General features: G+C 68.6%; 55 protein-coding genes and 8 pseudogenes (1 of these 63 cut by a window edge). 36 read left to right on the top strand and 27 right to left on the bottom strand.

Features of this window, described 5'->3' with window-relative positions; all coding sequences use genetic code 11:
* Nucleotides 1-663: 663 nt before the first annotated feature.
* Nucleotides 664-2,103 carry an MFS transporter gene (locus tag FNV62_RS00565; RefSeq protein ID WP_144079293.1) on the bottom strand — a complete coding sequence of 480 codons (1,440 nt, stop codon included), beginning with the start codon at nucleotides 2,101-2,103 and terminating at the stop codon, nucleotides 664-666.
* A gap of 242 nt (nucleotides 2,104-2,345) precedes the next feature.
* On the opposite strand from FNV62_RS00565, the gene FNV62_RS00560 reads away from it, so the two are divergent.
* Both FNV62_RS00560 and FNV62_RS00555 read left to right on the top strand, forming a co-directional pair.
* Nucleotides 2,346-3,380 carry a sigma-70 family RNA polymerase sigma factor gene (locus FNV62_RS00560; protein WP_225900067.1) on the top strand — a complete coding sequence of 345 codons (1,035 nt, stop codon included), beginning with the start codon at nucleotides 2,346-2,348 and terminating at the stop codon, nucleotides 3,378-3,380.
* Nucleotides 3,381-3,841: 461 nt separating this feature from the next.
* Nucleotides 3,842-4,387: pseudogene (locus FNV62_RS00555) on the top strand (hypothetical protein).
* On the opposite strand, the pseudogene FNV62_RS55075 reads toward FNV62_RS00555, so the two are convergent.
* The 3 genes and pseudogenes from FNV62_RS55075 to FNV62_RS00545 all read right to left on the bottom strand — a co-directional run.
* Nucleotides 4,344-4,781, bottom strand: a pseudogene (locus FNV62_RS55075) (transposase); the annotation flags it as partial. The pseudogenes FNV62_RS00555 and FNV62_RS55075 overlap by 44 nt on opposite strands.
* A gap of 42 nt (nucleotides 4,782-4,823) precedes the next feature.
* Nucleotides 4,824-5,135 (bottom strand): transposase, encoded by a 312-nt coding sequence (locus tag FNV62_RS55070; protein ID WP_225900066.1) that lies wholly within the window; start codon nucleotides 5,133-5,135, stop codon nucleotides 4,824-4,826.
* 432 nt (nucleotides 5,136-5,567) lie between these two features.
* Nucleotides 5,568-6,368, bottom strand: coding sequence for a maleylpyruvate isomerase family mycothiol-dependent enzyme (locus FNV62_RS00545; protein WP_144079292.1), 801 nt, complete (start codon nucleotides 6,366-6,368; stop codon nucleotides 5,568-5,570).
* A 150-nt stretch (nucleotides 6,369-6,518) separates the two neighbouring features.
* On the opposite strand from FNV62_RS00545, the gene FNV62_RS00540 reads away from it, so the two are divergent.
* From FNV62_RS00540 to FNV62_RS00505, 8 genes and pseudogenes are all read left to right on the top strand, one after another.
* Nucleotides 6,519-6,668 carry a hypothetical protein gene (locus FNV62_RS00540; protein WP_164331437.1) on the top strand — a complete coding sequence of 50 codons (150 nt, stop codon included), beginning with the start codon at nucleotides 6,519-6,521 and terminating at the stop codon, nucleotides 6,666-6,668.
* A 589-nt stretch (nucleotides 6,669-7,257) separates the two neighbouring features.
* Nucleotides 7,258-7,896, top strand: a pseudogene (locus FNV62_RS00535) (bifunctional DNA primase/polymerase); the annotation flags it as partial.
* Between the two features lie 53 nt (nucleotides 7,897-7,949).
* Nucleotides 7,950-8,237: a hypothetical protein gene (locus FNV62_RS00530; protein ID WP_144079291.1), complete on the top strand. Its 288-nt coding sequence runs from the start codon at nucleotides 7,950-7,952 to the stop codon at nucleotides 8,235-8,237.
* Nucleotides 8,238-8,322: 85 nt separating this feature from the next.
* Entirely contained in the window at nucleotides 8,323-8,955 is a 633-nt protein-coding gene (locus tag FNV62_RS00525) for a hypothetical protein (RefSeq protein ID WP_144079290.1), read from the top strand.
* Between the two features lie 303 nt (nucleotides 8,956-9,258).
* Nucleotides 9,259-10,035, top strand: coding sequence for a transcriptional repressor LexA (gene lexA, locus FNV62_RS00520; RefSeq protein WP_399221737.1), 777 nt, complete (start codon nucleotides 9,259-9,261; stop codon nucleotides 10,033-10,035).
* Between the two features lie 49 nt (nucleotides 10,036-10,084).
* Complete coding sequence (locus FNV62_RS00515; protein ID WP_143611824.1) at nucleotides 10,085-10,516, top strand: Rrf2 family transcriptional regulator; 432 nt, start codon at nucleotides 10,085-10,087, stop codon at nucleotides 10,514-10,516.
* Between the two features lie 82 nt (nucleotides 10,517-10,598).
* Complete coding sequence (locus FNV62_RS00510) at nucleotides 10,599-11,015, top strand: nuclear transport factor 2 family protein (RefSeq protein ID WP_143611823.1); 417 nt, start codon at nucleotides 10,599-10,601, stop codon at nucleotides 11,013-11,015.
* A gap of 845 nt (nucleotides 11,016-11,860) precedes the next feature.
* Nucleotides 11,861-13,135 carry a hypothetical protein gene (locus FNV62_RS00505; RefSeq protein ID WP_143611822.1) on the top strand — a complete coding sequence of 425 codons (1,275 nt, stop codon included), beginning with the start codon at nucleotides 11,861-11,863 and terminating at the stop codon, nucleotides 13,133-13,135.
* Nucleotides 13,136-13,376: 241 nt separating this feature from the next.
* Here the strand turns inward: FNV62_RS00505 and FNV62_RS00500 are convergent, their stop codons facing one another.
* The 3 genes from FNV62_RS00500 to FNV62_RS00490 are packed head-to-tail and all read right to left on the bottom strand — an operon-like array spanning nucleotide 13,377 to nucleotide 16,073.
* Complete coding sequence (locus tag FNV62_RS00500; protein WP_143611821.1) at nucleotides 13,377-13,958, bottom strand: hypothetical protein; 582 nt, start codon at nucleotides 13,956-13,958, stop codon at nucleotides 13,377-13,379.
* Nucleotides 13,927-15,699: a hypothetical protein gene (locus FNV62_RS00495; RefSeq protein WP_143611820.1), complete on the bottom strand. Its 1,773-nt coding sequence runs from the start codon at nucleotides 15,697-15,699 to the stop codon at nucleotides 13,927-13,929. Before FNV62_RS00495 ends, FNV62_RS00500 begins: the two co-directional genes overlap by 32 nt.
* A 5-nt stretch (nucleotides 15,700-15,704) precedes the next feature.
* Complete coding sequence (locus FNV62_RS00490; protein ID WP_143611819.1) at nucleotides 15,705-16,073, bottom strand: hypothetical protein; 369 nt, start codon at nucleotides 16,071-16,073, stop codon at nucleotides 15,705-15,707.
* A 996-nt stretch (nucleotides 16,074-17,069) separates the two neighbouring features.
* On the opposite strand from FNV62_RS00490, the gene FNV62_RS00485 reads away from it, so the two are divergent.
* The 6 genes and pseudogenes from FNV62_RS00485 to FNV62_RS00460 all read left to right on the top strand — a co-directional run bounded on the left by FNV62_RS00485 (nucleotide 17,070) and on the right by FNV62_RS00460 (nucleotide 23,318).
* Nucleotides 17,070-17,714 carry a hypothetical protein gene (locus FNV62_RS00485; protein ID WP_144079289.1) on the top strand — a complete coding sequence of 215 codons (645 nt, stop codon included), beginning with the start codon at nucleotides 17,070-17,072 and terminating at the stop codon, nucleotides 17,712-17,714.
* A 325-nt stretch (nucleotides 17,715-18,039) separates the two neighbouring features.
* Nucleotides 18,040-18,312, top strand: a complete 273-nt coding sequence (locus FNV62_RS00480) for a hypothetical protein (RefSeq protein WP_143611817.1) — start codon at nucleotides 18,040-18,042, stop codon at nucleotides 18,310-18,312.
* Complete coding sequence (locus FNV62_RS00475; protein ID WP_143626759.1) at nucleotides 18,309-18,527, top strand: hypothetical protein; 219 nt, start codon at nucleotides 18,309-18,311, stop codon at nucleotides 18,525-18,527. The genes FNV62_RS00480 and FNV62_RS00475 overlap by 4 nt, the downstream gene beginning before the upstream one ends.
* Before the next feature lie 277 nt (nucleotides 18,528-18,804).
* On the top strand, nucleotides 18,805-21,309 hold the full coding sequence (locus FNV62_RS00470; RefSeq protein WP_143651894.1) for a type II toxin-antitoxin system prevent-host-death family antitoxin: 2,505 nt from the start codon (nucleotides 18,805-18,807) through the stop codon (nucleotides 21,307-21,309).
* Nucleotides 21,309-21,881 (top strand): hypothetical protein, encoded by a 573-nt coding sequence (locus tag FNV62_RS00465; RefSeq protein ID WP_143599512.1) that lies wholly within the window; start codon nucleotides 21,309-21,311, stop codon nucleotides 21,879-21,881. Before FNV62_RS00470 ends, FNV62_RS00465 begins: the two co-directional genes overlap by 1 nt.
* Before the next feature lie 393 nt (nucleotides 21,882-22,274).
* A pseudogene (locus FNV62_RS00460) lies at nucleotides 22,275-23,318 on the top strand (S66 peptidase family protein).
* A gap of 397 nt (nucleotides 23,319-23,715) precedes the next feature.
* Here FNV62_RS00460 and FNV62_RS00455 read toward each other — a convergent pair.
* A complete protein-coding gene (locus FNV62_RS00455) occupies nucleotides 23,716-24,897 on the bottom strand; it encodes a serine hydrolase domain-containing protein (RefSeq protein ID WP_186003025.1) in 1,182 nt (393 codons plus the stop codon).
* 221 nt (nucleotides 24,898-25,118) lie between these two features.
* Between FNV62_RS00455 and FNV62_RS00450 the strand changes: the two genes are divergently transcribed.
* The 7 genes and pseudogenes from FNV62_RS00450 to FNV62_RS55045 form a co-directional block, all read left to right on the top strand.
* Complete coding sequence (locus tag FNV62_RS00450; protein WP_143611815.1) at nucleotides 25,119-25,763, top strand: dihydrofolate reductase family protein; 645 nt, start codon at nucleotides 25,119-25,121, stop codon at nucleotides 25,761-25,763.
* 407 nt (nucleotides 25,764-26,170) lie between these two features.
* Nucleotides 26,171-26,416, top strand: coding sequence for a hypothetical protein (locus tag FNV62_RS55065; protein ID WP_143599509.1), 246 nt, complete (start codon nucleotides 26,171-26,173; stop codon nucleotides 26,414-26,416).
* Nucleotides 26,417-26,566 (top strand): hypothetical protein, encoded by a 150-nt coding sequence (locus tag FNV62_RS55060; protein ID WP_225900063.1) that lies wholly within the window; start codon nucleotides 26,417-26,419, stop codon nucleotides 26,564-26,566.
* 15 nt (nucleotides 26,567-26,581) lie between these two features.
* Complete coding sequence (locus FNV62_RS55055) at nucleotides 26,582-26,926, top strand: hypothetical protein (protein WP_225900062.1); 345 nt, start codon at nucleotides 26,582-26,584, stop codon at nucleotides 26,924-26,926.
* Nucleotides 26,927-27,112: 186 nt separating this feature from the next.
* Complete coding sequence (locus FNV62_RS00440) at nucleotides 27,113-27,874, top strand: hypothetical protein (protein ID WP_225900061.1); 762 nt, start codon at nucleotides 27,113-27,115, stop codon at nucleotides 27,872-27,874.
* Nucleotides 27,875-28,265: 391 nt separating this feature from the next.
* A complete protein-coding gene (locus tag FNV62_RS55050) occupies nucleotides 28,266-28,646 on the top strand; it encodes a transposase family protein (protein ID WP_240361093.1) in 381 nt (126 codons plus the stop codon).
* Nucleotides 28,647-29,159, top strand: a pseudogene (locus tag FNV62_RS55045) (ISAs1 family transposase); the annotation flags it as partial.
* A gap of 335 nt (nucleotides 29,160-29,494) precedes the next feature.
* Here FNV62_RS55045 and FNV62_RS00430 read toward each other — a convergent pair.
* Both FNV62_RS00430 and FNV62_RS54420 read right to left on the bottom strand, forming a co-directional pair.
* A complete protein-coding gene (locus FNV62_RS00430; protein WP_143599506.1) occupies nucleotides 29,495-29,884 on the bottom strand; it encodes a hypothetical protein in 390 nt (129 codons plus the stop codon).
* A gap of 123 nt (nucleotides 29,885-30,007) precedes the next feature.
* Nucleotides 30,008-30,452: pseudogene (locus FNV62_RS54420) on the bottom strand (IS200/IS605 family accessory protein TnpB-related protein); the annotation flags it as partial.
* 84 nt (nucleotides 30,453-30,536) lie between these two features.
* Between FNV62_RS54420 and FNV62_RS00420 the strand changes: the two are divergent.
* A complete protein-coding gene (locus tag FNV62_RS00420) occupies nucleotides 30,537-30,761 on the top strand; it encodes a hypothetical protein (protein ID WP_164331366.1) in 225 nt (74 codons plus the stop codon).
* A complete protein-coding gene (locus FNV62_RS00415) occupies nucleotides 30,762-30,998 on the top strand; it encodes a hypothetical protein (protein WP_143599505.1) in 237 nt (78 codons plus the stop codon).
* Nucleotides 30,999-31,097: 99 nt separating this feature from the next.
* Here FNV62_RS00415 and FNV62_RS00410 read toward each other — a convergent pair.
* The 3 genes and pseudogenes from FNV62_RS00410 to FNV62_RS00400 form a co-directional block, all read right to left on the bottom strand.
* Nucleotides 31,098-31,307, bottom strand: a pseudogene (locus FNV62_RS00410) (transposase); the annotation flags it as partial.
* Complete coding sequence (locus tag FNV62_RS00405; protein WP_240361446.1) at nucleotides 31,265-31,723, bottom strand: hypothetical protein; 459 nt, start codon at nucleotides 31,721-31,723, stop codon at nucleotides 31,265-31,267. The pseudogene FNV62_RS00410 and the gene FNV62_RS00405, both read right to left, overlap by 43 nt.
* Nucleotides 31,724-32,233: 510 nt before the next feature.
* The gene (locus FNV62_RS00400; protein WP_143599504.1) at nucleotides 32,234-32,908 is read right to left on the bottom strand and encodes a class I SAM-dependent methyltransferase; all 675 of its coding nucleotides are present in this window, start codon (nucleotides 32,906-32,908) and stop codon (nucleotides 32,234-32,236) included.
* A 98-nt stretch (nucleotides 32,909-33,006) separates the two neighbouring features.
* Between FNV62_RS00400 and FNV62_RS00395 the strand changes: the two genes are divergently transcribed.
* Together FNV62_RS00395 and FNV62_RS00390 are read left to right on the top strand one after the other, a co-directional pair.
* Complete coding sequence (locus tag FNV62_RS00395; protein WP_143599503.1) at nucleotides 33,007-33,342, top strand: ArsR/SmtB family transcription factor; 336 nt, start codon at nucleotides 33,007-33,009, stop codon at nucleotides 33,340-33,342.
* Nucleotides 33,342-34,061: a cation transporter gene (locus FNV62_RS00390; RefSeq protein ID WP_143599502.1), complete on the top strand. Its 720-nt coding sequence runs from the start codon at nucleotides 33,342-33,344 to the stop codon at nucleotides 34,059-34,061. The genes FNV62_RS00395 and FNV62_RS00390 overlap by 1 nt, the downstream gene beginning before the upstream one ends.
* Before the next feature lie 190 nt (nucleotides 34,062-34,251).
* Here the strand turns inward: FNV62_RS00390 and FNV62_RS00385 are convergent, their stop codons facing one another.
* Nucleotides 34,252-34,548, bottom strand: a complete 297-nt coding sequence (locus FNV62_RS00385; RefSeq protein ID WP_181360823.1) for a DUF6233 domain-containing protein — start codon at nucleotides 34,546-34,548, stop codon at nucleotides 34,252-34,254.
* Nucleotides 34,549-34,808: 260 nt separating this feature from the next.
* Nucleotides 34,809-35,205 (bottom strand): annotated as a pseudogene (locus FNV62_RS54415) (transposase); the annotation flags it as partial.
* Nucleotides 35,206-35,545: 340 nt separating this feature from the next.
* Between FNV62_RS54415 and FNV62_RS00380 the strand changes: the two are divergent.
* Both FNV62_RS00380 and FNV62_RS00375 read left to right on the top strand, forming a co-directional pair.
* Entirely contained in the window at nucleotides 35,546-35,800 is a 255-nt protein-coding gene (locus FNV62_RS00380; RefSeq protein WP_143599500.1) for a hypothetical protein, read from the top strand.
* A gap of 246 nt (nucleotides 35,801-36,046) precedes the next feature.
* Nucleotides 36,047-36,718: a hypothetical protein gene (locus tag FNV62_RS00375; RefSeq protein WP_143599499.1), complete on the top strand. Its 672-nt coding sequence runs from the start codon at nucleotides 36,047-36,049 to the stop codon at nucleotides 36,716-36,718.
* Nucleotides 36,719-37,240: 522 nt separating this feature from the next.
* Here FNV62_RS00375 and FNV62_RS00370 read toward each other — a convergent pair.
* The 3 genes from FNV62_RS00370 to FNV62_RS00360 all read right to left on the bottom strand — a co-directional run bounded on the left by FNV62_RS00370 (nucleotide 37,241) and on the right by FNV62_RS00360 (nucleotide 40,536).
* The gene (locus tag FNV62_RS00370) at nucleotides 37,241-38,152 is read right to left on the bottom strand and encodes a hypothetical protein (RefSeq protein WP_143599498.1); all 912 of its coding nucleotides are present in this window, start codon (nucleotides 38,150-38,152) and stop codon (nucleotides 37,241-37,243) included.
* A 217-nt stretch (nucleotides 38,153-38,369) separates the two neighbouring features.
* Nucleotides 38,370-38,843, bottom strand: coding sequence for a hypothetical protein (locus FNV62_RS00365; protein ID WP_143599497.1), 474 nt, complete (start codon nucleotides 38,841-38,843; stop codon nucleotides 38,370-38,372).
* Nucleotides 38,824-40,536, bottom strand: a complete 1,713-nt coding sequence (locus tag FNV62_RS00360; protein ID WP_143599496.1) for an ISL3 family transposase — start codon at nucleotides 40,534-40,536, stop codon at nucleotides 38,824-38,826. Before FNV62_RS00360 ends, FNV62_RS00365 begins: the two co-directional genes overlap by 20 nt.
* Nucleotides 40,537-40,811: 275 nt before the next feature.
* Between FNV62_RS00360 and FNV62_RS00355 the strand changes: the two genes are divergently transcribed.
* Entirely contained in the window at nucleotides 40,812-41,435 is a 624-nt protein-coding gene (locus FNV62_RS00355; protein WP_144079288.1) for a hypothetical protein, read from the top strand.
* 6 nt (nucleotides 41,436-41,441) lie between these two features.
* Nucleotides 41,442-42,707, top strand: coding sequence for an IS701 family transposase (locus FNV62_RS00350; protein ID WP_143612542.1), 1,266 nt, complete (start codon nucleotides 41,442-41,444; stop codon nucleotides 42,705-42,707).
* A 149-nt stretch (nucleotides 42,708-42,856) separates the two neighbouring features.
* Here the strand turns inward: FNV62_RS00350 and FNV62_RS00345 are convergent, their stop codons facing one another.
* The 7 genes from FNV62_RS00345 to FNV62_RS00315 all read right to left on the bottom strand — a co-directional run bounded on the left by FNV62_RS00345 (nucleotide 42,857) and on the right by FNV62_RS00315 (nucleotide 51,710).
* On the bottom strand, nucleotides 42,857-43,177 hold the full coding sequence (locus FNV62_RS00345) for a MafI family immunity protein (RefSeq protein WP_143599494.1): 321 nt from the start codon (nucleotides 43,175-43,177) through the stop codon (nucleotides 42,857-42,859).
* A 31-nt stretch (nucleotides 43,178-43,208) separates the two neighbouring features.
* Nucleotides 43,209-44,276 carry an IS630 family transposase gene (locus FNV62_RS00340; RefSeq protein WP_225900782.1) on the bottom strand — a complete coding sequence of 356 codons (1,068 nt, stop codon included), beginning with the start codon at nucleotides 44,274-44,276 and terminating at the stop codon, nucleotides 43,209-43,211.
* Nucleotides 44,277-44,409: 133 nt separating this feature from the next.
* Nucleotides 44,410-44,670 (bottom strand): hypothetical protein, encoded by a 261-nt coding sequence (locus FNV62_RS00335; RefSeq protein WP_143599493.1) that lies wholly within the window; start codon nucleotides 44,668-44,670, stop codon nucleotides 44,410-44,412.
* 367 nt (nucleotides 44,671-45,037) lie between these two features.
* Nucleotides 45,038-45,421 carry a helicase associated domain-containing protein gene (locus FNV62_RS57820; RefSeq protein ID WP_382211712.1) on the bottom strand — a complete coding sequence of 128 codons (384 nt, stop codon included), beginning with the start codon at nucleotides 45,419-45,421 and terminating at the stop codon, nucleotides 45,038-45,040.
* Between the two features lie 67 nt (nucleotides 45,422-45,488).
* Nucleotides 45,489-46,121 carry a DUF2461 family protein gene (locus FNV62_RS00325; RefSeq protein ID WP_225900059.1) on the bottom strand — a complete coding sequence of 211 codons (633 nt, stop codon included), beginning with the start codon at nucleotides 46,119-46,121 and terminating at the stop codon, nucleotides 45,489-45,491.
* 438 nt (nucleotides 46,122-46,559) lie between these two features.
* The gene (locus FNV62_RS00320; RefSeq protein WP_143611812.1) at nucleotides 46,560-50,375 is read right to left on the bottom strand and encodes a hypothetical protein; all 3,816 of its coding nucleotides are present in this window, start codon (nucleotides 50,373-50,375) and stop codon (nucleotides 46,560-46,562) included.
* 3 nt (nucleotides 50,376-50,378) lie between these two features.
* The gene (locus FNV62_RS00315) at nucleotides 50,379-51,710 is read right to left on the bottom strand and encodes a helix-turn-helix domain-containing protein (protein ID WP_164331435.1); all 1,332 of its coding nucleotides are present in this window, start codon (nucleotides 51,708-51,710) and stop codon (nucleotides 50,379-50,381) included.
* A 130-nt stretch (nucleotides 51,711-51,840) separates the two neighbouring features.
* On the opposite strand from FNV62_RS00315, the gene FNV62_RS00310 reads away from it, so the two are divergent.
* On the top strand, nucleotides 51,841-52,044 hold the full coding sequence (locus FNV62_RS00310; protein ID WP_143599490.1) for a hypothetical protein: 204 nt from the start codon (nucleotides 51,841-51,843) through the stop codon (nucleotides 52,042-52,044).
* Nucleotides 52,045-52,298: 254 nt separating this feature from the next.
* Here FNV62_RS00310 and FNV62_RS00305 read toward each other — a convergent pair whose 3' ends face one another.
* Nucleotides 52,299-52,553, bottom strand: a complete 255-nt coding sequence (locus FNV62_RS00305) for a hypothetical protein (protein ID WP_205522189.1) — start codon at nucleotides 52,551-52,553, stop codon at nucleotides 52,299-52,301.
* A 166-nt stretch (nucleotides 52,554-52,719) separates the two neighbouring features.
* On the opposite strand from FNV62_RS00305, the gene FNV62_RS00300 reads away from it, so the two are divergent.
* The 4 genes from FNV62_RS00300 (at nucleotide 52,720) to FNV62_RS00290 (ending at nucleotide 55,401) form a co-directional block, all read left to right on the top strand.
* Nucleotides 52,720-53,193 (top strand): MarR family winged helix-turn-helix transcriptional regulator, encoded by a 474-nt coding sequence (locus FNV62_RS00300; protein ID WP_225900058.1) that lies wholly within the window; start codon nucleotides 52,720-52,722, stop codon nucleotides 53,191-53,193.
* A gap of 962 nt (nucleotides 53,194-54,155) precedes the next feature.
* The gene (locus FNV62_RS56860) at nucleotides 54,156-54,290 is read left to right on the top strand and encodes a hypothetical protein (protein WP_257040771.1); all 135 of its coding nucleotides are present in this window, start codon (nucleotides 54,156-54,158) and stop codon (nucleotides 54,288-54,290) included.
* Nucleotides 54,287-54,424, top strand: coding sequence for a hypothetical protein (locus FNV62_RS00295; protein WP_164331433.1), 138 nt, complete (start codon nucleotides 54,287-54,289; stop codon nucleotides 54,422-54,424). The genes FNV62_RS56860 and FNV62_RS00295 overlap by 4 nt, the downstream gene beginning before the upstream one ends.
* A gap of 86 nt (nucleotides 54,425-54,510) precedes the next feature.
* A complete protein-coding gene (locus FNV62_RS00290) occupies nucleotides 54,511-55,401 on the top strand; it encodes an META domain-containing protein (protein WP_164657580.1) in 891 nt (296 codons plus the stop codon).
* 161 nt (nucleotides 55,402-55,562) lie between these two features.
* Here the strand turns inward: FNV62_RS00290 and FNV62_RS00285 are convergent, their stop codons facing one another.
* A protein-coding gene (locus FNV62_RS00285; RefSeq protein ID WP_225900057.1) for an IS110 family transposase crosses the window boundary here: on the bottom strand, nucleotides 55,563-55,836 show its final stretch. Its footprint extends 527 nt past the window's final position; the window shows 274 of its 801 coding nt (coding positions 528-801); its start codon lies off the right edge, out of view — the gene reads right to left on this strand; the stop codon is at nucleotides 55,563-55,565.

Raw genomic sequence — 55,836 nt, 5'->3', positions numbered from 1 at the left:
GCACCGCACAGGCATCATGCGGCCCAACAGGCGGTGCTCGCGCTCATCACCGGGGACAGGGGGCGCAGGATGACGGCGGACAGTGTGGCGACGAGCGAAGACGACGTGCAGGCGGTGCGCCAGTGGGTGCGGCTCTCGTGCACCGATCCGGGCACCCTTTTGCCCGCCCTGGCCGAGATCGCGGGGGAGCTCCGGTCTGTCCGCGCCCGTGGTGCGGTCCGCGCTGAAGCAGCTCGCCGCCGCGGGATGATGACCCTCCACGAGGGCTACCGGCTCTACAGCGTCGGCACGACGACTCCGACCGAGCGCACCTACCGGCTGATGCGGACCGCGATCCGCCAGAGCTACGAGCCCGGCGAGCGGTTCATGACCCGCTTCGATCGTCCAGACCTTCGACATCGGCACCAAGGAAGCCGCGGCCGCGGTGCGCCAGATGGTGGCCGAAGGGCTGCTGACGGGCCGCGCGGGAAGCGGCTGCAGAGCAGTCCGCAGGACGCACCCATTGCCAGGAGACCAAGAAGGCCTGTCCCAGTGCCTGCCCCCAGTTCGCCAGGACCGGCGGGCGGTTCAGCCGTGCAAGTCCTCGGGCAGTTTGAAGGGGCTCGGCCGGATCCCGGCCGAGCCCCTTCGGCATCTGTTGAACCGTGCCCCTGTGGCCGCCGGTTACGAGATGTCCACCCGGTCTGCCTCGGCCGGTGCTCCCGTCGGGGCACGCAGAGCCGGTCGCCGCGAGGGCGGCAGCAAGGTGCCCGCCAGCGTTGCGGCGACGCCGAAACCGGCGGCCACCGCCATTGCCGGTCCGAAGCCGTCACTGAAGGCCGCGGCGGAGGTGTAGCCACCGGTGGCGGCGAAGACGGCGGCGGTGATCGCGACACCGAAGGCTCCGCCGAGCTGGCGCATCGTGCTGTAGGCGCCGGAGGCCTTGCCGATGTCGGCGGGTGCGCTGGTGCTGACCACCGCTTTGGTGACGGCGGGGATCGCCAGGGCGAAGCCGATGCCCGCGAGGCTCAGCGGGATGACCTGGGGCCTGTACGAGAGGTGCGGGGCGGCGATCAGAGCGATCCAAGCCGTGCCGATGGTTTGCAGGGCGAGGCCGGCGACGACGAGAGAGCGTTCGCCCCAGCGGTCGGCCAGTGCTCCGGTGCGCGAGGCGAGCAGGACCACGAAGGTGCCCCACGGGAGCAGCCGCAGACCGGCGCCCAACGGGCCCTGCCCCAAGGTGACTTGCTGATACTGAGCGATGAAGAATACCGAGGCGGACATCGAGCCGCTGAGCAGGAACATCACTGCATTGCCCGCCGAGAACGCCCGGGAGTGGAACAGCCGCAGCGGCAGCATCGGCGTACGGGCCCGGGACTGCCACACCAGGAAGACAACGACCAGGACCGTTCCCCCGGCCAGTGCGCCCGTCACCTCCACGCTGCCCCAGCCCGCCGCATCCGCCTGGACCAGGCCCCAGACGAGCCCGAATGCGGCCAGGGTGAAGAGCAGCAGGCCCGGGAAGTCCATCGCCGTGCCCTGGCCGAAGCCCTCCTTGATCCGGGCGAGCACGAACGGGATCGCAGCCAGGCCGACCGGCACGTTCAGCCAGAAGATCCACTGCCAGGCCAGTCCCTCGGTGATCACGCCGCCCAGGACCGGGCCCAGCAGCACAGCAAGGCCGGTGACGCTGCCGTAGATGCCGAGCGCCCAGCCGCGCCGCTCGGGCGGGAACGCGGCGTTCAGCAGGGCCAGGGCGAGCGGCATGACGGTTGCCGCGCCGATGCCCTGGACGGCGCGCGCCGCGATCAAGGTGCCGGTACTGGGGGCCAGCGCGCATGCGGCCGACGCCACGGCGAACAGGGTGAGCCCGGCGACGAACACCCGCCTGCGGCCGAAGCGGTCGCCGAGCGACGACGCGGTCATCAGCAGGGCCGCGAAACTGAGGGTGTACGCATTGATCGTCCACTCCAGGTCCTCGATCGACGCATGCAGGTCACGCTGGATCGCGGTCAGCGCCGTGGCCACCACCAGCAGATCGAGGACGACCACGAACGAACCCACCGACGCCAGCGCGAGCGTCCACCGCTGCGCCGCCGTGACGGACCTTTTGTTGCTGTTCACTGGTGCTCCCGTCGCCGTGTGTCTGCAGCCGTGCTGTCGGTGGTGGAGACACGGGGTGGTCCGGAAACTGGGCGGCGAACGGTCGCGGATTCTGCGATCGGCTGTGGACTCCGCGGACGGTCGGGATTCGGCGACCAGTTTCGGCCGTCGTGGGTGTCATTACTGTCGACGGACCCGAACTGCCCAAACAGTCGACGAACCGGAGCCTGGGAGGCGACGTAATGCCGAGCGAGGAGACGCCGATGCCGATGCCCATGTCGACGCTCACGCTGGAGCGGGCGCGGGCGGGCGACGGGCAGGCCTTCCGTGAGCTCACCGAGCCCTACCGGCGCGAGCTACAGGTGCACTGTTATCGCATCCTCGGCTCGGTGCAGGACGCCGAGGACCTGCTACAGGAGACCCTGCTCGCTGCCTGGCGCGGGCTCGACGGGTTCGAGGAGCGGTCATCGCTGCGCTCCTGGCTGTACCGGATCGCGACCAACCGCTGCCTGAACGCACTGCGGGACGGCAGCCGCCGGCCCGGCGAAGGCTGGGCGTACCGCTTGGAGGTTCCGTTGCCCGAACCCACCCGCCGCGGCGACCCCAGCTGGCTGGAGCCCTATCCGGACGTGCTGCTCGCCGGACTCCCGGACGCCGCGCCCGGACCGGAGGCCCATTACGAGACCAAGGAGGCGGTCTCTCTAGCGTTCCTCGTCGCGCTGCAGCACCTGCCGCCACGGCAGCGGGCGGTACTGGTCCTACGGGACGTGCTCGGTTTCCGCGCGGCCGAGGTCGCCGGAATGCTCGACACCAGCGTCGACTCGGTCACCAGCGCCCTGAAACGAGCCCGCGCCACGCTCGCGACCCGGCTGCCCGCGGACGCCCACGCCGAGGCGGAGCTGCCGTACTCACCCCGCGAGCGCAAGCTCGTTGACGATTTCTCCGTCGCCTTCGAACGCGCCGACGTCGACGCGATCCTCGCCCTGCTCACCGATGACGCGTGGCTGACGATGCCGCCGCTGCCGTACGAGTACCAGGGTCTGGATGCCATCGGCCACTTCCTGAGGACGGTGGCGCTGCGCGACGGCCGCCGCTTCCGGCTGGTGCCCACGCACGCCAACGGCCAGCCCGCGTACGGCCTATATCTCGTCGATCCGAGGACACCGATCGCGCACGCCCACGGCCTGGTCGTCCTCACCCTGTCCGGCCAACGCATCTCGGCGCTGACCCGCTTCGTCGACAACGGCCTGCTCCCCCGCTTCGGACTGCCCCACTCGCTACGCGCCACCGGTGCCTAGTCGGATTGCTTATCGACGGCGTGCCGTGGAGGCATCCGAAAGGTTGACTGATCTGCGACTGTGACCGTCTGCACAGCAGAAGAGGGCGGCTCACGAACCCACATGGCTCGGGCTTCGGGCCGTTCGACCAGCCTGCCGTGTTCGAATCGGGCTTCGGCTCAGACCGGGCGACCATGTGGGGGCGTTCACAGTCCGCCAGCGGGGCTCGGCGAAAAAATCAGGTTTGAGCGCGGTCGTCAGCGTTTAATGCGTCTGCGGATAGCGAGGGCGGGGAGGGTGAGGTTCCAGGAAGCGGGAGGCCATCTCGATGCCAGCTCGAGCAACTCCCGCACCTTTCTTCCGTTCCTGAGAGGTTGTTGTCTTTCCGGGCTTGAGGACTGCGTTCTCGCTGGTCAGGCATAGGGTCGGCGATCTCGTGGCAGTGGTGACGTGTCTTGTCGTTGCTTTGGTGGAGGTCGAGGATGCCGTCGGTCGTGGGACTGCTGGAACAGCGTGAGCTCACCGCTCGCCGTTGTGTCGACGATCTGCGGGAGGAGGTCGACCGCCTCCAGGCGGAGCTGGCCGTGGCTGAGCGGTAGTGGAACGAGTGCGTCATCGCCCGCTCACGCGTTGGCGAGGTACTGGCCCCGGGCAACGACGCCGTCGTCGGCCCCGCTGCCTCCGAGGGTCTGCCGGCTCCCGGTGTGCAACCGGCGCGGCCCGAACCGGCGGAGGCGGCGAAGCCGAAAACAGTGGTGCCGGTGTGGCGCGCGGGGCTGGCCTGGTCGGCGCTGTCGGTGGACTACCAGCGCATCCTGCAGGCCCTCAGCGACCGTAACCGACTCGGTCAAGGAGCGTTGACATGCCAGGAGATGGCCGCCTGCTTCGGCCTGGACCCCGTACCGGGAAAGGTGGAGGCACTGCGATCGAAGGCCAAGCGGCTGACGGCGCGCGGCTGGCTGATCGAGCCGGCACCTGGCCGATTCACGCTCGCGAAGGGCGTGGCCGGGCCACGCGGCGGGTCATGAGCATCGTCATCGACCAGTAGACCATCGCCTCCGCGCTGGCGATGGAACGCTCGAAGTCGCGCGCGAGACGGCGACTTCGCATCAAGTGGGCGAAGAACCGCTCGACGATCCACCGCTTGGGCAGCACGACGAAGCCGCGCATGTCGTCGCTGCGTTTGACGATGGCGAGGACCAGGGCGAGGGCCGCGAGGCAGTACTCGACGAGGCTGCCGGTGGATCCGCCGTCGGCCCAGACCAGGGCCAGCGGGTGGTGCGCGGCAGTGACCTGGGTGAGCAGGACCTGGGCCGCGGCGCGGTCGCCCACATCCGCTGCGGTGACCATCACCGCGAGCAGCTGGCCAAGGGTGTCGACCACGACGTGCCGCTTGCGCCCGTTGATCAGCTTGCCGCCGTCGAAGCCGCGGCTGTCAGAGCCGACGACCGCGTCCGCTTTGACCTACTGCGAGTCGATCACGCCCGCGCCCGGCTCCGAGTCCCGCCCGGCCCGCTCGCGGACCAGGCGGCGGAGCCGGTCGTGGAACTCGCGGACCAGATCGTGGTTGCGCCAGCGCCGGAAGAACGCGTAGACCCGGTCCCACGGTGGGAAGTCGGCAGGCATGGCCCGCCATTTCGTGCCGTTGTCGACCAGGTAGCGGATCGCGTCCAGCATCGCGCGGTGGCAATAAGCCTCCGGTTGCCCGCCCCGGCCCCGCAGCCAGCCCGGCACCGGCAGCAGTGGCCGGACCACCGCCCACTCGGCGTCCGACATGTCGGTGGGATACCGACGCTCGCGCGCCCCGTGGTCTCAGGCGTTCCCGAACCTGTGAGCCAGACAGTCACACGCGAGAGTGGCCGAAGTGGACCCCACTCCCGCGTTGCCGTAGAAATGCGACAACAGGGCCTCCTGGACCGCACGTTGGCTTCGACACCCTTCGAGCTACCAAGAGGCCCTGCTCTCATGCACGGCAGCCGCCGCAGTCACCCGATCGACTGACTTCTCGACGAGATCGGGACGACGGCAGTCGCGTCGCTTCTCGTGATCGCTGGGACGGACAAATTCGCACTGCCCTCCAGGTAGACGGTCGGCTTGGTGACGCCCCGAGGCCGCCTCGCGGGTTTGAGCCCGGTGTCGCGACTGACGAACCTGGCGAAGAGTCGTGTCCTACCGGCTCGAGGCGCGGCCAACCGCCCCCGCTACGTCCTACTTCTCCTCCGGCTCCCAGGCGCGGAGCAGGTCGAGCAGCCCTGCGTCTCCGTCAACGTGCAAGGAGTCGGCCTGGATCCGGTCGTACAGGTAGAGGACCAGCTCACTGGCCGTGCCGTGGACGGAGGCGCCGGCTGCGTCCGAGTCCTCGCCGGTCGCGGCGGTGGGCGCGGGGATGCGGGTGGTGCGTGCGCCGTCGCCGTCGACGGTGAGGCGCCAGGAGCGGCCCTCGGCGGCGTGGAAGTCGAAGGCCGTGGGCTTGTGCGGCCAGGGACTCGGCGTTGCGCAGACGGTGAACAGGAACTCCTCCACACCGTCGAGTGCCAGCTCGACCGGCAGCGGCTGCGGGGCGCCCCCGGCGAGCTGGGCGTCGTAGGTGTGCACCGCGGTCTCTTGGACCCGGTGCCGGGCGGTGCCGCCGGCGGTCTGCGGTGACTGCGACGCGGGCCACCACGTCCAGCAACCGCTCTCCGGTCCCGCCGCGCGCAGGGCGCCCAGCAGTAGCTGCGTCGACGCGTCCAGCCAGGCCAGCAGGGCCTCACGCTCCTGCGGCACTTCCAGCGCGGCGCGCGCGGCGACGGCCTCGGCCGGGGGCGCGTCGGCGGGCCCCGCGCCGACGATGGCGGCCCAGAAGCGGTCTCCCCCGCCCAGGTGCTTCACCAGATCGAACAGCGTCCACCCAGGGCAGGTCGGCACCTGTGCGTCGAGACTGGGCGCGGCGGCGACCACGGCGCGGAAGGCGGCCGACCGTTCATCGATCAGTCGCAACAGGTCGGGGAACTCAAGATTCTCTTCCACGCCGGATGTCTATCACCGTGCTCCGGTGATCGGACAGCGATTTTCACAGTCACCGCCGGTTGGCCATTGCGGACGTCCTCGCCTCCCACCGCTCGGGTGACAGCTGCGCACTGCTGCGAGGACGCTGGTGGTGGCGGTACGCCAGGTGTCGTGCCTCTGGGCGCTCTGGCCTCGCCGCGCGGCCTGGCACCTCGGCGACGTGACGTCCACCCGGTGCGCGCGGTCATGCTGCCGCTCGATGTGATGGACGCGGAGGTCACGACGGCGGGGGAGGACCGGTCGGGTTGGGAGTTCAGGTGACTCCCGTTCGACCAGCACTCCTTGCGCCACTCCGGGCAGAGGCCGGTCTCCGCAAGTGCCCCTGAGCCACCGAAGCAACTCATAGCCGGGGTCTCCGTTACAGAGGCTGGTCGCGAGCTCTTTGTCGGCCGCTCAGTCGCTTCAGTCGCTTGGGTCGCTGCAGGGTCGGACGAAGGCAGCGACTGAAGGCGCAGCTACCCAGCGACTGTCCGGTCGCTGCTCACCTGATGTACGAATGTGCAGGTCAGAGCAGTGATCAAGAGTTCACAGCGACCGAAGCGACTCAAGGTCGGGGTATATGAAGACGTTCCCGTGTGTGCGTGTGCGTTACATATAGGGAGCTTGAGTCGCTTCAGTCGCTGCTCTGAGTCTTGCGTAGTGTCTGACCTGCAGTTTTCTGCGAACGGGAGTGACAGCAACTGAATGCCTCTGGGTCGCTGCCTTCTGTGCTGGGTCGCTCCACTTGCCTACCGGTCGCATCATCGACACGGCCTCGGGGTTCCTTCGCACGTGCTCCACGTCCTCACGGGTTACGTTCGCTAGGCCGCGTCCGTCGTTGAGTCGCTTCGGTCGCTGATAGGGGGTGCGCATGCCTGCTGACCTGCGCACTTCTAGCAGCGACTCACGGCAGCCCGCCCCCGAGTCTTCAGTCGCTGCCTCCCTGGCCACCGCCAGCTGGTGCGCGCGCCGCGGCTGGCCCGTGCACCCCCCTGGCCGCCGGCCGCAAGACCCCGGCCGCCAACTGCACCCAGTGCCGCACGACTCCGCACCCGCCCGCCGAGTGCCCGTGCCTGCCCGCAGGACGCTGGTGCCACGGATTCCACGCCGCCACCCTCGACCAGCGCCATATCACCCGGTGGTGGGGCGCCCACCCGGAGTTCGGCGTCGGCGTCGCCTGCGGCCCGGCCGGCCTGGTTGTCATCGACATCGACGCCCACCTCACCCAGCCGCCCACCCGGGACCGGATCCTGCCCGGTATCCCGATCGGCGACGACATCGATCTCACCGGCCTGGCCAACGGCTTCCACGCCCTTGCCGTCCTGGCTGCTCTGCGCGGCCAGCGCAGTCCCGCGGAAGACGACACCACGCTGCGCGTCCGTACCCCTCGGGCGGCCTGCACGTCTGGTACCGGGCAGCGGACAACCGGCGCTGGCGCTGCTCCGCAGGCTCCAGCCAGGGCACCGCGCTGGCCTGGCAGGTCGACGTCCGCGCGCACGGCGGCTACATCAAGCTGATGCATCAGATGTACGTTACGTGATCATGCCTCTACAGGGGAGATCCGTGAGCTCGCCGACGACCAAGGCCACCGCGATCGCCTCCATGTTCACCACCGCCCTCGGCGCACCCCGGGATCAAGAGGCTCCGGAAGCCGTCCGCATTGAGGAGAGCGACGCCACGCTACGCATCTCCGCTCCGGTGCCGCCCACGCTCAGCGAAGCGGTCCGCCTCGCCGTAATCGCCTTTCTCCTCGACACGGGCGTTCGGTTCGGCCACGACGTCCCGCGCGACGGCCCCTCCGTCATCTGGGCTGAGATCGAGAAGGCTGGCCGCGGGGGAAGGGCGCCATGACCCAGCCCCGGGCGCGAGCATCCGCCCCTGCCCCGTCGGCCTCAGTACGCCGCATGATCGCCCCGAACGCTCTGGAGCTGACGGCATGACCAACCCGACCCCCACCACCGCCGGACCGCCGGCACCGACCGTGGGTGCCGCCCAGGCCGGCGCCGACGTCGCGCTCTACACGACCAGCGTCAAATCCCGGGTCGCCGCCGTCACCCTGGCCGCCCTGGCGGAGTTCACCACCCGGCAGGGCTGGACCGTCGTGCACCAGGCCTACGGCCTCACCCCTCTCCACGTCCCGGCCCGCCTCCGCACCGGCTGGCGCACCGTCGCCCAACTCCTGGACAGGGGGCGGGCGGCAGGCCTGGTCGTGCCCGCCGAACACGAGATAGCCCGCAACCCGAGCGAGCAGAACGCCCTGCGCGCATGGCTGCTGCGCGTCCCCGCCTTCGCCGTCTACCCTCACGCCCGACACCACGGACCCACGCCCCCGCCCACCGGTACAACCCCACCCCCGGGACCTGGCGCACCCGTCGACCGGGCCTGGTGCCGGCCCTACGCCCTGACCCCGGCGAGCCTGCGCGGCCTCCGGGACGCCGCACGCATGTACCTGACCGTGCTGAGGTGGCCCGGAGATATCGCCACGGCAGTCGAGGTGCTGTCGCGGCTCGCGCACAACGCCGTCATCCACGCCGGCCTGACACCGAGTCGGAAGCGGACGGGGAGATGACCGTGCGCCTGGCGGTGGCCGAGGACAAGGTGCTCCTCGTCGACGTGGAAGACCCCCGCCCGGAGTTCCCTGACAGCAAGGTCGCCATCGAGGGCGAGAAGGGCCGCGGCCTGATGTATGTACGCCTCCTGTCCGCGCAGGTCACCTGGTTCCTCCCGAGGACACCCTCCCCAAGACTGTCCAGGCACGGCTGCTGTCGGACGCATCGATGTGACTCTCGCCGCCGAGCCACACCCCTTCCCCCAGAGGGCAGACCCGACGTCCGGGCTCATGTGTTCGATAAGGGCGTTCCATTTGCACCGGATGGCGGGTAAAGGTCGCGTTCCGCGAGGATCTTGCACGGAGGTGTCCGGGATGAAGAACACTGCGCCCGCCCGCCGGGGCCGTCCCCCGGGCCCCCGGACCGCCGAGGGGGAGCTGACGAGCCGCCAGTCGGCCATCGTCCGGTACATCAGGGAGTCGGTCGCCCGGCAGGGCTACCCGCCGTCGATGCGGGAGATCGGCAAGGCCGTGGAGCTCGCCAGTACGTCCTCGGTCGCCCACCAGCTGATGGCCCTCGAGCGCAAAGGCGTCCTCTGCCGCGACCCGCACCGTCCCCGCGCCTACCGGGTGCGGCCTTCCTGGGCACCTGACCTGGCTAGCAGGAGCGAGGGGCCGGTCGACGTGCCGCTCGTCGGACGGATCGCCGCCGGCGCGCCGTTGCTCGCCGAGGAGATGGTCGAGGACGTCTACGCGATGCCCCGCCAGATCGTGGGCGACGGCGACCTGTTCGCCCTGACCGTGGTCGGCGACTCCATGATCGACGCAGCGATCTGCGACGGCGACATCGTCACCGTGCGGAAGATGGACAGCGCCGACCACGGCGACATCGTCGCTTGCCGATGCCGAGTTCGACGATCCAGTCCGGCTCCGGAGGCCGGTTCTTCTGGCCGTGTTCCTGTTCGGCTTCCCGCTCCTGAAGGACGGCGATCTTGGTGTCGATGCGCTGCAGCCACATGGCGTGCACACCCGCATTCTGAGGAATCAGGTTTGTCAAGCGTGGCAGCGGCTTCAGTAGAGATTTGCCGCATGCCGTTGTAACGATTACTGTTACGATGAAGTTGAAGGGTCGAGGGAGGTGAGGTCCGAGGTGAGCGCCAACAGCAGGCTGACCATCGCGGCGCATGCCCTCACGTGGATAGGGCTGTATCAGCGTCGCGGTCACGAGGTCGCCACCTCCGAGCAGATCGCGACGAGCGTCAACACCAATCCGGTGGTGATCCGTCGCCTCCTGGCCGAGCTGCGCAAGGCCGGCCTCGTTGACTCGCGGCGAGGTACAGGAGCGGGCTGGATGCTCGCCCGGGACCTGGCGGCGATCACCCTGCTCGACGTCCATGAGGCGATCGGCGCCGGGCCGATTTTCGCTCTGCACCGCTCGACGCCTGACCCCGAGTGCGTCGTGGGCCACGGCATAGGACCGGCGCTGACCTCTGTCTACGACGAGATCGAGGCCGTCCTCCGTAGGGAGTTGGCGAGAACCACACTGGAGGACGTCCTGCGGGACGTACTCAAGACCGCCTAGCCCACCCCTGGTCTCGGTGGTGGCACGTTTCTGCGCCCGTCAATGTAACAAAAATGGTTACCTCGAAGATTCGGAGAACCCCATGGCAACAGATACCCAGACCTCACGGGCAGTGGCCGAGCAGTTCGTGGAGCGCCTTGGTGGGCAGGACCAGGACGGCATCCAGGAACTGTTCGCGGCAGACATCGACTGGTACGTCCCCGGCAACGATGAACTGCCCTGGACCGGCCGTCGTACCCACCGGGAGGAAGTCGCGCCGTACTTCACCACGATGTGGCCGCACTTCGTACCCGGCAAGAGCAAGGTCGTGCTGGAGCGGGTCATCGTCGACGGCGGTGACGTGATGCTGCTGGGGGTCTTCACGCACACCGTCGCGTCCACCGGCAAGGAGTTCACCACCCCGTCGGCCATGCACCTGGCGGTCGAAGACGGCGAGATCGTCCGCATGCACCTCTACGAGGACACGCTGAGCGTCGACCAGGCGTTCAACACCGACTGAGAGCGAAAAGGGTTCATGGGTGTCTCCCGCAACCCGCCCCAGGCAACACCAGACACGGGGTGTACGTCGGCCTGATGTTGCCGGCCGCATACTTCGCCGCCGGACCCATCGCCTCGTTGACGGCTCCCCTACGGGGTGCGTCGCCTGCGCGTTTCATAGGTGATCGTCGGCGTCTCGCCGGACCTCGACGGTCGGCAGCAGCTGACGCGGGGTGGGGCCGGATGGTGTGGGGACGCTCGCAAGGCGTTCCAGGAGCCGGTTGAGTGCGGCGGGGCCATCGTTGACAGCTGCCGGTTCCTCGTCGGACATGCACATCACTTGGCCCGGCCGGTATCCGCACGCCCCCGGGACGGCACCCACCATCAGCGTCTCCTCCGGAGCGACACCCAGTTCACGGCGTGGGCATCGCCACCGACGAGGCGGCCCTGCGCCGGGTGGAACGGGACGTGGCCCTGTCCACGGGGTTTCTACGAAATGGCGTGGGCGTTTGTCATACCGGTGGTCTAAGGTCACGCTGTTCGTCACCGCTGGGGGCGTGGCCGCGAGACCGGCTTGCCAGCTGCGGGGCTCCGGCAGCAGATGCGGAGGAGACGGACAGAAGCCGCCGGCCGGCGGTCAGCGTGGTGCGGCCCGGGGCTGGAGTCCCACCTGGTCCGTTCCGTGAGTCTGCGTAAAGCCCTTCAAGCGTAAGGACGTTGATGAGACGTAATTCCCTCACCGGTTTAGCCGCAGTGTTCGTCTCGGCTGCGGGTCTGGCCGCATCGCTGCTGGGCGCCGCCCCAGCCGGTGCTGTTGCTGTTTCCGGCCAGCCGGTGATCACTCTTGACACGCCGACACCGGCGGCCTTGCCGGCTGCTCCTGCCACGGAAGGTGTGTACTTCGACTTCCATACCAAGACCAAGAACCTGACGGCACACGATGTCACTCTGACCGTGGACGCCCGGGGACTGTCGAAGATCGCCAAGGTGGCGTTCTCGAGCAACTGCACCGCCCATGGCCTGGTCGCCACATGCTCGGAGTCGTTCGAGTCCGGTTCCAACCCGAACATCGGCCTCGGATCCATGACCCAGTTGACCCTGACCGCGCTCAGGGGCATCCGGCTGGGCGCCACGGGAACGTACAAGATCACCGGCCGGTCCGCGCATGCGCAGATCACAGGCGGCACGGGATCAGTCACCGTGGGAGGGCCGTCCTTCGGCCTCGACCACCTCGCCGACCACACCAACCTGAAGGTCGGCAGCAACGTCGCCGAACCGGTCCGCTTCACCAACGTGGGCAACCGTCCGGCCCGCGGCGTGCAGACCGTCCTGGCCGCCTCACCCGGCCTGGACTTCGCCGACCACTACTCCAACTGCAAGTACGGGTTCAACGGCGCGATCCACTTCGCGGAGTGCTACCCCAAGGGCGCCATCAACATCGGCGAGACGGCCGCCCTGGCCGCCCCGGTCCGTCTGCACGTGGGCTCCACCGCCCTCAACACCTCCCTCGACGCGCTCACCGCGCCTCTCGGGCAGCCGGGCTGGCCGGACGGCCAGGGCATCAAGTGGACATGGGGCAAAGGGTCCGCGCCCGCGCTCAAGCTGAAGGTGAGCAAGGCGGGCCGGCGGTCCTCGGCCCCGGCGGGCTCCGTCTCCCTGCCGCAGACGGGCAGCGTCACCGACTACTGGATCGCTTCCCTCAGGGCCCGCAACACGGCCGACTTCGCCGTCTCCGGCGCGAGTGCCCAAGCCGATGCGGGCAAGAACGCGACTCTCGCCTTCCACCTGAGGGCCAACGGTCCGGCGACCCTGTACGACCGCAGCGGCGGTGAAGGAGTGCCCACCGCCTGGGTGACGCTCCCGCCCGGCACCACAGCCGTCGGCCATTCGGCCAACTGCGCCCCGTGGCAGGAGAACAACCCGACAGCCGAGGCGAAGGGACCGTACGTCTGCAGCCTGCCGGGCATCATCGTGCCCAAGGGACAGGTCACCAACTTCTCCTTGACCGTCCGGGTCGACGACGTGGTCACGCACGCCAAGGGCGGCGTCCAACTGGTCTGGGGCCCGGACCCGGCCGACTCCCACCGGCCCGCTTTCGATCCGGACAGCCGCAACGACTCCGCCGTCCTCACCATGAACTGAGCCACGGCCCACGGGCCATGCCGGGCTGCTTCACCCCGTCATGGCCGAACGACCCCTGTGGGAGCTGGGGAAGCTGCCCGACTGTCCCCAGAGCCGCCGCATAGGTCACCTGGGCCTGTCGAACCGAACACCCGGGTCGGGGGCAGCAACAACTCGGTCGACGCCCGCAGTCCATCGCCCCGGTCCGTGACGTCAAGACGCCCCCCAGAACCACCTGTTCTGGGGGGCGTGCTTGGTCGTCCTATTTCTTGGCGAGGCGGAGCTGGTTGACGCACCGCAGGTCCTGCCGGTACTTCACCGAACCTTGCCGGTACCAGAACCGGCATTGCGACGTGTCGCCCGTCACCGGCCCGGTCACCTTGAGCCGGGCCATGTGGTACCACACGGCTGGTTTGTGGGCTTTCACGGTGAAGGTGGTCGACCGTTCCGGCAGGCCGGTGACGTCATCGAATTTTGAGTTCACCGGGAGCACGCCGATCCCGAATCCGTCGGTGTCTTCGGTGCTCACCACCTTGTAGCCGATCAGCTTCAGTCCTTTCGGCAGGCTGACGAACCGGGCCTTGAGTACGGTCACCGGTTCACCGCTGACGTTGGTCGCCTGTGGCAGGTTCAGCCAGTACTCCTTGCCGATCCGCAGCTGGACGTACTCCAGGTCGGCCTGCTCGAGCAGTCCTGCACCCAGCGCGTGACCCTTCCGTGCACCTGTGTCATCTGGTCGCTGCGGGACCAGCCAGGCTGCCAGGGCCGTCGCCACGATCAGGAATGCGGTTCCGGCGATCAGCCAGCCGCGCCTACTTGGAGTAGAAGACACCAGCGTGCCCACTGCTGAGTGACCCGTTCTTGCCCCAGATCCAGTGCTTGCCCGGCTGGTTTCCGAACGTGATCCTCTGCCTGTGGTTGCTGTCGTAGCCGGTCTTCGCACCGAGCGAGATACCGAAGGCGCTCACCGCGCCGCCGAACTTCACAGAACTGCCATGAGCAAGCGAAAGGGTGCCACCACCACCCTCAAGGTAGGTCCGGTTAGCCTTCGGGGCCTTATTGAAGTTCGCCGACCCGTCCTTCGACGACACGTCCTTGCCGAACTTGCCCGCCGCGCCGTCGGCCGGAATGTGGTATCCGCTTGCCTCGATCTTGTACCAGGTGGCGCGCACCGAGCCGGAGCACCAGTGCTGGTACTTCCACTTCTTGTAGAGGATCGGCACCTGGTACTGGTGCGAGTACTTGGACTTGTTGGACCAGCCTACGGTCATGCCGTTGCTCTGCGACAGTTCCTTGGACGCACCTATAGTCCAGTTGCCGCTGCTCTTGACCGCGGTGTCAATGCTGCTGGACATCGAGGATTCGTACTCGAATGTTGACTTCGCGTCCCAGTTGGCGTGCGCTTCGCCGACGACCGTGTACTTCGTCGAGCTGTCGATCTTGGTTTTGGTGTCCCAGCAGTTGCCGGAACTCATGGGGACGGTGGGCGGGCGCACCGCTTCGGCGCTGACGTCGTGGCCGTTGACCAGGTACGGGTTGTAGTCGGCGGCGAGGGTGCTGCTGTCCGTGGACGCCGCGTAGGTGTCCTGCGTCGTGCCGGACACGGTGTTCGGGGCGAGCAGTGTGCTGTGCCCGTAGTCGTTCTGTCCGGAGACCGTCGCGCTCTGCTGGGCCGTGGCGGTGGAGAGCGTGTCCACGCCGAGCATCGGCGTGCTCGTGGTGGTGGTGGCGCCCTCGGCGGTGGCTTGCAGGTTGAGGATGCCGCCGTTGTCGTCCTTGGCCTGCTGCACGTCGGCCGGGAGCGTACCCGGGAGCGTGATGGACCAGGTGCCGTCAGCCGCGGTCGTCGCCATGCCGAGGAACGGCACCTGGGTCTGGCCGGTGGCGCCGTCGCCGAGGTCGTTCGCGGTCAGGGTGACCCGAAGGCCCGCGGCGGGCTGCCCGCTGCCGAGAGTGAACTTCCCGGTGACCGTGTTCGACGGGGTCTGGGCGACCTCCTCGGCCGGGTCGACGTCCTCCACCCCTCCGGTCTCGTCCGGCGGAGTGGCGAAGTAGGGCTGCACAGAGGGGTCCGGGTCCGCGAGGCACGGTCCGGCGTCCGCCATGATCGTGCCGACGATTCCGGTGCGGACCTCTGGGCCGAGCTGAGCCCATGGTCCGGTGGAGTATTTGGCGATCTGACCGGTGGTGTCGGGATCGCTGGTGGTGGTCTGCGTGTTGACGACCCCAGCACCCGGGCTCCAGGCCTGGCTGACGTCGGTCAGACCAGTGGCCACCACGCCCGCGCTCTGAAGGCGTGCAGCGATGGTGCCGATAATCGGGGTTTCGGTGTAGCTGTACTGGTTGATGGCGCCCGTGCTGGTGAGCGCGTAGACGGTGGAGTTCACCATCCGCACGTTCGTGGCATCGAACAGGGCGGCGGTCGAGGTCGCGGTCTCGGATATCTTGGTGAGGGTGCCGTTGCCTGTCGTCGGAGCGGACTGCTTGTAGACCTCGAGCGAGTCCGCGGCGTTGAGTACGAACACCCGGCTGCCGTTGGTCCAGATCCGCTTGGCGTTCTGCCACGCCAGGCTGTAGGTCTTCACCGGAGTCAGCAGAGCCCCGCCGGTGGCGGTGTTGTCCTTGTAGGACTTGACCTGGCCGCCAGAGGTGGCCTCGTAGATGATGCCGTGCCGCTGCCGGTGAACACCTTGCTGGTGGTCGGCAGGTTCGCCGTGTAGAGGGTGTCGATCAGCGTGTCCGTGGTACCGCTCTGGGGTCCCCAGTCCATGTACTTGTGCAGCACGCGTGGCGCCGCGATGTTGCCGGTGGTGTTCGGCTCCCACACGTACGTCGGTACGGAGGTGAGACAGTCGGCGGCCGCAGCCGGCTGTGCGCCGGCCATCGGAACCACGACACTCCCGGCAAGGGCAGCGGCGATCATGACCGCGTGCGCGCGGCGGGATATCCGGACTCTCATGGAGTCCCTTTCTGTGGTGCAAGAAGATGGGCGCCCAGCAGGGCTCTGACCTGCTGGAACCCCCGGATTTGATCACATGTGAAGAACCTGTGTCACTGAAGTCTTTGCCGAGCCGGATCTCCTGGAGGGTGGATCCGGTAAGGCGGCGATCGTGACACGCAGACAACTTACTGACGGGTATGAGCAGTTGATCGATCGCTCCCGGTGAATGGGCGAGTGTGGCCCGTTACCAGAATGTGTCCCCGGCGTGTGCCCGCCGGAACAGGTCTGCCTGCTCGGCCTGCATCGGCGACAGGACAGCCGCCTGCAATGTCGCGCTGCCAATCGCCGCGCTCCTACCAGGCGTTGATCCCGGGGCACGCCACCTCCCGCGCGACCTGGCTCGTGGGCCTTCCGCCGTTCCCGCGCGCGGGGACGGCGGAAACGCACCGCCGCGCTTGTGGCGGCCATGGTTCCGGAGGGATCACGAGGACTGCCGACGCGCATGGCGGCGCGCCAGCTCCAGACCGAGAGTGAACGGCAGCACGTTGAGGCTGGCTGGGTGGACAGGACCACTGGGGAGCCCGTGACCGGGGAAGAAGCCAGCCCGTACGCCGAGCCGTTTCACGATCTGCCCCGCCTATGGCGCGAATCGCGGATATGGGTCTGCGACCCGCAGCACGACGGGGTGGCGAAGTATCCACCCGGAATGCTGCGCTGAAACGGCCCCAGGGGAGCCTTGCAGTGTGCCTTTGGCCACCGGTTCCCGAGACCGGACGCCGGGCGGTAAGGCGCGGGCAGCGGCCGACACATCGGCCCAAGCCCGCCCCCTGGCCCATGACCAGGGCGCACCACGGCAAAGGTGCCCGCGGACCCCGCGAAAGGGGTCCGGTCTGTGAGCATCAGGGTGAGGCGTATGTCTACTTCCGACGGCCGTAGGGCTGTTGAGCCTTCCGCATGCTGCTCTTCGTCGCGCGCATCGGGTCATGGGGTCGGGCGCGGGAAAGCGAGAGCCGTATGACCAAGAGCCACGGCCGTAAGAGCCGGGAGAGAAGCATCAGCCGCCGTCAGGGCGCCGCCTACACGGCCGCCAACGCGGGAACCCTCCACGTGCACGCTGGCGGCCCGTCGGCCACGGACCTCCAGCCGGCCGATCCCGGCCGGTGGGGAGTAGAGGCCGCGCCGGACCTGCGGACCGCGGCCGCGCTGATCAGCGCAAGCATCGAGCGGTGCGCACCGTGCCGGCAGTCCTTGACGGCGAAGCTCCTCGAGGAGGACCCGATCGTGCTCGCGGTGACGGCCGGGTCTGTCTACCGCCTGCACGCGGCCCACGAGCCGGACGCGGGAGGCCTCACCGCCGGGCCCACCCAGGTGTTCTCCTTCCTCGTCCAGCACGCCCGTGCCCGTCGGGGAGACGTCCGGATGCTGCGCGCGCGAGTCGAGCGGATGCCTGTGGCCGACCGTGCAGTGCTCCTGGACGACGCGCTGGACTTGTGGACCTTCTACGGCCGGCAGCACCCCGGCCTCATCTATGGCCAGCACCCCGGCCCGGCGGCTCGGGCGGACACGGCCATCGCCGTCCTCCGTGATGAAAGCAGTGTGGTCCGCGCCGCGGCGGGCCGCCCCGAAGCGGGGGCCGACTCTGCGGAGCGTTCGCTGTGACGGGGACGCGGCGGGCCACCTCAGTGCCTCTGCCGTCCGTACGGGACCGCTGCCGCGTCACCGTCCGTCCGTAACCCGCTATCCCAGCAATGAGGACCGGCTCCGTATGAGTGAGAACACCGAGGACGTCGTCCGGCACGCGGAGAGCGCGGCTCGCTCCTTCGCCGAGTTCGTCACCGACCTCCAGTACCGGGGGACCGGGGTCGAGTAACCGGTGGAGGTCTCCGGTATCTGCCGTGATCTCACCGGCGCCGCAGGCGAGTTGACGACAGCCCTCACTCTGCTCAGGACCTCCGTGGAGGGCCTCCGGGATCAGGACCGTCTGATGACCGACTACCGGGGTGAGCCGCTCGGCGAGGTGCTGCAGCGGTACACCGACTCATCCCTCGAGGCGGAGCAACTCGCAGACGTGCTCGGCAAGGCCTTCCCCGTCACTGAGCACCCGGCGTATGAGGAGGTGCCGGGCGGCGAGCAGGGGTCGGCGGCCGCGGTCCGCTCCCTTGCCGAGTTCGTCACCGGCCTCAAGTACCGGGGGATCGAGACCCGGTGGAGGCCTACCGCATCTTCAGCTTCCTCACCCGCGTGGCGGGGGAGATGAGGACAGCTCTGACCTTGCTCGGGACCTCGGTGGAAGGCCTTCGGGACGGGGAACTCCTGAGGGACGAGACGCTCGACGAAGCGATCCAGGGGTACACCGGCGCGTCCGTCACGGCCGGGGAACTCGCGGGGGTGCTGGGCAGGACCTACTCCGCCGTCGGGCACCTCGCATACAAGGAGGCGCCCAGCGAAAAGGAGCCGGCAGTCCGCGGCTGAGTCTGCCGCTTCGGCGGGTGTGCGTTCGTCGGCGGACGCGGTGGGTCAAGGCCGGGGCTGGTTGGTGGCCCCGGCCTTGGCCATGTTGTCCGGCCGTGCGAGGCTGCCGCCCGTGAGCACTCAAATCGTCAACCCACACCGAAACGCCTCACGAGTGAGTGAGATTAACCAAGGCTATGTATGACTTTAGCCAATCAGGTGAGTGACTGCTGATATTCTGAAGGGGAGTTGAGTACCGGGAGGGTGAGTGAGTCAGTCACCGCAGGCAGAGCACGCGATGAACGCGAGTGACGCCCGCAGGGACCTGTACGCCTTGGTCAAGCGCGCCGAGGACGACGGGGTCACGACGCTGATCCACAAGCGGGAGGACCGTGTTCTGCTCGCCCCGCTCGACCGGTTCCCGGCAGCGCGGAAAGCCGACGCCTTCCCCTCCTGGGTACTGAGCGCGGCGCAGAGGGAGTTCGGTGACCTGATCTCGCGGGCGGCTCAAGGCCAACCGCAGGTGCTCCGCAGGAACACCAGGCCCGTCGCGGTGCTGCTCCCGGTCGACACCCACGCAAGTGCCCTCTCGTTCGACCCGGCCGCGCCCTCCGGCGCGGCGCCCGCAGGAGGTGCGGTGGACAGCCAAGGACAGCAGGACCGGGAAAGCGCGCCGCGCAGGCTCGCGACACTGGGCGATGCCATCGGTTCCGTGCTCACCGCCGGCCCCGCCGATGTCCCGACGTTCGGGCTGCCCGGCCTGGACACCGCGACCGGCGGTCTGCAGCCGGGCCGGCTGACCCTGGTGGCGGCCGCCCCGAACGTCGGCGGAAGCCTCCTGGGCCTGGCCGCCGCCCGCACGACCGCGCTGGTCAACCACCGCACGGTCCTGTACGCGGCGTCGGGCCCGAACCAGGCCGACATCATGCGCCGGATCATCTCTGCGGAGACCGGCGGCGACTACCCGCGCCTGAAGCAAGGCCGCCTCACCCCGCAGGAGCAGCAGGTTGCCCAGCAGTTGGTCCATGCGCCGCTGATGATCGACGACGGCAGCGATCTGACCGCCGAGGCCATCGCGGAGACTGCCCCGTACGTCCCGGACTTGGCCCTGGTGGTCGTGGACCGGCTCCAGGCCGCCCACAACGCCCGTCTTCCCCTGTCCGGCGACCGTCTCCCGGACGCCTCCCAGGTCCTGGCCTCCCTCGCACGCACCCTGCACGTGCCGGTACTCGCCGTCGTCGACAGTGACGACCCCACGCTGCTCGGGCTCCTAGACGCCGATGTCCTGCTGACGCTCACCGCGACCACGGACCCCGGCAGGGTCCAAGTCACGGTGGCGGAACGTGACTTCGGCGTGATCGGCTCCGCGTACCTGCGCCCCGACCTGCTGCACGCCCGCTTCGCCGACGCAGAAGCCGCGCCCGTCGCCGGTACCGGCAGCGAAGACTGGAGGCTGCACACCACGCCGGAGGAGCGGGAGCTGGCCGACGCCGCGCTCCCCTACACTTCCGGCGCCCAGAAGGGACTGCCGTCCGCTCTCACGCACCTGCTGGCCGCGCTGCGGACCGCACTGGCAGCCGGTGACCAGGCGGCGATCGACGAGCTCGCGACGTCCCTGGCGCAGGCTGCTGCCGCGCCGCCGCAGATGCCGGACACCGCCGAGGGCCGTCGTCTCGCGGCCGCGCTGCACACCTACAACGCGCCCGCCCCCGCCGGCGCCACCGCGCAGCCTTCTGCCCCGGAATCCGCCCGACCTGCCGCCACCAGCGGCGCCGTCTCGGACGCGGACGAGGAGGTCCGGCGGGACGACGATGACGGCCTGGTCCCGGGCGACGAGGAGGACGAGCCGGAAACTGCGGTGTTCCCGGCGTTGCGGATCCTCAAGGACTCGGTGACGCGTTCGAAGATGCACCCGGTCCCGGTCATCCGCCTTGAGGACCGGGAGGACGGCCCCTGGCCGTTGATCAGCGAGGACATGGACGGCGAGCCCCGCTGGGTCCACCCCGACGTCACCAGCACCCGCGTCGCCCACACCCGGGACAACGGCAAGCGGGTCCGGCGCGACCAGCTCGACGTGCCCGCGTCCTTCGGGGACGGCGTGCTGTGCCTGATCGACCGCAACGGCTCCTTCCCCTCGGCCTGTTCGGCGGTCCCCCTCGCCCCGAACAAGCTCCTGCACACCGGGCCCCTCGACGCGTTCGACAAGACCAAGGCCGGGATCTACCAGATCGACATTCCGGACTGGGACTACCCGGGCATGCCGCACCCGTTGGGGCGGCTCATCGACCGGCCCGACGACGAGGGCCGCGTGTGGGTGACCACCCCGCACATCAAGCAGCTGGAGCGCCTGCACCGCGAGGGACACCTCACCGCTCCCGTGACCATCCACGACTCGTGGACGGGCAAGGCGAACGAGTCGCTGTTCAAGCCGTTCTACACCGCGGCCCGCGAGGCCCGCACCGAGCTCATCCAGGCCGGCGGCGAGCCGTACAAGAACTACAAGACCCGTCTGTCGATCGCACTGCGCCTGCTGTGGCCCAAACGCCCCTCACAGCGGTCCCCGTTCTGGCGGCCGGACTGGCGCATGAGCATGGTCGCCGAGGCCTCCGTCCGGCACTGGCTCAACGCCTTCAAAGCCGTCCAGGAAGGCCACACCCTCGTTGCGCTGCGCAACGTCGACGCCGCGATCTTCTGGACCCCCGACGAGACCCCGCCCGGCACGTACCGGCTCGGGACCGGCTTCGGTCAGGTGAAGGCCAAGGTCATCCAGCCCGGCGAGTTCATCCCCGAAGGTGACGACTGATGGCAGGCCCCACAGGCCGCGGCAGCTCCCTCGGCGCCGCCCTCAACGACCTTCTGCGCGCCCAGGTCACGCCCCGCCACCGGCTGTCGACGTACAGCGCCAAGCACTGGCACGCCCAGCTCAGCCAGCTCACCGGGACCAGACGCGGCTACGAGGCCCTGGAGAGCGCCGGCCTCGACGTCAAACCCGACACCCTGATCAAGTGGCTGTCGGATCCCGAGTACAACGTCCGCCGTAGCTACCGCGACCTCATCCACACCGCGTACGAGAACGTCGCCATCGTCCCCGCCGACCCGATCCCCGACCACGTCAAGGACGGTCAGTTCGAGATCAGCGGTCTCGTCAAAACCGGCGCTGACGAGCGCGAACGCGGCAACCGCCGGGCGGCCCCCCTGCGCATTGACGGGAGCCGCGGCGACTGGAGCGACATTGAGGCGCTCTGGCTGGCCGGCGACCTGCGAGACGACGACTTCGAGGACCGCTTCATCGAGGACGTCATCGTGGCGGACATCGGCGAAGGCACCGACGGCTGGGAATTCTCTGGCAGCAGTTACTCCATTGAACTCCGGTAACACGCCAGATGGGCGCCTCGGAGAGGCCCAGCGGATGCAGTGGCTCGGTGAGGTCGCTGGCCTGCAGGAGAGCCTGCGGCACATCGCCGACAAGAAACGGCAGGCCGAACGTCTACGAGCCCAAGTCAGCCGAGGTGAGGACGGCGTCGCTGCCCTGGGTTAGATCATCACGCCTCCGCGATGGTCTGGGGCTTGAGCCCGTCATATTCGGCAACCGCGTCTGGCAAGTGATCGAAGTAGTCCACCCAGAAACCCGGTGCTGCCACTCCTGGGGCGCCAGCGTCAGGGTCCCGTCTCGGACGGCCGTTGCTGGGGTGGCGGGGTGCTCTGTGCCATCAACGAGCCCCGGAATATTCCCTGGGGCGTCAGGCCACCCCCTCCTACGATCATCAGATGATTGATCCCCTCTATCCCCCCAAGCCCCGCCCCGGAGACCGGGTCGCGGTGCTGTCCCCCTCCTCCGGTCTGCCCGGCCTCTTCCCTCTGCCCTACGAATTAGGCCTGCGCAGACTCCTCCAAGACTTCGGGTTGAAGGCAGTTGAATATCCGACGACCCGGAAGATGGATGCCACACCCGAGGAACGGGCTGCCGACATCCACGCGGCCTTCGCGGGCCCAGGCATCAAGGCGGTGATCGCCAGCATCGGCGGCGACGACCAGATAACCGTCCTCCCGCACCTCGACCACGGTCTCCTCCGGGCCAACCCCAAGCCGTTCTTCGGCTACGGCGACAACACCAACCTGCTGCTGTTTCTGCGGAACCTGGGCATCGTCAGCTACCACGGCGGCTCAGTGATGGTCGAGCTCGGACGGCCCAGCGCGATGCACCCGATGACCGAGGACTCCCTCCGGTCGGCGTTGTTCACCTCAGGCGAGTACGAGCTCACCTCGTCAAGCACCTACGGGGACGTCAGCCGCCCATGGGAAGACCCGCACACCTTCGAGTCCGAACCGGAAATGGAACCCGCCGACGGCTGGTCCTGGCACAACGGCGACCGGGTAGTCGAAGGCATCACCTGGGGCGGCAACCTGGAGACCATCTCCTGGCTGCTGATGGCTGACCGCCCCGTGCAACCGGTTGACGCCTACGCCGGCAACGTGTTGTTCCTGGAGACCTCCGAGGAAATGCCACGCGCCGAAGAGGTCTAGCGGATCCTTCGGAACATGGGTGAACGCGGGCTGCTGCAGCAGTTCCCCTCGCTGCTGATGGGCAGGGCTAGGAGCTGGTCGTTCGAGAACCCGCTCAGCACCCAGGAGAAGGCGGACTTCCGCCAGCAACAGCGAGAGGCCGTCCTACGGGCTCTCCAGCAGTACGCCCCCGACACCATGGCAGTGTTCGACGTCGACCTCGGCCACACCGACCCGCAACTCGTGGTCCCCGTCGGAGGACGAATCCGGGTGGACGGCCCGGCACGCCGGATCATCGTCACCTACTGAGCCTGGGCCGTTCGGATCACCGTCACAGTGACGGCGATCCAAACGGCGCTCTCACAGATTGGCGACCGACTCGGACGCTGTCGAAACTCCTGGCGGTCACACCTCAGCAGAGGTTCAGAAGCACATCGCGACAACCGAAGTGCAGAGAAGCGTCTTCGCCTCCGCCGGCCAGAAAGCCTTCTTCGAAGGCCACGTGCACGCGCTGCGGACGCTGGGAGAGATCCCTCCCTACAGGCTCGCCTCCACCCGGGCCCGGGTGGAGGCGAGCCAGCCAAGGCCGGCTGAGAGGTAGGCCCGAAAGGGGCCGTGGGAGGGCGGGGGGTAACGCAGATCTGCGGCACAAGCAAGCGCTGCGCCGAGCTCACTGCCCATTGGCCAGCGCGACGACGGCCTCCGCTCACGGGGTACTGGGGCCCTCGGCGCACAGTGCGTGGTCGATCAGGGAGCTGGCCGCTTTCTCTTGGTCCAGTATGTGCTCCGGGGTGTCGCCGCGTGCCTCGGACATGGAGACCACGGCACTTCGCCTGGCGTCGTCGGTGGCGCCGTTGAGGGTGATGTAGCCGCCGTCCCCGCCCTCGTGGCTCCAGTAGGTTCCTCCGCAGCTCAGGGGGCGTTCGACCAGGCCGAGCCCGTATCGGCCGCCGGGCCATAGCTGTTGGACCTCCGCGTTCACGGGAACCGTCTGCTTCATCTCGGCCAGCTGCCGCGTCGGTAGCAGGCGGCCCGCGAGCAGCGCGCGGAGGAAGACGTTCTCGTCCCGCGTGGTCGTGACCCACGAAAGGCTCTCGTGGTCCACCGGTATCTGGTCGGTGACGTCCACCCGGGAACCGGGGCCGAAGAGCTGGTAGGCCTGGGCGTGCGGCTGGGGCAGGGTGGGCGAGGTACCCATCCACCGGGTCTGGTCGAGGCCAAGCGGGCGCAGGATGCGGTCTTCGATCTCCTGGTGGGCGGGTTGACCGGTGGCCTTCTGGATGATCAGGCCGAGCAGGACGTAGCCGGTGTTGGAGTACGCCCATCCCTTGCCTGGCGGGAAGTCCGGCGCGTGGGCCACGGCACGGGCAACCAGCTGCTCGGGGCCGTAGACGTCGTGGCGCTGCTGGTAGTATTCCTGGGGCGTGGTGTATCCGGGCAGGCCGTCAGGGATGCCGCTGGTGTGCTGGAGCAGTTGGCGGATGGTGACCCGGCTGCCGTCGTTGCCCTTATTCTGCACCACTCCCGGCAGCCAGTGGTCGACCGTGTCGTGAAGGGACAGCCTGCCCTCGGCCTCCAGTTGGAGGACCACGGTGGCGACCAGCGTCTTGGACGTGCTGGCCATGCGGAAGTAGCCGTTGGAAGGGACCGGGCGGCCAGTGCCCAGGTCGGCGGTGCCGCTGGTGGCGACCGACTGCCGACCGTCAGGTGCGATCACGCGGACTTGCACACCGCTGATACCGAGGGCGTGGATTGCCTCGGCGTCCTGGCGCAACCGCTCCACGGGGGAGGGCCCGGCGGGCTTGGCGCCGGTGGTGGCCGCGCAGGCGGTGAGCAGCGTAGCGACACCAAGTGCCATGGCGAGGTGCTTTCCCAGAATCGAACTCATGTATGAACGCTAGTTTCGCCCCCCACGGAGTGCGATCCGGCGAACCCCAGGATCGGAGTGGGGATATCCCCCCAGCGCGTGCTTTGGGGGTTCAGAAACAGACTCTGCCGCGCAGTGAAAAAAAGTTGCGGGCCGCTGTCGATCCGGCCACGTCCCGGTCGACGTCATGATGTGCGGCGCCTCGCCACACAATGACGCGACAGGACCTGACGAGGAAACACGTGGATCAACTGCTGAGAATCATGAACTTCAACGTCTCGAGTGACGGTATCGGTGCCGGTGAGCACCAGAGTCTCGAGAGGCCGTTCGGCCACGACCATCCCGAGAGGCTGTTCGCCTGGGCCGGAGCCACGGCGAGCTGGCCCATGCGCACGGATCCCGGCGGGAGCCGGGGCCTCGACGACTACTTCACGCGAGACTTCGCACGCAACATCGGTGCCGAGATCATGGGCCGCAACAAGTTCGGGCCCCAGCGCGGGCCCTGGCAGGACCATGAGTGGCGCGGCTGGTGGGGAGACGAACCCCCGTTCCGCACCCCGGTGTTCGTCATGACCCACAACGAGCGTCCGTCGTTCACGCTCTCCGACACCACGTTCCACTTCGTCGACGGCGACCCGGCCACGGTCCTCGCGCAGGCGCGGGAAGCGGCGCAGGGAAAGGACGTCAGGCTCGGCGGCGGGGTCACTACCATCCGGCAGTTCCTCGACGCCGACCTCGTCGACACCATGCATGTGGCGGTCTCGCCGGTAAAGCTCGGGTCTGGACTACGACTCTGGGAGTCCCCCGATGAGCTGCTCGACCGGTTCCACCTGGAGATCGTGCCCAGCCCGAGCGGCGTGACGCACCACCTGTTCTGGCGAAGGTGACGCCAGGGCCCACTCGGGGCGGCTGAAAAGGCTGGCCAAGCACTCAACGAACAGCCGTTCAGCTGATTCGCCCTGATCAAGGGTTCAAAGACGGGTTCGGACACTTGCAGGCCCCGCCTCGACGGCCCGCCGCCCTCACGGGCTGCGGGCCGTCCCACGAAGTAACGTCATTTCTCGCGAACATTCACGGCCCCGCAGACCGCCCCTCGACGCTCAAACCGACGGACAAACGCTGCTACTTGAAGTGAACGAAGCCAGCGGCCGCACCGTGGACCTGGCCACGCTCGCCGACACGGCCAGCCTCGCCCTGGAGGACGTCGTCGGCCTGGTCCAGGAGCTCGTTGCCGGGTAGGCCGCCGTGGTGGGGAGCCTGTTGTGACGGCACAGCTCGCCCTGGGGGCCTACCGGTGCCAGGTGATCCCGGAGGCGGCTGCCCGTGCGGCCCCCTCGGCGCGCAGCGGGTCGACACCGCCCCCAACTCCGCCACCGGCCAGGCGCAGACCCTGCTGGCCCCGGGCCTGGCCGCCCACCCGTCCCTGAACGTCTCCACCAAGGCGGGGTACTTCACGGCGGCCACCGGCACCGACGCCGTGAACGCGGGCGTCCTCACCGAGGACCAGGCCGCCGCCGGTCACAGCCTCGCTCCCGACTAGGTGCGCTGGCAGACCGGCCGCAACCGCGCCCAGCTCGGGCGTGACCGGCTGGAACTGACCCTGCTTCACAACCCCGAGCGCACCCACCCCGGCGACCGCCTGGCCCTGCACCGGGCGATGAGGGACGCGTTCGCGGTCCTGGAGAAATAGGTCGCGGCCGGGAACGTGGCCGGGTACGGCATCGCCCTGTGGGCGGGCCTGGAAGAGGAAGCGTTCACGGTGGGGGAGCTGCTCGCCCTGGCCGCCGGAGCCGCCAGCGGACAGCACCACCACCTCGTCGCGGTCCAGCTGCCGGTCAGCCTGGTCATGATGACGCCGATCACGCAGGCCGTGGACGGCCGGGGACCGCTCCCGGCCGCCGCCAACGCGGGACTGCGGGTGATGGCGTCGGCACCACTGCACGGCGGGGAACTGCCCGGCATGGTCGACCAGGAGCTCGCCGACCTCATCCAGCCGGGCCTGCCCCCGCACAGGCGTGCGTCCTGGCGGTCGCGTCATGCCCAGGAGTGACAAACGTCCTTCTCGCCGCCTCCGGTGCGCCACACTGGAAGGAGGCGGCCGAAGCCGTCGCCCAACCCTCCCTGACCACCGCCAAGTTGCGGGAGATCACTTGTGTACTCGCCTCCCCCTGACCCGGACACCGAACAGCGCATGCGCGCCCACCACGCCCGCGCCGCGAAGGCCCTGGACGTCTAGGTGGAGCCAGGAGCGGAGTTCTGGGGGTGGGCCGGGCGCACCGTGGGAGCCCCGGCCCGCACCATTACGGGCGCGCCCGTATGGCTGCGGCTGGTGTCCGCGCCGGAAGACAAGGCGTCGGGGAAGCTGTGGGACGGCTCCCTCGACGCCCAGCACGCCTTCGGCGACCTCGACGGCCACCGGCCCGTCCTCCTGGCCGTCCACGACGCCGTCGATGGCGGCACCGCCTACCGGGCGGAGCTGACGGCGCGCGTCGACGAGCCCGTCCTGTCCGACGACCCGATCCTCCGCCACGACCTCCAGCTGCCGGACTCCTGGTGGACCGACCTCGCCGGGACGCTGGAGAAGGTGGCGGCCGTCAGCACCAACCGCGTCGCCGTACGGCAGCAGTACATGGACCGGGCCATCTCCGAGTTCGTGGGCATCCCGGCCCCGGCCTCGCCCTGCTGGACAACGGCCCATTCTGATGTGCACTGGGCGAACCTGTGCGCGCCCCTGCGGATCTTGGACTGGGAGGGCTGGGGGCGCGCTCCGGAGGGGTTCGACGCCGCCACCCTCTACGCCTACTCGCTGCTCCAGGAGGACGTTGCCGCCCGAGTTCGCAACGTCTTCACCGTGCTCGGCAGCCCGGCCGGCCTTGCCGCCGAGGCGACTGTGTGCGCCCAGCTGCTCCAGACGGTGGCCCGCGGCGACAACCTCGCCCTCGAAGGCCGACTGAAGCAATGGGGCAGGGAGCTGCGCCACCGCAGCGGGGACTGCTGACCCCCGGTCAGAACTGCAGCTGGTCCTCGTAGTCGGGAGCGAGCACGCGGCGGAGGCTCTCGAGGCTTCCGCTGGATATCTGCACGGCCCGCCCCGAGCGGCTCCTACGCTGGATCACCTGCACCACCCGACACGAAGGACAGGGATCCTTTGGCCCGGAGGCGTGGCCAGGGGTGGCGTGAGCGAGGAAGCCAGTACCGGCGAGCCGCACGACTTAGAAGAGATCGTCCTCAACGTCGACGTAACACCACCTTGCCCCAGCTGCAGCCAGGGCGGTTGCAAGTTCCGGGATCGCGTAGATCGCCCACGCTCAGCGGGAGTTGACGTGGCAACATAGGCACGAGAACCCGACCCGCGTTCGCGTCGCGGACGGTGGTATCCCCTGGTCGGCTTGCTGCTGATCTGCGCCTGCGCAGTCGTCTCCGGCATTCGGACCATCACCGAGATCACCGAGTGGGGACAGCGCTCCACCACCACGGTCCTGGAACTGCTCTGCATCCGACGCCACCTGCCCGGACGTCGCGGCGCCCCGTCCCAGGCCACCCTCACCCGGCTCCTGGCCGCCCTCGACGGCGATGCCCTGGACGCCGCGATCGGCGCTTACCTGGCCGAACGCGACCACACCGATGCAGGCGGCACCGGCTCGGCGCCCAGGACGGCGATCGCGGTGGACGGCAAGGCGCTGTCCGGCTCCGCGCACCGCCGGCAGCGCCACCGGCACCTGCTGTCCGCCGTCACCCACGCCCCCACCGTCACCCTGGCCCAGCGGTAGGTGGGGGCCAAGACCAACGAGACAGCCGTCTTCCGCCCGCTGCTGGAACCACTCGATCTGACCGACGCCGTGGTCACCTTCGGCGCCCTGCACAGCGTCAAGGACCAGGTGCGCTGGCTGGTACAGGAGAAGAAAGCCCACTACATCGCGGTGATCAAGGGAAACCAGCCAACCGCGTCGGACCAGGTCAAGACCCTGCCATGGGAGCAGGTGCCCGTAGCGCACACCGTCTCCGGTACCGGGCACGGGCGGCGGGAGTCCCGCTCGATCAAGACCATGGCCATCGCGGCGAACCTGGGCGGGATCGCCTTCCCCGAAGCACGGCTCGCCTTGCGTATCCACCGGCGCCGCCAGGAGAGCGGCAAGCGGCAGACCCAGGAGACGGTCTACGCCGTCACCAGCCTCGACACCCATCAGGCCAGCCCTGCCGACCTGGGCGGATACGTACGCGGGCACTGGGGAATCGAAAATTCCAGCCACCATGTCAGAGACGTGGTATTCGCCGAGGACGCCTCCACCGTCCACACCGGCAGCGCACCGCGGGCGATGGCCGCTCTGCGGAACCTGGCCATCGGCGGCTACGACTGCTGGGAGCCGACAACATCGCCAAGACCACCCGAGCGATCCGGGACGCACCCGAACACGCCGTCTGGATCTGGGGCATCACCGACAGCCCGCTCCTGCCGGGAACTTGAAACCGCGCTGGTGGACGGCAGGACGGTGCGCAGCTCCCGAACCGTCGTCATCGCATTGCTGCGGAAAACGAGATCCGCGATAGCGGAGCGCGAGCGATTCGGCAGGTTGCGAGGCCGGTGGTGTCGGCCTCGCAACCTCCGTCACGCGAATGCCTACTGGTTCTTGCCCAGGCAGAGCACCACGTCGGCGCGGCCGGTCTCGGTGTACCAGGCCACCACACCGGGAACGCTCTTGCACTGGTCACCGTTGCCGGTGTCCTCCCGCAGGACCTTGTACGCGGCCTTGGGGTCCTTGCAATCGATCACGTGCACATCCGGGTTGTCGTCCGTACCGCTCACCTGGACGCAGTCACCGGCGTTGGCGGTAGAGGGGTCACCGGTCACCTCGTCGTAGATCATCCAGATCACGAGAGCGATCAGCCCGATACCCAAGCGGATCAGCAGCTTCTTGAGGGCGCGGGCGCCCTTCTTGGGCGGTTGCGGCACCGGAGCCTGCGGCGGTACGGAGTAGGCAGGATCTTGGTAGGCGGGCGGTGTTGTCACTGGTTCCTCGAAGGTCAGCCGCAGTGGGCAGGGGTGAGGGCGAACATATTAGCGATCACGTAATGAAGGTCACTGCGTGAAGACGGAACGAGACTGCCGGGTATTCATATCGTGATCAAGGGCCTACCGTTCCTCATCAGTGAGCAGGAGAGGGTCTTGAACCCATGCCTGGTCGCTGCGGGCATCCCGAACGGTGTTGGATGTCCTGGTCGCCCACTTTCGCGCCGTGTCCCGTGACACGGATCGTGTCCGTGGTCCAGGGATACGGGGGCCGGTGTCTTCAGGTGCCCCGTCCGGCCTGGACGCTCCGATGCACCGCACGATCGCTCCGGTCGTGCGGGGGCGTGCCGTCCGCCGCCGGACATACGGAGATGAGCTTGCGGAACTTCTTGCGGTGGCCGTGCCTCTCCCGGGTCTTGTCCGCCGTGAAGTCCAAATCCTCGACGGCGATCGCCAGGTTGTGCCGCTTCGCCCAGTGCAGGAGCCGGATGAGTGCGTGCCGCATCTGGGCGTCACGGTGGTGTGTGGTGCCGGACAGGTCGTAGCCGGATGTCTGTCGACACGGGCTAACCAGTACTACGTTTGCCCGTCGTTCGCCGCGAGGTTGGACAGGCGCTGGACTGCGGGGGAACGGAGCCCGGTCTGAGCCGCGGTGCTGTACGTCTCGCTGGAGGAGCCCCGTTCGGCGACTGAGCGGCAGTTGCACGAGACCGTGACCGCCCAGGCGTGGGCTCGCGAGCACCGGTGGGCGCAGGTTCGGGCCCGGCAGGAGGCGGCCGCCAAGTCCCACGCCCAAGCCGCCGCCGGTGAACCGGCCGCTCTGTCGGCCCCGATCGTGCTGCCCACTTCCCGCCTGGCGCCCGCTGTCGCACCGTAGGTGCAGGCCGACGTCGTCGACCAGGCGCCGCTGGTCCTCGAGGAACTGACCCGCGAGCAGGTCTTGGACTGGCGCACCCGCGCCGCGAAGGACCACCAGCTGGTGTTCGACCACATCGACCGGTACGGCGAGGTGTCGGCGCAGCGCCTGTTCACGAGGGTGTTCGTCGAGCAGGTGACCCGCCTGTCGCGCTTAAGGCACCTGTCGCTCGGTTACACCACGTGGGAGCAGTCATGAGCGGCGGCGAGGTGTCGGGCGCCGACCTGTCCCGGGTCGCGCTGCGGGCCGCGCTGGAGGTGGCAAGGAAGAACGGCGGCGGCCGTACGGCGAAGGCGAAGCGCACCCGGTCCGCACTACGTAGAAGATCGCGTCGACGATCCGCCGCCGCAGATGCTTCTCCCGCCGACCACCCTTCGGCCCCACCCGCGCCGGCGGCAGCAACGGCTCCACCAACGCCCACTGCTCATCCGTCAGGTCCGACGGATACCCACCCCCAGCACCGCTCACTTTGTGCGCAACGAGCGTCTCAGCAGCGGGACACGGCAGATCTCAAACACGGTCGTTGTGGAGGGTGTCGTACCAGGTGAGTGCGGTGTCGCGGTCGGTGGTGGCGGAGACGGCCTGGATCGGGGTGTTCGCGGGCAGGCCTGCCAGGAGGCTGAGGAGGGCTGCGCGGCACTCGCTGTACGGCCGCGCTCGTATGTCCCCGTTCGGCGAGGGCAGTTGCAGGGCGTCGAAGGCGATGTAGTGGGCGGGGCGCTGGGCGGCCAGGGGGAGGAGGCGGCTCGGGCCTGTGCGGCCTCGAAGCTGATCCGTCCGTCCTCGGTGGTGATGACGGCTTCGCCGTCGAGGACGGTCCCGGCCGGGAGGTGGTGGCCGGCGAGGGCGAGGTCGCCCCATGCGGCGGTGACGTCGCGTCCGGAGCGGGCCTGGAGGCGGACCCCGTCGCTGGTTCGCCACATGATCATTCTGTGGCCGTCGAGTTTCATCTCGCAGCTCCAGTCCGTGCCGGTGGGCAGTTCCGGTACGGACTGGGCCAGGGCGACGGAAAGGGGCCAGTCCACCCGTCCAGCCTGCGGCGGCGACGGCTGTGGTGCGCGGTGGCGTCGTCGGGAAGCGGCCCGCTCTGGGGGCTTCTAGGCTGGTGGGGCTCGGGGTTGTCGTGGAGGTCTGCACATTACCGAGGCGGTGATCGGTGCGGTCACCGGCAACCAGACGGCCCCGGCCACTGCTCTGCTTGGCCGTCGCGACGCCCGCGGCCGTCTCCAGTACGCGGGCCGCACCACCGTCCTGAACCTGGCCGCCCGCCAGGCCCTGACAGCCGGCCTGCGGCCCGTCACGGACTGGACCTTGTCGACGTTTGCCTGGACGCCGGTGGACGCTGGCGGCACCCGGTGCGCCTTGTGCGGGTCAGGAGCGATCTGGCTCCCGACGGCGTCCCGCTGTTCGGCCAGGCCACCTGACCTCGGCCATCACCGGGGCAGGGTCTGGGTGACGCGCCACAGGCGGCGAGGAAGGTCGCCCTCCTCGAAGGCGTGGACCTCCTCCAGGCTCCAGCCGTCGGCCAGGGCGTCGACGAGGGCACGGGGGAAGAAGTGGACGGCGAAACCGCCGTGTTCGTAGATGTCGTCGCCGTGGGCAGTGCCGGTCCCATAGTGGGCGTCGCCAGTGTGGCGGACGGTGTAGACGAAGGTGCCGCCCGGTCGCAGGACACGCCGGATCTCGCCGACGAGCCCTCGGATCTCCTTCGTGGACAGGGCCATGCACAGCAGCATGTGCCCGAACACGGCGTCGACCGAGCCGTCCGGCAGCGGCAGCGCCTTGCGGACGTCGTGCACCGCCGTGGTCACCTGCCCGGCCATGCCCTGGGCGAGCGCGCCGCGGCGCAGCTGCTCCAGGCCGGTCGCGGAGAAGTCGGTGGCCTGCACGGTGAAGCCCTTGCGGGCGAAGTACAGGGCGTCGCGGCCGTGGCCGGCGCCGAGTTCGAGGACGTCGCGGGCACCGGTGGCCCGGAAGACGGCGGCGGCGTGAACGGCGGGGGCGGACGGCTCCTCGCCGTACATGCCCGGGTGAGCGCCGTACGTGCTCTGCCAGTGCGCCCGCTGCACCTCGGCCAGGTCCTGTCCGTCGCCCGTCACGCTCTTCATCCCTCTCCACGCTGGTCAGTGGGCTGATCGTAGGTCCACACACCCGACCACCATTATCCACGCTTCTATGAATTCAGGATTATCTGTACTCTCGTGGGGTGCTGACCGTTGCCTCCGACATCGACGTGCTGGCCCGCTTCGGCCGCGCGCTCGCCGACCCGATCCGCTGCCGGATCCTCCTCGCCTTGCGCAAGGATCCGGCCTACCCGTCCGACCTCGCCGAGACCCTCGGCGTCTCCCGCACCCGCCTGTCCAACCACCTGGCGTGCCTGCGTGACTGCGGCCTGGTCGTCACCGTGCCGGACGGCCGACGCACCCGCTACGAGCTCGCCGATGAACGCCTGGGCCACGCTCTGGAGCACCTGCTCGCTGCTGTGGTCGCGGTCGAGTCCGACAAGACCTGCCCGGACGCCGCCACGAAGGACTGCTGCTGATGGCCGCGATATCCCTCGGGCCGTCCCCAGCCCGCCGCGACGCGCTCACCCGCCGCATACGACTGCTGGTCGCCGCTACGATCACCTACAACGTCATCGAGGCCGTCGTCGCGATCACCGCCGGCACGATCGCCTCCTCCACCGCACTGATCGGCTTCGGCCTCGACTCGGTCATCGAGGTGTCCTCCGCCGCCGCGGTCGCCTGGCAGTTCTCCGCCCGCGACCACGCGGTGCGAGACGCCCGGGAGATGACCACGCTCCGGATCATCTCCGTCTCCTTCTTCGCCCTGACCGCCTACGTGAGCGTCGACGCCGTCCGGGCTCTGATGGGTACCGGCGAGGCCGACCGGTCCATCCCCGGAATCGTCATCGCCGCCCTGTCCCTGGCCGTCATGCCGTTCCTGTCGGCCGCCCAACGTCACGCAGGCCGCGAACTGGGCTCCGCGAGCGCGGTCGCCGACTCCAAGCAGACCCTGCTGTGCACCTACCTCTCGGCCGTCCTCCTGGTGGGCCTGGTCCTCAACGCCACCCTCGGCTGGTCCTGGGCCGACCCCATCGCCGCCCTGGTCATCGCCGCGATCGCGGTCAAGGAAGGCCGCGATGCCTGGCAGGGCAAGGGCTGCTGCGCACCCACCGGGCACACCCCGCCCGCTGTCGGGGTGGCCGCGGCGGAGACGGACGCGTGCGGCTGCAAGCCCGGCTGCACCTGCTGCTCGTGAACATCGCATTGCAGATCGACCGCCCGACGATCTCAGGGCGGGGGCAGTGGTGGACTGGTGGCTGCTGTGCGCAGGGGTGTCCGCCGGGCTGCTGATCTCCGTAGTGACCGCGCCTTCTGCCGCTGAGCTGAGCATCTTCGGCGTGTGGCCTGATCGGTGGCTCCCTCGGCGCGCGGTTCCATCCTCACTGTCAGTCGAGGATGCGGAGTTGGGCGTCGGGTGTGCAGTGGGTGCAGGCGCGCACGCCTGAGGTGAGGAGGCGGCGTGCTTCGTCGCGCGGGACGGTGCGTCGTCGTTTGCCCGCGGCGTAGCAGCCGCCGACGTGCACTTCGATGGGCGGGCGTCCGTTGCCGATGCCGAGTTCGACGATCCAGTCCGGCTCCTGCGGCCGGTTCTTCCGGCCTTGTTCCTGTTCGGCTTCCCGCTTCTGGAGGGCGGCGATCTTGGTGTCGATGCGCTGCAGCCATATGGCGTGCTGCACCCGCATTATGTGGAATCCGCGGTGTCAAGCGGACGGTGGGCGCGTTGTCAGTGGGATCAGCTTGGATGGAGCTGTGTCTGTCCATGAACTCATCCGTCAGTTGCCGGAGATCTCGATCGTTCGCGACCGCTCCCGGGCCATGGCCGTCCTCGATGCCATCATGAGCCCGGACTCGTGGGGTGAAAGTCCGGGGGTGCGGTCACGGGATTGCGAAACCCCCTCGGTCGTAGCGGTGCGGCAGCGTGTTCACCGCACGTTTGTAGATCTCAGCGTCGAAGGCGGTTGGCCGGCCTCCCTATAGTGACCGTGCCGTGGAAGACGTAGGCCCTTTTGTCGTAGCGGGTAGCGACTGCTCGTGCGTTCTTGAGCCGATTGATGGTCCGCTCGACTTCGTTGCGTCGAAGCACACGATCCCCGAGCCCAGAAATCAGCAGATCAACCGCGAACGCCGCGACAGCAAGTGATCTGGCGTCGCCGCAGGTAGCGTCGAATACGGCGAGATGAATATGCCTTGTCGCCTCCGAGGTGGTCGGGGCGGGTGCGGGGATGCCCGCCCCCGAGGCGAGCGACACGGACGCGTTCCATGATCGGGATGAGCTGCGGGGCATCACCTCACTGACCAGGTGTGATCAGGAATGCGAGCGGACGGCGTCTGCCCTCACCGACCGGACCTGGTGGCCGGATCCCTCCTGGTGGCTGCAGGCGCCGACGGAGTGGTCGTGGGGGTCACGGAGGTCCACGGCCCTGGGCAGCAGGTCGAGGTCTCGATGGTGCTGCCGATCACGTCCGCCCTGCGCCGCGCCCTGGACGTGGCCCGCGGCTGGGAGGGCTGACCGCCTGACACCACCGCATAGCAGAGGGCCCGATACCCGATTCGCCACCGCCCCAGGGGTCGGGCCCTCGCATCCTGACCAATCCACCCGAATCCACCGCGATCGCCCGCCCGAGCACGAGAAGATGCTCCGCAGCAACTCCACGCCCAGCCTTAACAGAGGTCATACCTGTGCGTCTTCGGATTTCCATCCCGCTCCCCGGACCGTTCTCCATCGGCGGATCGATCCCGCTCACCAGCCGACGCCGTAATTCCGGCCCCGGAGCCTTCGCAGCCCTCTTCAAGCTGCTCGGCTACTGCCTCATCGCAGAGGCGTGGCTGGTCTGGTGGTGCCTCAAGCCGTTCCACATGCTCGGCATCCTCGCCCACCGCAAGGCCACCGGGCGGAGCACACCCATCTGGCGGTCCCGCAACGGCTGGTGGTAGGTCGGACCGCAAGCGCTGAACGCCGCACATGGCGAAGGCCCGCCCCGAGTCCGGGAGCGGGCTTTCGTCGTGTTGCATCCGTCTTCCGCCCCGGGCGTGTCACAACTACCCCCACCCTCTTCACGTGTCCCTTACATCAGCTACATTCACGCGTCACAGAAACAGCACCACCAGGGGGGCGACGTGAACCAGCAGCAACCACACCAGCCAGGATGGGCCGCACCACAGCAGGACCCGGAGCCGGGCATGCCGCAGCCGAAGAAGAATCGCCGCATCGGCAAAATCCTGGGCATCTGGGGCCTCAGCGCCCTCATCCTGTTCATCATCTTCGGCGTCACCGGCTCCCCTAGCGGCAGCGGCGAGAAGGCCAGCACTTCCAGCGACGCCAAGCCGTCGGCCACCGCCTCCGCCTCCAAGCCGGCCAAGGCTGTCGCCGTCAGCAAGCCCAGCAAGGCCGCCGAGCCGAGCAGTACAGCCAAAGCCGCTAAGCCCACCAATACGGCCAAGGCCAACGCCGGCGGTACCTCGTCCAAGCTGGCGACTGCGCAGGCCCGCAAGCAGGCGGCCGTGATCCTGAAGAAGGAGGACGCCGACTTCCGTACCTTCCTCGCCAAGGGGCAGAGCGTCGTCGGCACCACGGACTTCACGGCCTGGTACCAGAAGGCGATCGTCGGCCTCGATATGAAGCAGACAGCGTTCAGCAAGGCGGACGCGTACTTCACCGCGGACAACGAGCCGACCGACCTAATCGAGCAGTGGCGGTCGGACAACGGGGACGCGAACGCGGCGATCACCCAGTACTCCGTGGACGGTCTGAGCCCGGACGCTCCGAACGCCAAGACCCAGCAGGACGCCAAGGATGCGCTGACGGCGCTGACGAAGGCGGACAAGGACGCGGAGAAGATCGCCAACGGCTGACGCGGCGTTACGCGTCGGCGACCCAAACGGCACGCGCAAGGCCCGCCCTGATCGATGGGGCGGGCCTCTGCTATGCCATTGGCCCGCGCTGTCAACCCTCAGGTGCACAATTGGCGCAGACGCATCACGTTCCCCGTACCACCGCCGAGGAGCCTGCCCCAGAAGCTCGTCACACTTAGGTGACGATGCCAGGTAGATGACGCTCCGTCACGCTCCACGAAAATCTTGCCTGAACCTTGGAAACGGCCACCCCCTACTCAGGGGTGACCCCACACCTGCTCAGTGGATCTCCCCAGGCATCTAGCGCCTGACCTACGGACGAGCGCCACAAAAGGTGGCCCCCAATAGCCAGCCGGGTCCTGGGGCGGGTCGGACCAACTCAGGCGCGGACGTCTGCTGAGGGCAGCCTGCGTACGCGTGATAGTTCGAGCCTGGGGAGGTTGGCCCTCATCGCGGCGCGCGCCCCGTGACGGTGCGGCGGTACGCCCGGATGTCATGGTTCGCAGGAGGGGTCGGCAGGAGTCAGGTACAGGGCCAGTTCTGGCTGCGCGCGATGCGACGCCACTGCTTTTCCCCGCCGGGCAGGGGCCAGGCCCAGGTCGGCTGTTCCGCGGTGTTCAGGTCGTGAAGGAGGCGGACGAGTTGTGGGCCGGCGGTGGCAGCGCCGTCCGGGACGGCGGGGCCGTGGATGGCGCGGAGTCCGGCGAAGCGTGCCAGTTCGTCCTCGTAGAAGCCCACGGCTTCCTCGGTGCGCGTGGCCAGGTCATCGCGCGGGACCGTGCGGTGCAGCGGAGGCTCGACGGATTCGGCGACTGCCGCGGCGAACCGCGCGTGACCGTCCAGGATCAGATGGCAGTCCAGGCCACTGACCCACCACAACAGGACCGGTGGGAGCGTCCCCTCACGGGCTTGCCTGCGGTACGCCTTGACCCGGCTGTCGTCGGCATCGGGCATCGGCCGCAGCGACAGGACCTCCCACGAATGAGCATGGAGGAACCAGTCGATGTAGCCGTTTGGATGGCCGTCGACGAGCATCGAACTCCAGTATTCGGCGTGCGAGGCATCGGCGTAGCGCCAGCGCCGGAGCGGACTCTCGCACGAGAGCAGCCACCGGCCCTCGTGCAACGGGCTGCCCGGCGAGTCGATGAGGTACTGCGCAAAGCGATGGGCCCACCGTTCCGGGCTGCCCGCCAGGGCGCGGCCCGCATCGGCACGCAAGGGCGGGACGAAGGAGCGGTACCCGTCGGTGCGCCAGAAGTCCACGCCCTCGTGTTGCTCATCGACGACGGCGAGCAGCACAGGCTGCGACATCTGGGAGACCAGCAGTTGCGCACCGGCAGTGAACACGCACAGCCCCGGCTGGTGGCGGTCCTGTACGTCCAGGGACAGACCCACCCACGTGCCGTCGTCCCGCGTGACATCGCTGCGCTGCATGCCGAGAGCGTAGACGGCTGCTGCGGGGACCCCGATGGCATTCTGTCCGTCCGACATGACCCGCACACTCCACAAGCCGGTGATCCTGGCCGAAGACAGGCGCGGTGCTCGTCGAAGCTCCTCACTCCGTTGAGCATCGGACCGGCTGAGGCGACGAGCGGCCCTGGTCGATTTCAGGGTTCTGGTCGGAATTTCGTGATGGTTACGGAGGCTGGCTCTATTCCCCTGGGGTCCATGGCGGGTAGGGGGTGATGTCGGCGGTCCACTCAGTCGAGGCTGTCAGCAGGGCCTCGGGCGTCATCCGGCACACGACCGTGAACGGGTCGCCTGCGCGATTCCGCTTCCGCCAGGGCGGCGAGAACTCAAGGTCCAAGCGGATCTGAAGAGCGATCTGATATGCATCGGCCCGGGTAGCCGCGAAGGACAAGTTCGGCTCGATGAACTCAAGGCTGTCATCCGCCTGTTGGCCACCATCGGGCGAGCGAGCGAAGTCGCGAAGCCAGTTAGCCAACGCGATCGCATCCTCTGGAGTCAGAGCCTGCCAACGGAAGGTCCACGCTCCCTGCGGGCAATTCGCAGTACCTTCGACGATCAGCCAGCTCCGACGTTTCCCCATGTGAGCAGCGTCTGGGAACTGGTAGTCCGTCACCCTCAGCTCAATGCCGTGCCCGTCACTGTCGATCAACCGCATTGCCCCAGCATGTCACTCGCGCGGTTCCCTCTCTCAGAATTGATCGCTCGGCTGGAGCATGGACGACGCGCCCACAACGGTCACGATCGCAGCAGGACGCGGGTGCGCAGGAGCCGGAATGATCCCCGGCCGTACATCTGCCGCTTGATCGTCTTAAACGGTTGACGTGGCCTTCGACGACGCCGGAACAGTAGGCGAGTGTCATGCCCGCGAGGACGGCATCCCAGTCCTGGCGCAGGAATCCGGCGAAGCCCCGTACCGGAGCGGGCCCGTTGGTCTCGGCCTCGCGGATCCAGGCGGCCAGGAGGTGGCCGCGGCGGTCGCGAACCAGGCCGGTGAAGACTCGGGCCAGGTCGCAGGCGGTGGCGATGTCGGGGCAGGCGATGCGGGCCTCGTCGAGTTGGGACTGCTCGTCGTCGCTGAGGGTGTCGCGTGGGCGCATGATCCAGGAGGTGATCTTGCGCGGGCTGGGGATCGGCCGGGAGGCTTCGGTGGCTGCGGTGCCGCCCCGCAGGCTGCGGACGTAGAGGCGTACGGCCTGGTGGTTGCCGCGGAAGCCGTGTTCGCGGATCTCCCGGTAGATCTGGGTCGCGTTGGTGCAGCCGTCGGTGAAACGCTGCTGGATGTACGGACGGTAGGGGTCGATCTGGCGGGGGCGGCGGTCCCGGGCCGAGGCGATCAGCATGTCAAGGTCGTTGCTCAGGTAGCGGCGGACGGTCTTGCGGTCCAGTCCGAACCGGCGGGCGATGGCGCTGATCGTCCACGTCGCCTCCCGCAGCCGGTGGATCTCCGCATACCGTTCGCTGACCCGTTGCATGAGCGGGGTCGCGGGGATGTTGTCGAGCGGCGGCGTCAGCGGCAACAGCGTCGTGGGTGGCGCGATCGCCGGGGTGGGTGCGTCCACGTCGTCCAGGGCGTATTTGTGCAGGCAGGCGCGGTGCTGGTGGCAGGTCTTCTCGACCGCCGCCGACAGATTCTGAAGCAAGTGCCAGCGATCGGCCACCTCGGTCGCGTCCGGTGCGGCCTCCTTGATCGCGCGGCTGTAGCCGCTGTCGCGGTCCCGGCAGACGATCTCGGCGCCAGGGTGTGCGGTGAGCCAGGCGGCGAGCGCCTCGCTGGTGCGGTCGGCCAGGAGGTCGACCGGGGTGGATCTCTCGACGTCGACCAGGATGGTCCCGTAGGTGCGCGAGCGGCGGAAGGCGAAGTCGTCGACACCCAGCACCCGCGGACTGCGGGCGGGAACCTCGGGCGCGTGCAGCTGGCCGAGCAGCCGGGCCCGGCCGGTGGGCACGGCCAGCGAGTTGCACAGTCGCATGCCCGGACGGCCGCCCGCCACGAGTGCAACGGACCGCCACAACGCCTTCACGCTAGGCCCGGCACGGGCATAACGCGTGGTCAGACCCTCGACCTGCTCCACGAACGTGCGTCGCCCGCAAGCGGGTGCGTTGCAGAAGAACCGCCGGACCTCCAGCTTCACCACCACCCGGCGCCCGCCGGCGGGATACTCGGCGAGCCGTCGCCCATAACGGCTGTGCACCCGACGCGAGGGAGTCGCGCAGCTCGGGCATCTCAACTCCAGTACGGCGCTATGGGCTTCGGCCACAACGACCCCGTCCACCTCGGTCAACCGGTCCAGCACCATCCCCGCGGCGTTCGGGAACAGTGCGTCCTCCAACGCCGACAGATCCCCCATGACCAGGACATTCCCACCGTCAAACACGGGACGTCGAATACACGATCGTGACCGTCACGAAATTCCGCCCAGACCCGATTTCAGAGAGCCTTATCAAGTGCGGGGTCGTCGTAGGTCTTGCTGTTGGGGACCGGAGTGAAGGGAGTTGCCCGGGGATCGGTACACCGAGGCCACCCACGGCGGTGGCGGGAGGGGAATTTCCGTGGCCGGGGTGCGGCTCGCCGCGAGACGATGGGGGCATGAGACAGAGGGCTGAAGAGTTCGGAAGGTGCGCTGTGGAGCTGTCCTTGGCGCTGCGGGAACCCCTTGGGGAGCATGACGTTTTCCGCGTGGATGCCATGAATGCCGACGAGCCCTTCGCCCCGAATCTGGCTGGCCGTGAGGCCATTTTCGATCAGGCCCTGACCAATGGACTGGCCGCGATCGTGGCCCACGAGTGGGCGGGGGAAGAAGCCGACGCGAAGGGGCGCATGCTGTCGGCCCGCGCACTGCTGCGCCTGCTCGAAGGGAAGACCAGCGACGGCAAGTTGAGTGTGAGCGCTGACGGTGTCCTCGTCATTCCTGACCCGCACGAACAACGCTCTGTGCCGCAAAGTGCAACAACCTTCTTCGAGTGGGCTGAGCTGCCGCCCCTCGATACGCGCATCGACGTGCGCGTACTCGATGACGCTCTGGACGCCAGCCAACCGGCCCGCCATGCGCGCGGTGTCGGAGGACTGAAACGCCGGCACATCGAGGCGCTGCTGGCGCTCGATGACCACGAGAGCCTGCGCGTGATGAGCGAACAGCATGAGGATCGCGCCTGGCAGAGTGCGCGTGAGGAAGATGGGCACTCCCTAGTAGGGCTTGGTCAGGTCGGTTGTGGTGGTGCGTGTCCTGTCGGCCCGGTGTGGCGTTGAGAGTGTGTGACTCCGGACGAGATTGCTGTGGTGCGTGGTGAGTTGGAGGCGTTCGCGGCGGAGGTGTTCGAGCCGTTCGCGCGCAAGGATCAGCGCCGGTGGGGGCAGGTTTATCTGCGGGGGCTGCTGACCGACGGGCAGCGTAAGTCGGTCGAGCCGATGGCCGCCCGGCTCGGGGAGGACGGCAATCGTCAGGCGCTTGCCAACTTCATCACCACCAGCCCCTGGGACCCGGCACATATCCGGGCCCAGCTCGCCTGGCGGATGGAGAAGGTGATCGGGCCGGAAGCCCTGGTCTTCGACGACACCGGGTTCCTCAAGGACGGGACTGCCTCGGCATGCGTGTCGCGGCAGTACACCGGCACCGCGGGCAAGGTCACCAACTGCCAGGTCGGCGTCTCGCTCCACCTCGCGTCCGAGACCGCCTCGGCGGCGGTCAACTGGCGGCTGTTCCTGCCCCGGACCTGGGATCCCGCCTCACCGAAGGCCGATGCGGACAAGATCGCCCGCCGCACCGCCTGCGGCATCCCGGACGATGTCGGGCATGTGGAGAAGTGGCAGCTGGCCCTGGACATGCTCGACGAGACCCGCTCGTGGGGGATCGAGGTGCCGCTGGCCGTCGCGGACGCCGGATACGGCGACGCTGCCGCGTTCCGCCACGGACTGCAGGCCCGCGGCCTGAATTACGTGGTGGGGATCTCCACCACGCTGTCGGCTCAGCCCGCCGGCGCGGTGCCGGTGGCCGAGCCGTACTCCGGGACCGGACGCCCGCCGGTGGCCAAGTATCCCGACAAGCCACGGTCGGTGAAGGAGTTGGTCATCGCGGCGGGGCGGAAGGCAGCTCGGCCGGTGCAGTGGCGTGAAGGCTCCCGGCCTGGCACCGGCCGCTCCGGCCGCAAGCGGATGTACTCCCGCTTTGTGGCCTTGCGGGTCCGGCCTGCCGGACGCGAGGTTCGGCAGGCCACTGACGGCCCGGAGCTGCCGGAGTGCTGGCTGTTGGCCGAATGGCCTGCCGGTGAGCCCGAGCCGGTGCAGTTCTGGCTGTCCGACCTGCCCTCCGGCATGCCCCTGACCACGCTGGTCCGGCTCGCCAAGCTCCGCTGGCGCATCGAGCACGACTACCGGGAGATGAAGCAGGCCCTGGGCCTGGCCCATTTCGAGGGCCGGACCTGGGGCGGCTGGCACCACCACGTCACCCTTGTCTCTGTCGCACATGCCTTCTGCACTCTGCAACGACTGGCCCGGGCCCCAAAAGACACGGCGTCGGCCTGAGCCTCTACCAGGTCGTCCGCGAGCTACAGACACTGCTCGCGGTCTGGACCGGCGCCTGCCCGACCTGCCACCGCGACATACCAGCACCAATACAGACCTGACCAAGCCCTACTAGTGCTCTGACCGGGAAGGTTTGCCGGGTTGGCGGGTCATTCCTTCTCGGAGGCAGCTGCGAGGTGGCGGCGGCAGAGGTCGGCAGCCGTGAGGTGGGGTGTGTGCAGCGCATCGCTGTAGAGCCGCATCTCACGGGCTGCTCGGTCGAGGTGCTGCCAGAAGGCAAGCGGCAGGTCGAGGTCGCCACCGAGATCGACGAGACAGTCGAAGGCGAGTCCCAACTCGTTGTGCTCCAGGAACTCAAGCGTCACTGAGAGGTAAATGTTCGGCCGGCCCGTCAGGTGGACCCGGGCGGCATCGAGGTGGCCACGGGTCCGGTTCCAGCTGGACTGAAGTGCCTCGCGATCAACGGTCATGGCGTCAGTGTCGCCGGTGCTGTTCGCATGGTCACGCGGCTTTCGCCAGTCGCCCGCCCCAGCGGATGCCCTTCTCACTACGGATGCGGGCGCGCTCACGCCGTTGGGCGGCCAGCACGTCGGGATGCCGGGCGTTCTTGTTCCGCCAGCGCAGATAGGCGTGCAGGGCACGCGTCTGCGCGGTGTGGTTGCGGTGGTTGGAGTTGGCGACAGTGAACTTCCGCAACGGTCCGAAGTGGGCCTCGATCGGGTTCGCCCAGGACGCATAAGTCGGGGTGAAACACAGCTTGGCCTTGTTCTTCTTTGCCCAGCGACGGATGTCGGCGCCTTTGTGGGCGGACAGGTTGTCCAGGATGACGTAGATCGGAGCGCCGTCAGGTCGGGCAGTCCGGATCGACTTCAGCGCGGCCAGGGTGTTGACGGCGCCCTTCTTCCTGCGGTTGACGCCCCACAGGGTGTCGTCGCCGATCGAATAGCAGCCGTGGAAGTAGCGCACCCCGTGGGTGCGATGGTAGGTCGCGGGATGCCGCTCGGGCCGGCCTTGCTCGGCCCAGCACGACCCGGCAGTGGGCCGGATGCCGAGCGGCCCAAACTCGTCGAACGCAAATACACGGTCCGGGAAACGCTCCAGCACCTCCTCGATGCGGTCCAGCTTGGCGTCACGCTCGGGGTCGGGCGACTCCTTCCACGTCTTGGTCCGCTGGAAGGTCACGCCGCGGCGGGCGAGCAGGCACCGTAACGCCTCGCGTCCGATCCGGATGACGCGACCGTGCACTTTGCGCAGGTAGGCGGCGAGTTTGCGGATGGACCAGCGGGTGAAGGGCTGGCCGAGCTTGGTCGGGCGGGTGATGGCCGTCTGGACGACGAAGTCCTCGTCGTCAGGCTTGAGCAGGCGGGGACGGCCTCCCGCCCATCGAGGGTCCAGACAGGCCAGGCCGATCTCGTTGAACCGGTGGATCACATCTCGGACGGTGTCCTCATCGGCCTGCACCAGCTTCGCGATCACGGGGACCCGGTTCCCGCCGGCCGAGGCCAGCAGCATCATTGCGCGCCGGTAGCGCACCGAACTGGTACTGCCCCGGCGCACGATCTGCTGCAGCTTCTGCCCCTCCTAGTCGGTCAACCTGCGCACACGGACAGGCTCAGCCACCGCACCCCCAGCAGTCGCACGGACGTATCCGGACATCCAACCGCCGGAACCACCACCCCGGCCAACCTTCCCGGTCAGAGCACTAGCCCGGGCCGTCGCCTTCCTCCAATTGATCGGTGACGAGGAAGCTGCCGAGCGAGCCGAAAGAGTAGAAAACCCGAACGACTACCATCCGAAGCACAACCCGGACGGGCATGATCTTGACCTTTGCCCAGTCTGCGGGTTCGAAACGTTCTGTGTTCGAGCCCTCGATACGTTCGGACGGGTTGGCATCGGCCAGTGCCTGGTCTGCACATACGTCCGCAGCCTCAGGACTGCGGACGACGAAGGATTCAGCGAACACTTGGCCTGGCTCGGCGACAAGGACTGACCACCTGAGACGGTGACGTTGCCGGAGCGGTCGGCGGCTCATGCGGTTCGTACGGCTGTGCCCGTCCCGCGCCGACAGCATGAGACCCCGGGCCTGAAGAGAGGGCTCGGGGTCCGGTGTGGTGGGGAGGGAGCGGTCAGGGGCCGTGTCAGTAGTCGTCTCGTTCGGAGGGCGGTCCGTGCTTTCGATGAGGTCGCAGGTGCAGGTGCCGCCCTCGTACAACTCCTTCTCGCACTCGTCATGGTGGGCTCGCTGCGGCAGTGGCTTCGCTGGAACGGGATGCGCGGTGACTGCGGCGGGCGGGCCGGGGCGGGCCGGTCGGTGGCCCGGGACTCGATGTCTACGACGGCGGAGGCGATTTCGTCCTTGCGCCATTTCTCGGGGAGTTGTAGGGCAGCAGGCCGCCCGCGTAGGCCATGCGCAGCAGTTCGGCCTTGGTGTGGTTGCGCATCAGTTCGTTCATGCGCTGCATCCGCGTCCTGCCCCGCGCTGCCTGGGTCTCGCGGTCTTCCTCCGCCATTGTGTCGTCCTGGTCGTGGTCCTCCTGCGCCTGCGTGTCCGGCGGCGCGTCCTGGACGGGACCGTCGTCCACCGGTGCCGGTCCGTCGGACGGGGCCGCCACTGCTGCCCAGGGCACGCCCAGGGCGGCGAGTGCGGCCTGCTGTTCGGGGGTGAGCTTGTCCCACCTCGATTTGGTGTTCGAGACCCATACGCCCAGCTTCACGGCCACCGGCTCCGGCTCGCCGTCGACCGCGATCTGCTCACTGTGTCCGCGCGGCGCCCTCGTGATGTCAGGCGGCGCGCTTCACGTGGCGGACCAGCCACATGAGCAGGGCGTCCAGGTCGGCGGCGGCCGAGAGGACCCGGTCGACCGCCTCGGGGGTGTGCAGCCATTCCTCGCAGCCGAGGGGGCGGGCGGCTATCAGCGAACGGTGGCGCAGTAGGTTCGTACGGGTGTGGTTCGTCGGATAGCCGCGTGGGGGGCGTTTCATCAGGTCCCCGGAGATGTCGTAGCCCTTCTTCCGCACGTCCTCGACGATGGCGGCCAGTTCGCGGCCGCTCCCCTCGGAGGCCACGGCTTTGCGGAACATGTCCACCTGGCCGGGATCGGGGTACCACCAGGCACCCTGGACCCGCAGGCCGTCCAGGGCGAACCGCAGACCGATCTCGATCTTGCGGCCGAGCCGGATCACCGCGCTCTGGTGCTGCCACCACCAGGAGTCGGTGCGGTAGTGCCAGACGGAGAAGTCCTCGTATCGGGGGTCGGTGTCCGCGACCTCGTTGAGCAGGGCAATCATCGGCTGCCGGACCAGGCGTTCGCGGTCCGCGCGATAGCGCTCGCGGGTCGCGTGGGTCGGTTCGCCCTGGAGCTGCCACAACACGTCCATGGCCTGCTCCGGCCAGCCGGTGAACTGTCCGCGCATGCGGGCAGGTTAGCTCACCCATGGTCCGCGCGCGGAGAGTGAGACGGGTAGGGAGCCGTGACCCCAGACAAGTTGGGAGGTGCTGCGGCGGGGTTCGTCGGCCAGTCGAGAGTGCAGTCGATATGAAGCGGGCGGTGAGATTGCGCAGCCGAACTTCAGATCCCACACTGGTGAGGCTCGCATTCGGAGTGTCCCGTTTCGTTGCGATGACCTGGGTGTTGTCGGGTTATCTCGGCAATGGGCCACGCCGTCGCATCTCACAGTCCTGGCCCACCGCATGGTTACAGCCGCTGCCAGCGGCGCCTAGGTCGGACCGAATCGACGGTGTCGGCGCATGGGTGGTCGCACACGGCGGAGGAGACGCTGAGCGTCGCCCGAGAACGCTTCGCCGTTCGCGTACGAGTTCTTCAAACAGCAATGCCCTGAGGCTCGGCGGTGTCACCTTCCCCCTGGCTCATCCAGCCGGTGTTCGCCAGTCCGCTCGGCGAGCCATGTGGGGTCGCACAGGAGCAAGCCGTCGTCTGGCTGGAGGGGCAGCGAGCCGGTGGTCAGTGCCGTGTCGGCGATGTGGTTGCCCACTTCCCCGCAGGGCAGATCGAAGAAGGAGTCCGGCGCTGTGGGTTGGCGTGAAGGAGGTGTCCTGCGCAGAGTGTCGACCGTCAGCAGGCCGGTCGCCTCCTCGACCGCCTCGGTCGTCAGGATGCCGAAGATGCGTGCTGTTTCGCCCAGATTCTTCCAGTCGACGAGGTCGAGCAGCCCGGGCTGCACCTGCAGGGCGGGAACCTCGGACGCCCGAACTTGGAGGGCCACCATGGGCCAGGGCCCGTGGGGCAAGGCGACCAGGACCCGGGCCTGCTCGCACACCGCGTCGAGCAGCCGTATGGCCGCTTCGGCATGATCCTTGATCATCTCCTGCGCTTCCTGCTTTCGCCGGGCCGCGGAGCTTGAGGTGAGCGCGTGCACGAGCAGCGGCTCTACGAGATGAAGGGCCAGGTCACGGCCCAGGAGGGCGGTGTCCGGGTCGGGAACGGCCTCTCCGTCGCCGTGGTTCGGCGGCCTGGCCATCACCAGTCGGGCGCGGGCGCTGTAGTCCACGGGCCGACGGAGGAAGTCGTCCCGCAGTGTGCCGGTGGAGCTCGGGCGGGCCATGAGCGAGTCCGCGAGGCCGATGAGCGCTCTCCGGTTGTCGTCCCGTGTTGGTTCCGGCCGGTGGCTGTTGTCCAGCACCGCGTTGACCTTGTGCTGGAGCAGGCGGCGTGCGCCCACCAGCACGTCCAAGGGGGCGCCGAGGTCGTCCAGGCGGCGGAGTTGGGCGGCCTTGGCGAGCACTGCGCTGTAGAGGCTGTTGAGGTCGCTCCCGATCGTCCGATGGTCCTCGATGACGTGGGGTCGCAGATCCGGAGGCAGGACAGGCAGCAGTTGAAAGGTGACGGTGTCCGGGGACACGTCGGACGGGATGGCATCGCCGGCTTGACGTAGAAGGATCTTCACCGCCTGCCCGCCCGTCACAGCTGTGGCCTGGGTCCGGTCGGCGGTGGCGCCCCACTCCTTGACGCTCAGCAGCTGCCCGGTGGGCAGCGTCGTAGGGCCTGCGTCGGTGACCAGGACCAGCTCGCAGTCGGCGAGCTGTTGGAGCTCCTGCTCGGTCAGCCGCAGCGAGCGCGCGAGCCGGGCGCCGGCCGGGCCGCCGAGGCACCAGCTGTGGACCACCGGCACGGGGAGTTCGATGTGGCCGTGCCGACGGCCCCGCTCAAGGGGCGTGGTCAGCGTGCGTCCGCAGGCGCCGCACGTCGCGTCGGCGTCCCAGTTGCGGCGGCGCTCCCCGCAGACGCACTCGTTTTCGCGGTCCGGGCCAAAGATCTGCCGGCAGAAGAGTCCGCCCGGCCATGGGCGTCTGGTCCGCATGTTGTAGAAGACTTCGCTCACCACTTCGCCGTGCGAGAGGCGCGCCACATCGGAGTCGGTCATGAGACGCAGGCCGATCCGATCGGCTTCGAGCCGGGCCGCGATGCGGGCGGCGCGCAGTGTCGGGTCGAGGCGACGGATGGCGTGGGCCGGCGAGTCGAGCAGAGTGATGGGCCGGTCGTGGGGTGGGGCGAGCGCCCTGCCGCCTTCCTCCAGCGCGGCGCGCAGGTCGTTCCGCCAGTCCGGACAGTCACCGCGCGGTCCGTAGATCTCCATTGCCAGGTGCCGGGCGCCGTGCGCGAGGAGCCATTGGAACTCCCTGGGCTCGATCATCTGGGCGCTGTCGCTGCTTCCGCTCGACAGCGGCTGGTCGAGGACCAGGGAGTAGTCGCCTGCGGACCGGGCGCCGGTGTCGGATCCTGCCAGGCCGTGGGCGGCGAGGCGGATCCGGATGGTGTGGCCGACCTCGTTCGGTGGCGGGGCCCATGGGTGGTCGGGCGCCACGACCAGGTCCGGTTCGTCGGGACTGCCCGCGAGGCGCCTGAGCGAGGACCCGCCCGCGAGACCGCACACGACTGCGGAGGTGCCGGACTCGTCGTCCAGCGTGTCCCCCTGCTGCACTGGCTGGTCGACGGCGACGGTGACGGTGATGCGCGTCCCGGACCCGCCACCCCGCAGGTGCCGGCCGGGTGTTGCCGGGATCGCGTCGGTCGCCAGGGCGCCGCTGATCCGCTGCGCCAGGACGTGGCCGGGCCGCCGTCCGGACATCTCCAGGGACCTGTTCAGCAGCGCCTTCCGCAGCGCTTCGTCACCGAAGAGGGCGTACAGCAGGCGCTCCTCGGGGGTGCGCAGCGTTTCGTCATCCGCCACGGGCGAGGCAGCCCCCATCAGGAGCTGTCCAGGTCGCACTGGCTTACCCGGGGTGATCAGGCCGTACCTGTCGAGGCTCGATGCCCGCTCGGCGGACACAGTCGGCGGTCTTGAGGTGAGGACGCTGCCGTCGGGCAACGTCGTGCTCAGCTGAACCAGTGTGGGGATCGACAGCGCGTCCGGGTCGGCCAGCCGCTTGTTGAGCAGGGCCGCCCTGCCCTGCAGGCTCGGTGAGGCGACGACGGTGCACTGCGCGGACACCGCGCCGCGGCTCACCAGATCGCCGAGTGCGAGATCCCGCACGGTCACGCGTTGCAGCCGGCTCCAGAACCCGCGCGTGTACTCGGAACTGCTCCGGTACTCGGACGCGGTCCAGGGCCGCCGCCTGAGGGGACGGGTCTGCCCGGGGGGCCCTGCGATCACGTCCTGCCGCAGTTCATCGGCGAACTGGGCGTATCCCTGGCGGTGTCCCAGCAGAGTGCGGCGCAGCAGGGCTTCGAGGATGGGCCGGAGCTCGGTCCGGCCGTCGTAGCGAAGTGTGTCCTTCAAGCCGAGGAAACGGTCTCCCGGGGACCGCCGGTGCCACAGCTCCGCGCTCGCACTCGTCCAGAGGACGGTGGGTGCGTCGAAGACGAGCTCGCCATTCCGTTCCCGCAGGCCGAGGGGGAGCGGCAGGTGCATCAGCAGGTGACGCGCCCGCTTGATCGGCCCCTGCTCGTCCTCGACGACGAGGTCCAGGGTGAGGGGAACCAGGAAGTCGTCGGGGCCGGCTCCGCCGCGTTGCACCTGCCAGAGGTTCGCCAGGGTGACCCTGGTCCGGCAGGTAGGGCAGACGGCGTAGTCGACGGACCCGGCGCAGGTGGGGTCCGGGCAGCCGGGTGTCGCGTCGGTGATCCTGCCGTGCCCCGAGACGGCCGTACAGGGGCAGGTGTGGTCGTAGCGCCGGGGGAGTCCGGTCAACTGGCCGCAAAAACAGCTCCATTCGCCGAGTTCGTACCCGTCCAGTCGCAGACCGGTGGCGGAGGCGTCGGTGAAGAAACGCCCCAGCACCTTGTGCAGGCCAGTGTCGAGCCGCTCGTGCGGGAGCCGGTCGATCTGGAGGAACTCGGCGAACTCCTGGCAGTGCTGCTGCTGGACATGCATGCTCTCGGGAGTGCCGAAGGGGCGCTGCTCCAGGAGGAGCACCTGTACGTACCTGACCAGGTCAGGCCGGCGCATCAGGGAGTACGTGCGCGCGATGTGCAGATCGGCGCGCAGCGCGTTGACACCGAACACGCGCTGTCGCAGGCGCCGGAACTCCTCGTCGAGGATCGTGTCGTGGAGGTCGTCGCCACGCCCCTCCGCCGCCGCCAGCCGGATGGCGTTCTCGATGGTGTACGGCGTGGGGCACTGGCGCCAGTTCCGCACATGTGCCGAGAGATCGGCACGGGTGCGCCCGCTGAACACCAGTGCGCTGACATCGTCGCGAATGGAACGCATCCGCTATCCGATCCCGGCGCGGCCCCGGAAGTACTGCCGGAACCGGTCGTGGCAGAAGCTGTACTCCTCACTGCCCCTCTGTACTTGCACGCCTGGCAGGACCCGCCGGTGAACCAGCAGGAAGCGGTGGATCTCCCGCAGAATGGTGTCAAAGTTCAGCCAGTTCAGCCCCTCGACCAGGTTGTACAGATCGAACGCGGAGAGCGTGCCGGCCTCCAGCAGGAACCCCAGAATCTCGACGTGCTCGGTGCGGTGGGCGCTGCGATTGAGCTGCTCCAACTGCTGGTCCAGGTAGCTTTCGAGGCCGGTCGGAGTGCGCTCGATGTTGTCGCGGGTGAGCATGCCGACGGCCGCGTCCTCCACCAGGAAGCGCACATAGAAGGGGTCGCCCGCGGAGACACGGTGCATCTCGGCGACGAAGTCCGCATCCCCTGCCAACCCCGCCGCCGCGCCGCCCGCCATCCGGAGCAGGTCCACCAGCGCGACCTCGTCCAGGCCTTCCAACTGCAGATGCAGGCCCACATCCGCCGGGGACAGCGCGAGGTCGTCGAGACAGGACCGATCGCCCTGGGCGCGGCCCGAGAGGACGAGCACCAGGCCGGGCGGCAACTGCCGTGGCAGCAGGGTACGGAGCTGGTCTGGTGGATCAAGTTCGTCCACGGCGTCCAGCACGACGACCGTCGGCTTCCGCGGCGGACGGGACATGAGGCCGCGGAACTGCCGCTCCAGGCTCTTCAGCCCTCCGCCGCGCACATGGGCGGGGTCCAACTGCTCGCAGAGGCACTCCAGTACGTCCTCGGGGCTGGTGGGGTCGAACCCGCTGCCCCTGCGCCGGTACGCCTGGCTGATGAAGTGGTAGCGGAACTCGGGGTTCTGCCTGACCAGATCAGCGAGGAGGGAGGTCTTGCCGTATCCCGATAGCGCCTCCACGAAGACATAGCCACAGGGGCGATCCCGTATGAACTCCTCGATCCGCGCACTCTCGGCCTGCCGCCCCGCGAACAACTGCGTGTGTTGCTCGATGAGATCACGGAAGAAGTCCCGGGTCGCCGGAGGCTCCTGCCCCGCCCCTTGGCGGCTGGCTTCCACCGCCTGCTCCCACAGCCGCAGCAGCGGATCCGGGTCCATTTTCAGGGCGTTCGCCAGCGCGATCACGGTCGCCCTGGTCGGCACGTTCGGTCCGTTGAGTGCCCTGCTGACGGTGGTGTGCCGCAGGCCCGCCAGCCGCTCCAGGGCGAGCATCTTGAGACCGCGCGCATCCCGCCGGTCCCGTAAGTGCTGTTGGAGCTGAGCCAACGCGGCATCGCCGTCAGGTTTGCCTTCCAGGGATCGCACTGGACCTCCTTGACGGTCAGTCATATCGATGAGCGATCCCATACGGATTCGTTCGCCCGTACGCCAGCGTACGGCGACCTCGGCATCCTCGTTCCTGGACAACAGCCCTTCAGGGAACGGAGAAAGCCCCATGCCCGTGCGCACCCTCACGTTGATCGCCGCAGTCCTCACTGCGTCCCTTCTCGCAGTCCTGGCCGCGATCTCCGCCGGGTTCCTCGCCCGCTGGGACGGAGCGTCCCTCCCAGGCGCCCTCCTTCACGCAGGCACAGTCTTCGGCGCCACCCTCACCCTGCTCTGCAGCCTTATTGCACTCGGGGTCGCCACGCTGACCTGACGTCACAACCTCATGGTGAGTCCGAAGGATCAAGGACGGACTCGGGCCGCCACCAGCTGAGTTGCCCCCACGGTCACACTCGTGAGGCTCTGGATCCGTCAGGGAGGCGAGGGCTGGGAACTCGTCGCGGAGGGGCGGCCCCCGGCCGATGCTCACAACATGGTGCTCGCACCGCCAGAGCGCGTCCAACTGTGGCTTGTGTATCGCCCCATCGAGGTCATCATCCTCGACACGGTGGCCCTGCCAATGGGCGCCTACGCGGCCTCGGCGAGGATCCGCTCCACTGCCGGGGAGCGGGGCCGGAAGACGTCGAGGAGGCCGATGGCGCGCAAGGCGGGAGCGAGTTCCCGCATCTGCGTGACGAGGGCTGCGTACTCGGGAGTGCCCTCGGTGAGGTCGTCCAGCCGCAGGGCGTTGGCGACGAATGCGGCCACCGAACCCTTGCGGACGGTCAGCCCGTTGATCGCGGTCGAGTCGATGCCCTCGGGCAGGACATCTTCAGGACGCACAGCGGGCTGATGCGAGTGCGAAGACGAATGCGACATGACTGTCCTTTGCGTGATTGCACGTTGGTGTGCGTTGGCGTGTTTGAGCATTTGCGTGTTTGATGCACGTGCTTTCTGCACGCATCTGAAGGTAGCAGGACTCCGTGCTTTTTGCACGTATCATCGAGGGGTGAGTGAAACGACACGTGACAGCACGTCCGCCGCCCGCGTGGCGGCGGCCATCGGGACGCTGACCCTGCGGGCCACCCGTGCCGGGCTCTACGGCCGATTGACCTCCGGAGTGGAGGGCGTGGACGCCACGACCTACCCGGTGTTGTCCGGGCTCGCTCGCGTGGGGCCCGTCACCGCCACCAAGCTCGCCGAGGCAATCGGGATGGACCGCACCGTCACCACCCGCTACGCGAGCAGGTTGCAGGAGGCCGGGCTGGTCGCCCGTCGTCCCGACCCGGCTGACGCCCGTGCGACCAGGCTGGTTCTCACCGTTGAGGGCGAGCAGGCGGTCATGGCGTTGCGCGGGGCGATGGAGTCCTTCGTGGCCGAGGAGATGGCGACGTGGCCGTCAGGTGAGGCCGCCGCCTTCGCCATCCACCTGGAGCGTCTGACGGAGTCGCTCGCTCAGGGCGAGGCGGACCGTTCGCGCTGATGCGAGTCACGGCGCGCTGCCAGCTGCGGTCGATACCGCCGGTGGTGAGTCAGCCGCTACGCAGCCGCGCGTTGTCCGTCGGTCGGTAGGTTCCCCGTGTCAGCATTCCGGTAGGCGTCCTGCCACGCACAGCACAGGGTGCTCCTGCCGTGCGCGGCCGCCCGCCCCCCGCTCCGTGACGGCTGCGCACGGCGTCGCGCTCACCGAGCCCCGCTGGCGCCGAGGCTGCGCCGTGTGAGCGGTGCAAAGGGCCGATCACCGGCCCGCTCGGCTACGACCCTGAGTTCGCCCCGCCAGAGGACGGCCGACACTGCCCCGCCTGCCGCACCGACCTGCGCCAGTACCCGTCCCTGCGCGAAACCCTCTTCGGACGCCGCCAGCGCAGCAAGTAGCCCGGCCCCGCCAGAGCGATGATGCTGTTGGCTTATTTGGGGTCTGGGTCTACTTCGCCCTAGCGAAACATCTCGTTCGATCTCCGCCATGGCGTCAACGTCGAGCGGGCGGCGGCCTGAAGGCCCGGGGCGGCCGCCCTGCGGTCTCTTGCGCGTACCGCCAGTTACGGCCTCGTTGGCGGAATCACTACGACCGCGGGTGGGACACTCGTCACGGGCACCCTCTGGTGGATCCATCACCAGTGACTTGCGGCGTCCTGCCCCGCGGGCAGGACGCCGCTGTCGTTTCAGAATGCGAACCGAACGCAGGACAGGGTCAGCGCGACGTGGGCAGGCCCACGCGAGCGTTCGGTAGGGCTCCGCTGGGGCTGCTAGCTCATGAGATGGCGCAAGCTCGAACACGGCGGGGGAGGCGGTCTGCCGTCGTCTACCTCGCCCGGAGCGGGTCGGAGGGATCCGGGGCGCCGCGTCGTTTGTGCGGCCAGCACTGAGGGCTCGTCGCGGGCTCGGTGGCGCTGTGGGGTGGGCTCCGAGGACTCCGCGGGTTCGCAACTTGCTGAGGTCTGGCAGGTGGACGCCGGGCAGTGTGTCGAGAAGGCCGCCGCGGCTCCCTTCGCCCCAGTCTCCTTCGACGACTTCGACCAGCCGTCGCCCGGCCTCCCGTTCGAGGACTCCGCCGTCCTGCGCGAGACCAGCTGGGGATGACCTCCCGGTCGGTCGAGGGTCACATGCGGCGACTGCGTACTCGCGCCAAGGCCTTGGCCGCCAAGGGGGAGATCGAAGCGCTCTACCGGGCGATGCGGCCCGCAGGCACGTACGTCTGGTCTACCGTCGCGTGAACGACTCGGAGGGGTGGTCGCGGCAAATGCTGTGGTCCTGACGGAACAACCCGGAAGGTGGGTCGGAGGTCTGAATCATCATGCGCATGTACCGGACCGGCGCCCTCCTCGGCGCACTGCTCGTCGCTCTACTCACCTTCACCTCGTGCGGTTCGCCCCGGGCGGGGAGCGGGGGGAAGGCCCTGGAGCGGCCCACGCCGTGGACCACGCCGAAGGGGCCGGGCGGTTACGGCGGGCGGCTCCTGGGCGCACGCTGGCGGGTCGACTGGGTCACCGTCGACGGGCGCGACCTCGACGCACCGCTGAACGCCGGCGCGTGGGTCGAGTTCAGCTACGACAACACGGCCGTGGGCGACTATGGATGCACGCCGTTCAGGACGTCGGCCACGGTCACCGCCACGACGCTCACCGTCGGTGCGGACACGTCGGGGGCGACGCCGGACGACGCGTGCCCGGCGAAGGAGCGGGCCTTCGAGGAGCGGATGCGGAAGATCCTCACCGGCGGCCGCCTGGCGGTGGCCGAGCGGGTCGACGACCTCTCGATGACGCTGAAGAACCAGCGGGGCGACTATGTCGCGCTGCAAATGCTGTGGCCTCAGGGGCTCTTCGGAGCGCCCTGGCAACTCCAGAATCTGATCGTCTCCGATGCCACCATCGACATGACGGCCGGCAAAGAGGTCTACTTCGTCTTCCACCGGGACGGCACGGTCACAGGAAAAGGAGGCTGCAACGGCTTCAAGGGTCGGGCCGCCTTCGCAGGCGAGCACGTCACGCTGTACCCGCTCACCCGGACTACGCACCGGACCTGCTCACGGGAGATCATGTCCGAGGAGGACGGCCTGCTCGACCAGGACCCGCGCACGTTCCAAGTGTGGGTCAATCACGGCATCGAGTTCGTGGACGAGACCCACGGCCTCGAATTCTTCGGCCACCACTTCGTCCGGCTGACCGGCACACCGCCGCGCCCCGGGTCCTAGATTCACAGTCGGCCAACGGGAGAGGAGAAGGTCACGTCACCCGGGACATCGCACGCGGTCTGTAAATCTTCCGTCGACCGCCTCCGGGCCGTGCGAGGGCAACCGACACCAGCCACTAACGACCAACAACGACCATGAGGGCGCGGCAGTCGGCCGCGCCCTCATGGTGTGTCTGCGCAGCTAGTGTGATGCGCCCGAAATCGCGGGCTTAAGTCTGTTTCAGGTTTCTGTGGTCGGCTGCGGTGCAGCGCGGCGTTGGCCTGTCGGTCTCCGCCCCTGTTGAGCCGACGGCGCCGGGACTTGCCCGAGGACTTCTCGACAGGGCTGGCGCCGCACAGCGCGGCGAAGGACGCCTCGCTGCGCAGTCGCTCAGGGTTGTCGCCGGCGGTGATCAGCAGGGCCGCGGCGCTGTCCGGCCCGATCCCGAACCGCTCC

The organism is Streptomyces sp. RLB3-17, from assembly GCF_007113425.2.
GTDB classification, from domain to species: domain Bacteria; phylum Actinomycetota; class Actinomycetes; order Streptomycetales; family Streptomycetaceae; genus Streptomyces; species Streptomyces mirabilis_D.
Note: the sequence above shows the minus strand (reverse complement) of the source record. Positions and strands in the feature narration are given on the sequence as shown.

Coding starts and splice junctions, on each gene's coding strand:
- FNV62_RS00560 (WP_225900067.1), top strand. CDS start 2,346: ATGCCGATGCCCATGTCGACGCTCACGCTGGAGCGGGCGCGGGCGGGC.
- FNV62_RS55070 (WP_225900066.1), bottom strand. CDS start 5,135: ATGTCGGACGCCGAGTGGGCGGTGGTCCGGCCACTGCTGCCGGTGCCG.
- FNV62_RS00525 (WP_144079290.1), top strand. CDS start 8,323: ATGACCAACCCGACCCCCACCACCGCCGGACCGCCGGCACCGACCGTG.
- lexA (WP_399221737.1), top strand. CDS start 9,259: ATGGCGGGTAAAGGTCGCGTTCCGCGAGGATCTTGCACGGAGGTGTCC.
- FNV62_RS00510 (WP_143611823.1), top strand. CDS start 10,599: ATGGCAACAGATACCCAGACCTCACGGGCAGTGGCCGAGCAGTTCGTG.
- FNV62_RS00490 (WP_143611819.1), bottom strand. CDS start 16,073: ATGAGAGTCCGGATATCCCGCCGCGCGCACGCGGTCATGATCGCCGCT.
- FNV62_RS00485 (WP_144079289.1), top strand. CDS start 17,070: ATGACCAAGAGCCACGGCCGTAAGAGCCGGGAGAGAAGCATCAGCCGC.
- FNV62_RS00480 (WP_143611817.1), top strand. CDS start 18,040: ATGACCGACTACCGGGGTGAGCCGCTCGGCGAGGTGCTGCAGCGGTAC.
- FNV62_RS00475 (WP_143626759.1), top strand. CDS start 18,309: ATGAGGACAGCTCTGACCTTGCTCGGGACCTCGGTGGAAGGCCTTCGG.
- FNV62_RS00470 (WP_143651894.1), top strand. CDS start 18,805: ATGAACGCGAGTGACGCCCGCAGGGACCTGTACGCCTTGGTCAAGCGC.
- FNV62_RS00465 (WP_143599512.1), top strand. CDS start 21,309: ATGGCAGGCCCCACAGGCCGCGGCAGCTCCCTCGGCGCCGCCCTCAAC.
- FNV62_RS00455 (WP_186003025.1), bottom strand. CDS start 24,897: ATGAGTTCGATTCTGGGAAAGCACCTCGCCATGGCACTTGGTGTCGCT.
- FNV62_RS00405 (WP_240361446.1), bottom strand. CDS start 31,723: ATGTGGCGAACCAGCGACGGGGTCCGCCTCCAGGCCCGCTCCGGACGC.
- FNV62_RS00400 (WP_143599504.1), bottom strand. CDS start 32,908: ATGAAGAGCGTGACGGGCGACGGACAGGACCTGGCCGAGGTGCAGCGG.
- FNV62_RS00390 (WP_143599502.1), top strand. CDS start 33,342: ATGGCCGCGATATCCCTCGGGCCGTCCCCAGCCCGCCGCGACGCGCTC.
- FNV62_RS00385 (WP_181360823.1), bottom strand. CDS start 34,548: ATGCGGGTGCAGCACGCCATATGGCTGCAGCGCATCGACACCAAGATC.
- FNV62_RS00375 (WP_143599499.1), top strand. CDS start 36,047: ATGCCGCAGCCGAAGAAGAATCGCCGCATCGGCAAAATCCTGGGCATC.
- FNV62_RS00370 (WP_143599498.1), bottom strand. CDS start 38,152: ATGCAGCGCAGCGATGTCACGCGGGACGACGGCACGTGGGTGGGTCTG.
- FNV62_RS00365 (WP_143599497.1), bottom strand. CDS start 38,843: ATGCGGTTGATCGACAGTGACGGGCACGGCATTGAGCTGAGGGTGACG.
- FNV62_RS00360 (WP_143599496.1), bottom strand. CDS start 40,536: ATGGGGGATCTGTCGGCGTTGGAGGACGCACTGTTCCCGAACGCCGCG.
- FNV62_RS00345 (WP_143599494.1), bottom strand. CDS start 43,177: ATGACCGTTGATCGCGAGGCACTTCAGTCCAGCTGGAACCGGACCCGT.
- FNV62_RS00325 (WP_225900059.1), bottom strand. CDS start 46,121: ATGCGCGGACAGTTCACCGGCTGGCCGGAGCAGGCCATGGACGTGTTG.
- FNV62_RS00320 (WP_143611812.1), bottom strand. CDS start 50,375: ATGCGTTCCATTCGCGACGATGTCAGCGCACTGGTGTTCAGCGGGCGC.
- FNV62_RS00310 (WP_143599490.1), top strand. CDS start 51,841: ATGCCCGTGCGCACCCTCACGTTGATCGCCGCAGTCCTCACTGCGTCC.
- FNV62_RS00295 (WP_164331433.1), top strand. CDS start 54,287: ATGACCTCCCGGTCGGTCGAGGGTCACATGCGGCGACTGCGTACTCGC.
- FNV62_RS00290 (WP_164657580.1), top strand. CDS start 54,511: ATGTACCGGACCGGCGCCCTCCTCGGCGCACTGCTCGTCGCTCTACTC.